The organism is Marinobacter sp. V34 (genome assembly GCF_055524115.1).
In genome coordinates this window covers 288,358-344,494 of sequence record NZ_JBUPZY010000004.1, presented here as the reverse complement: position 1 = coordinate 344,494, position 56,137 = coordinate 288,358, and the positions used below count along the sequence as shown (strand labels likewise).

Here is a 56,137-nt window from a genome sequence, read left to right as displayed (position 1 = left end):
CTGGGGTCGCCTTCGACCACATCGCGCAGGTCTTCCACGCGGGCCAGTGGCACATCCCGCTCCCAGTTCACCCCGGTCAGGTGGTGGCCTTCCTTGTTGGCTCCGCAGACAAAGTCCACCATGTGCGCTGCACTGCGATCGACAATGACTGGCACCGGCAGGGCCACGGGGCCGATGGAACCGGCCTTGCAGCCGACGACCTGTTCGATCTCCTCGTCGGTTGCCATGGTCAGCGGTTCAGCGACATCGGGCAGGTTTTCTGCCTTGATTTCATTAAGGGTATGATCTCCTCGCAAAATCAGGGCAATCAGGCCACTGTGACCGTTGTCGTCTTCTTCGGCCTTGACCAGCAGGGTCTTGGCGCAGCGACTGGCGTCCACCTTCAGGAACGCTGCAACTGCCTCTATGGTCCGTTGCTCTGGTGTGGCCACTTCCGCCATTTCTTCGGAAGGCGATGAGCGGTCTCCGGTGGGTGCAACGGCTTCAGCTTTCTCAATGTTGGCCGCATAGCCGCTGTCGGTGCTGAACACAATGGCGTCTTCACCAGATGAGGCCAGTACATGGAATTCGTGGGACGCGCTTCCGCCGATGGCGCCGGAATCCGCCTCGACGGGGCGGTAATCCAGACCCAAGCGATCAAAGATGGAGCAATAGGTGCGATGCATGACCTGATAGGTGTCGTTCAATGATTCCGCATTCACATGGAAGGAGTAAGCGTCCTTCATGATGAACTCCCGGGCACGCATCACGCCAAACCGGGGGCGTCGCTCATCACGGAACTTGGTCTGGATCTGGTAGAAATTCGCGGGCAGCTCTTTGTAGCTTTTCAGCTCATTGCGAATCAGGTCGGTGATGACCTCCTCGTGGGTGGGCCCGAAGCAGAAGTCACGACCATGGCGGTCGTTCATCCGCAGTAGTTCACCGCCGTACTGTTCCCAGCGCCCGGATTCCTGCCACAGCTCCGCAGGTTGAACCGCAGGCATCAGCACTTCTTGTGCGCCACTCTTGTCCATTTCCTCGCGAACGATGCGTTCAACCTTGCGAAGCACCCTCAATCCCATTGGCAGCCAGGAATAGAGGCCGGAGGCCAGTTTTCGGATCATTCCCGCCCGGAGCATCATCTGATGGCTGATGATCTCGGCATCGGCAGGCGTTTCTTTTTGGGTGGCAATCAGGTAGCGGCTTGCTCGCATTGTGTTATCCGTAAGCAGTTGAGAAGAGGTTCTTTATTTATCCTGTCGTGCTCGCTATTGTACGGAGCGATTACCACGAGGTACAGATGGACATTGGGAGAGCAGCGAATGACACTGACCGCAGCAGAAGTCGAGGCCGTTATCAGGGCCGGTGTGCCCATGGCCGAGGATATCGGATTTACGGTCGACGAAGCGCAGGAGGGTGGGTTCGCCCGCACCCGCCTGGTGTTCTCGGAACGCCTGATTCGCCCCGGCGGCACATTGTCTGGTCCGGTGCAGATGGCCTTGGCGGATGCGTCCATGTACGCGGCAGTGATGGCCGCCATTGGTCAGGTTGAAATGGCGGTGACCAGTAACCTGTCGATCAATTTCCTGCATAAGCCGGCACCGGACGATCTGATAGGCGAGGCTAGGGTTCTACGGATGGGGCGCCGACTTGCTTTTTGCGAAGTGCGGTTGCTCTCCGGGCAGGGAAGCGACGAGAAACTGGTCGCCCATGTAACGGGCAGCTATGCTTTACCGTATAACCGCTACTGAAGCAGGAGATATGACCGAAGAAACCGTGGATATCACGCCTCGCCGTCAGCCCGTTCAGGCCAGAAGCCGCGAGCGCGTGAATAGTATTCTCAGCCATGCGGCAGCGATTTTCCACGAAGTGGGTGTCGACGCCACCAGTATGTCTGCCATTGCCCGTCAGTCCGGTATGTCACTCGCCTCCCTCTACCGTTACTTTCCCAACAAGGCTGCCATTGTAAAGGCCATTGCCGAAGGGCATGTTGAACGGATGGAGACGGCATTGCGGGAGCGTCTTCAAACCCTGGAGCTGGTAGATGCCGTAGACGTTCTGATCGACCTGTTCTATGAGTTTTATCGAACAGAGCCTGCTTATTCCGTGATCTGGAGCGGGGTAGAATCGATGCCCGAACTGCGGGATCTCGATGTCCGCGAGCTATACAGCCATGCCCGTGACCTGGACAACCGCTTGCGGGACGTCTGCCCTCGCATTCCCGAAGATCGTCGATGGACGGCAAGCCTGATGTTGCCCCGCTCGGCCGGAACCGTTCTCAGGCTTGCGGCGACCCTGCCGGAAGAGCAGGCTCGCTCGATGGTGAGTGAGCTCAAGTGCATGGCCCGGGCCTATCTGGCTGAACTCATCCGCTAGCGAATCAGGACAGATACCCCAGAGGCAGGGCCGTACTGTCAATCACCCGCCTCAGCACAAAGCTGGAGTGCACACCACTGACGCCCTGGATGCGGGTGATGCGATTTAGCAGAAAGTGGTGATAGTGATCCATGTCCGGTACCACCACCTTGAGCATGTAATCGGCATCCTGGCCGGTAATCAGGTAGCACTCCTGAACTTCAGGGTATTCACCCACCTGCTGTTCGAACGCTGCGAAGCGCTCGGGGGTATGCCGGTCCATGCCGATGAGTATGATTGCCGTAAGGGACAACCCCAGCTTCTTGTGATCAAGGATCGTTACCTGCCGGACAATAACTCCGGCGTCTTCCAGGGCGCGGACCCTCCGCAGGCAAGGAGAGGGCGACAGGCCAACCTTGTCGGCCAGTTCCTGGTTCGTCAGTGATCCGTCCTGCTGCAATTGTTCGAGGATATTGCGGTCAATCTTGTCGATTTTAATAAGTGACTTGTCGGAATTTGACATAAAATTCCATCCTTTATGAGTATTGTGAAATATTATGTCTATTCTGAGTATCTTGAGGGAGAAAAAGCAATCATTTTCCCCGTGTGAGGCGTTATCCTGATACACAATCAATGAATTCCCCGTGAGAACAGCAAGGAATCACCCCAATGGCATTTGATCATCGTAAATACGTTGCGTTTACGCCGGTGGCGAAAACTGATCGTCGCTGGCCGAACAAAGTCATCACCACCGCACCCCGGTTTTGTGCGGTGGATCTGCGGGATGGCAATCAGGCGTTGGTGAAGCCGATGTCGGTAGCCCAGAAGCAACGGATGTTTGATTTGCTGGTAAAGCTGGGGTTCAAGGAAATCGAGATTGGCTTTCCCGCGGCGAGCCAGCCGGATTTTGACTTTTGTCGCAAGCTTATTGAGGAAGATCGAATTCCCGATGATGTGCACATTCAGGTGCTGACCCAGGCGCGGCCTGAGTTGATTGAGCGTACCTACGAAGCCCTCAAGGGGGCTCGCAAGGCCATCGTGCATGTGTACAACTCAACGTCGACGGTTCAGCGGGAACAGGTGTTCGGCATGGACCGGGTAGGGGTGAAGGAGATTGCGGTTAATGGCGCGAGGATCGTTAAGGCCAATGCCGAGAAGTACCCGGACACCGAGTGGACATTCCAGTATTCGCCGGAGAGTTTCACCGGTACTGAACTGGATTACGCGGCGGAAGTGATTGATGCGGTGAACGACGTCTGGCGGCCAGACCAGGGTCAGCCAGTGGTGATCAACCTGCCGGCCACAGTTGAGATGGCTACCCCCAATGTGTTTGCTGACCAGATCGAGTGGATCTGTGATCAGGTCCGGTATCGCGAGCACATCAGTATCAGCGTTCACACCCACAACGACCGCGGCTGTGCCGTTGCGGCTGCGGAGCTGGCGGTCATGGCCGGTGCAGACCGGGTTGAAGGAACATTGATGGGCAATGGTGAGCGCACCGGCAATATGGACCTGGTAACCATGGCCATGAACCTATATTCCCAGGGCGTGGATCCAACGCTGGACCTGTCTGGCATGGCTGAGATTACCGATGTGGTTGAAGCCTGTACTGAAATTTCTACCCATCCCCGTCACCCTTATGCCGGTGAGCTTGTGTTTACGGCCTTCTCAGGCAGCCACCAGGATGCAATCCGTAAATGCCTGGCCCGCCGCTCCGAAGGCGAAAGCTGGCATGTGGCGTATCTGCCCATCGATCCTCATGACCTCGGTCGCCGTTACGAGGAAGTGGTTCGCATCAACAGCCAGTCTGGCAAAGGTGGTGTGGCTTATGTCCTGGAGCGTGATTACAACATCAGCCTGCCACGGTGGTTGCAGATCGAGTTCAGTAAGCTGGTGCAGCGAGAGGCCGAAACCAACGGCGGAGAGATTGACTCACTGACGATTCATCGGTTGTTCGAAGATCGTTACCTGAAGGTGGCCAAAGCCTGGGAGTTGAGATCCTATGACCTTCACCGGGATGATGAAGGCGTGAATGCCGTTGTGAGTATTGGCGCTGAAACCGACCCGATAACCCTAAAAGGGCATGGCCTCGGAGCGGTTGAGGCCGTGTCGGCGGCGCTGGAGGCGGAATACGACATAACCCTGGCGGTGGAAGCCTACGATGAATTTGCATTGGGTGAGGGCACCAACGCCAATGCACTGGCCTGTATCCGTGTAACTGTGGGCGGACAGCATTGCAGTGCGGCCGCTCTCGCCGAAGATACGACCTCAGCTACCTTGCAGGCGTTGTTCTCGGCGGTATCCCAGGTGGTTGAAGCCGGTCGTCGGGATCAGGCTGTGAATAAGGCGTCAGCGGAAGCGGGTGCCTGAAAAAGAAAAAGCCGGCGAATGCCGGCTTTTTCGGATTCCCTGTGCCCGTGAGGGGCATAGGGCGGGGCCGCGTAACCTCAGACCGGGGTTACGTTTTCCGCCTGGGGACCTTTCGGGCCCTGAGTCACGGTAAACTGCACTTGTTGACCTTCGGTCAGGGTGCGGAAGCCGCTTGAGTTGATTGCACTATAGTGAACGAAAACGTCACTGCCACCGTCCTGGGCGATAAAGCCAAAGCCCTTGGACTCGTTAAACCACTTTACGTGGCCTGTTTTTGTATCTGACATTGATCTTTCCTGTATTTCTGAAATTTTGCCCTCACGGGACCATCGGTATCCTGTCGGAATACCGGCGCTGTAAAAATTCAGGAAGTACTGAGGAAAGGGGCAACGAAGAGCACTTCGGCAGGACGTTGAAACGCATTCACCAAATACCGCTGTATTTTCACAGCAATTTCAGTATAGACCGAGTTCGGGAAGCGTCAACGCTTTTTTTAGCACTTTATTTAAGTTTTTTAAGCCGCAAAAACAACGAGTTGTCATAAACTCGTCACCAAGCGTATGCACCGTTGTGGCGCAGTTTCCGATTGGTGACGGGCTTTGGTGGTCAGCCTTTGAATTGCTCGCTGATCTCTTCCAGTATGGCGGGGTCGTCAATTGTGCTCGGTACCGCGTAGTCCTCGCCATCGGCGATCTGGCGGATCACCCGGCGCAGGATCTTGCCGGACCGGGTTTTGGGGAGTCTTTCCACCACCAATGCCTTGCGGAAACAGGCAATGGCGCCGATTTTTTCGCGCACCATCTCAACCAGCTCTTCTTCAAGTTCGTCGTGGTCAATAGTTGCACCATCCTTGATCAGTACGAGCCCCACGGGCACTTGGCCTTTCATGTCATCGTGAGCGCCGACCACGCAGCATTCCGCAATGGCCGGGTGGGCTGCGACCACTTCCTCCATCTCTCCGGTGGACAGCCGGTGGCCCGCGACATTGATGACGTCGTCCGTTCGACCCATCACGAATACATATCCGTCTTCATCAACAAATCCGCCATCTCCGGAACTGTAGAAGCCTTCGATGGGGGTCAGATAGGTGTTACGGAATCGGGCGTCGTCACCCCATACCGTGGACATGCAACCTGGAGGGAGTGGCAGTCTAACGGCTATTTGGCCCTGTTCCCCGGCCGGAACCTGGCTGCCCTTCATATCAACCACCTGAACGTTGAACCCAGGAGACGGAAGCGTGGCGGCGCCAGGTTTCGTCGTCATCATTTCGATGCCCACCGGGTTGCAGCAAATCGCCCAGCCGGTTTCGGTTTGCCACCAGTGGTCCAGTATTGGCAGGCGGGTATGTTCTTTCAGCCATTCGTAGGTCGGTGGGTCCAGGCGTTCGCCGGCCAGGAAGAGGCGTTTCAGGGAACTGATGTCGTAGCGGGATAGCTGATCAGCCTCCGGGTCCTCCTTGCGCACGGCCCGGAAGGCTGTTGGTGCGGTAAATAACAGATTCACGCCGTGGTCCTGAACCACTCGCCAGAATGCGCCAGCATCCGGGGTTTTGACCGGCTTGCCTTCGTAGAGAATGGTGGTGCAACCGGCGAACAGCGGCCCGTAAACGATGTAGCTGTGGCCAACGACCCAGCCAACGTCCGATGCAGCCCAGTAGACATCTCCCGGGTTGGCGTCGTACACCAGGTGCATGCTGTAGCGAAGAGCCACGGCGTGGCCACCATTATCGCGCACGACGCCCTTGGGTTTGCCGGTGGTTCCGGACGTGTAGAGGATATAGAGCGGGTCCGTGGCCCGGACAGGCACCGGGTCTACCGGGCCGGCCTGGCTAACCAGCTCATTCCAGTCGAAATCGCGACCTTCCCGGAGGGCGGCTTGTACCTGCGGGCGCTGAAACACAATGCAGCTCTCTGGCTTATGGGTGGCCTGATCGATGGCTTTGTCCACCAGAGGTTTGTATTCGATGACTTTGCTAATCTCGATACCGCAGGAGGCCGTGATGATGGCTTTGGGCTTGGCATCATCAATGCGCACGGCCAGCTCATTGGCTGCAAAGCCGCCAAAGACCACGGAATGAATAGCACCAATCCGGGCACAGCCCAGCATGGCTATGACGGCTTCCGGAATCATCGGCATATAGAGTATCACCCGGTCGCCCTTGGTGATGCCTCTATCCTGGAGAGCGCCGGCGAAGATCGCCACCGCATGGGTAAGCTCGTTGTAAGTGTATGACCGGGTGGTGCCGGTGACAGGAGAGTCGTAAACGAGAGCCTTCTGTTCGCCGCGCCCGGCTCGGATATTGGCATCCAGTGCGACATCGGAGGTGTTAAGGATGCCATCGGGAAACCATTGCCCATGACCGTTATCGGTGGGCTGCCAGATGGTTTTCGGAGGCTCCATCCAGTCGATGGCAGACGCTTTCTCGCGCCAGAAGGTGTCAGGCTGGTCGATCGATTGCCTGAACTCGGAGTGGTAGTCCATAACATCCACCTCGCATCACTGTTGTTGTGTTTTGTGTTACCCACAACTTTAAGCGCTTTGAGGTATAGGACTACTAGACCATAGGCTAAGTTTCTGTCTTTTTGAAAGTTATTGGTTTTCTGAATTGACGGTGGTCACGCTCGCTTCAAGGTGCCCGCTGGCGACACGGGCGGTGATCCTGTCGCCGGGCACGAGTTCACTGGCCTGGCGAACTATATCCCCGTTTTCCTGCTGGATGATGGCGTACCCCCGGCCCAGGGTCGCCAGCGGGCTGACCACATTCAGTGTTTGAGCCAGATGCTCAAGGCGCTCCTGGCGTTGGATGACGGACTGGCGAGCCAAGCGGGTCAGTCGTTCGGACAGCTGGCTGACGCTCCTGCGGTTGTCGTCAAGCCGCTTTGCGGTGGATTGCATTCTCAGGCGCTGGCCAAGGTGTTCAGTGCGTACCTTTTCCCGCTCGATGCGTTGGCGCACGGCCTTGCCAAGTCGCAGATCGAGGTCGTCCATGCGCTGGGCTTTTTCCATCAGTTCACGCCGAGGATCCCTGAGCCTGGCAGAAAGGTGCTCCAACTGAGTCCTCATTCGTTTGAGGGCCCGACTGGCGGCACCGGCGAGCCGATGCTCCCGTTCCCTGAGCTGTCGCAGCCAGTCCTGTTGGTCGGGTGATATCTTTTCCGCAGCGGCGGATGGTGTTGGTGCCCGCAGGTCGGCGACAAAGTCGGCAATGGTCACGTCCACTTCGTGGCCCACTGCACTGACCGTTGGCAGGGGGCACGCTGCAATAGCGCGGGCAACGGCTTCCTCGTTGAAACACCAGAGATCTTCCAGTGAGCCGCCACCACGACCAATAACCAGTACATCGGCGACTCCGTGCCGGGCGGCCCGATCAATGGCGCGGACGATATCCGCCGTTGCTGCCTGTCCCTGGACAGAGGTGGGGTAGAGGGTCACGGGAATGGCCGGGCAGCGCCTGGCAAGCACAGTCAGGATGTCGTGAATGGCGGCGCCGGTGGGCGATGTTACTACGCCAATATGGCGGGGAGTTGTGGGCAGCGGTTTTTTGCGCGCGGCATCGAACAGGCCTTCCATCTGCAGCTTGCGTTTGAGTTCCTCATAGGCCTGTTGCAGCGCGCCCAGCCCAGCTGGTTCGACATGCTCGACGATGATCTGGAAATCGCCCCGGTTCTCGTAAAGCGTTACTTTGCCACGGATGCGAACCTGCTCGCCTTCCTTCGGAATCTCTTTCACCCGCTGGTTGAAGCCCCGGAACATGGCGCAGCGGATCTGGCATTTGCGATCCTTCAGGGAGAAATACCAATGGCCGGAAGAGGGACGGGAGAACCCGGACAATTCGCCCTCAACCCAAACCTGCATGAAGCTGGCTTCCAGCAGGTGGCGGGCCTGGTGATTGAGCTCGCTGACACTCAGCGCTCGGGGCCGGGAATCCTGGAAACCGCTGTCCAAAGGGAGTGCTCCTTCGTTTCTGTCGGATTGCTGTATACGCAAAAGCCGAAAATTGGAGAGTAAAAATAGCGAAAATTCAAAAAGATGCAACCCAATAGGTAGTCAGCCCCGGTTTACTGTCAACCAAGGCCCATTTATAATAGGTCGATTAAGAATTTTGTACTGCTACAGCCTGCGGGATGTGGTGTCAGAATTCTCCAATCTAGCATGTTCAAAAGGCGGATCCCAATGCTGCGAATTGCCGAAGAAGCCCTCACCTTTGACGATGTACTGCTCGTTCCAGGACGCTCAGAGGTTCTTCCTCACCAGGTCAGCCTGCAAACCCAGCTGACCAAAGGTATCACCCTGAATATTCCGCTGGTGTCGGCGGCTATGGATACCGTGACCGAAGCAGACCTGGCCATCTCCATGGCTCAGGAAGGTGGCATCGGCATCATGCACAAGAGCATGTCTGTTGAACAGCAGGCCGCGGCGGTCCGCAAGGTTAAGAAATTCGAAAGCGGCGTCGTGAAGGATCCTATCACGGTATCACCGGACACCACCGTTCGCGAATTGGTCGATATCACCATGGCCAACAACATATCGGGCCTGCCGGTGGTCGATGGTGTTGATCTGGTTGGCATTGTTACCGGGCGTGATATTCGCTTCGAAAGCCGATTGGACACGCCAGTCTCGGAAATCATGACCGCCAAGGACAAGTTGGTGACGGTGAAAGAGGGCGCCAACCTGGACGATGTGAAAGAGCTGTTGCATCGCCACCGGATTGAAAAAGTCCTGGTCGTGAATGACGACTTTGAATTGCGCGGGCTGATCACGGTCAAGGATATCCAAAAGGCGAAGGACTACCCACTGGCCTGCAAGGACGAGCAGGGTCGTCTGCGAGCCGGGGCGGCGGTAGGCACCGGCGCTGATACCGATGCCCGTGTGACTGCGCTGGTAGAAGCCGGTGTTGACGTGATCGTGGTGGATACGGCTCACGGTCACTCCAAGGGTGTGATTGACCGCGTTCGCTGGATTAAAGAACACTTCCCGGAGGTTCAGGTGATCGGTGGCAATATTGCCACGTCTGATGCGGCGATTGATCTGGCGGATGCCGGTGCAGACGCGGTCAAGGTGGGCATCGGTCCCGGTTCCATCTGCACCACCCGTATTGTGGCCGGCATTGGCGTGCCCCAAATTACAGCCGTGTCCAATGTGGCAGCCGCCTTGAAAGATCGCGGCGTACCCGTGATCGCGGATGGTGGCGTTCGCTTCTCCGGCGATATTTCCAAGGCCATTGCAGCTGGAGCCTACAGTGTCATGATCGGCAGCCTGTTGGCCGGTACTGACGAAGCACCGGGCGAGGTCGAGCTGTATCAGGGCCGTAGCTATAAGGCTTACCGCGGCATGGGTTCGATTGGTGCCATGGGGCAGGGTTCCAGCGACCGTTACTTCCAGGATGCCAGCAAGGGCATCGAGAAGTTGGTGCCGGAAGGCATTGAGGGTCGCGTTGCCTGCAAGGGCCCGATGCGGAATATTGTGCATCAGTTGATGGGCGGTCTGCGGGCTTCCATGGGTTACACCGGCAGTGCCACCATGGAAGAAATGCGCACCAAGCCCGAATTCGTCCGCATCACCAATGCGGGCATGCGTGAGAGTCACGTCCACGACGTGACCATCACCAAAGAAGCACCTAACTACCGTATCGGCTGATCATTGTCGATTCGGGCGCGGCTCATCCAGTGAGCCGCGTTTTTTCTTTCTGCTCCGAGGATTTCATGGCTCACAATATCCACGACCACCGTATTCTGATTCTCGATTTCGGTTCCCAGTACACCCAGCTCATCGCGCGCCGCGTTCGGGAAATTGGGGTCTATTGTGAGATCAAGGCCTTTGATATTACCGATGAGGAACTGAAAGAGTTCAATCCCAAGGGCATCATTCTCGCGGGTGGCCCCGAGTCAGTGACTCAACTGGGAGGTCCCCGGGCACCGGAAGGTCTGTTCGAGAGAGGTATTCCGGTCCTGGGTATTTGCTATGGCATGCAGACCATGGCCGAGCAACTAGGCGGCCGTGTTGCCAGTTCCGAGAAGCGGGAATTCGGGTACGCCCAGGTCAAAGTGCGTGCCAAGGGGCCTTTGCTGAAGGACATTACAGACCACCTCACGGCAACCGGCGATTCGTTGCTGGACGTGTGGATGAGCCACGGCGACAAGGTGGTGGTGATGCCGGAGGGCTTCGAGCTGCTGGCATCGACGGAGAGCGCGCCGATTTCGGCGATGCAGGATACGTCGCGTAACCTCTACGGCGTCCAGTTTCATCCGGAAGTGACCCATACCCTGCAGGGCAAGCGCATTCTGGAGCACTTCATTCTCAACATCTGCCAGTGCGAGGCTCTGTGGACGCCGGCCAAGATTGTTGACGATGCGGTAGAGCAGATCCGCAATCAGGTGGGTAGTGGCAAAGTGCTTCTGGGGCTGTCTGGCGGTGTGGACTCTTCCGTTACCGCTGCGCTGTTGCACAAAGCCATTGGCGACCAGTTAACCTGCGTATTCGTGGACAACGGCCTGCTGCGCCTGCACGAAGGCGACCAAGTGATGGACATGTTCGCCAGCAACATGGGTGTGAAGGTCATTCGAGTCGACGCCGAAGACCTGTTCCTGACCAAGCTCAAGGGTGTTGATGATCCAGAACAAAAGCGCAAGATCATAGGCAATACCTTTATTGATGTGTTCGACGAAGAAGCCGCCAACATCCGCGATGTGAATTGGCTGGCCCAAGGCACTATCTACCCGGACGTTATCGAATCCGCAGCCTCCAAGACCGGTAAGGCCCACGTCATAAAATCCCACCATAATGTGGGCGGCCTGCCGGAAACCATGAAAATGAAGCTGGTGGAGCCGCTGCGGGAGCTGTTCAAGGACGAGGTTCGCCGCATTGGCCTGGAGCTTGGGTTGCCTTACGATATGGTGTATCGCCATCCGTTCCCGGGGCCCGGCCTGGGCGTGCGGATTTTGGGTGAGGTGAAGAAGGAATACGCTGAAATCCTTCGTAGGGCCGACGCCATTTTCCTGGAAGAGCTTCATCGCGCTGACTTTTATCATAAGACCAACCAGGCATTTGTGGTCTTCCTGCCCGTCAAATCGGTTGGGGTGGTGGGCGATGCCCGCCGCTACGAATACGTTGTAGCTTTGCGTGCCGTGGAAACCATCGATTTCATGACCGCTCGCTGGGCGCACCTGCCCTACGAGTTGCTGGAAACTGTTTCCAACCGCATTATCAATGAAATTGAGGGCGTGTCACGGGTTACGTATGACGTTTCCTCCAAGCCGCCGGCTACGATTGAGTGGGAGTAACCGGCATGCAGGTTGGGTTCGTCAGTTAATCCTGACCAACCCGACTTGATTGGTGCTGCTTTGATGGATTAACAGATTCCCGGCGTCTGTCACCCAAACATTGCGAATAATGCCCACTCCGGAAGGGATGGCCCAGCTTTGAAAGGTTTCGGCCTTTGGGTCGAACCTGACGAGCGCATCAGGTCGCATGCCGGACTCGTTGTACCAGATAATGTCGTCGATAACCGCCAATGCGTAGGGATGGGATTCCGGGCCGCTGGGAGAGTCCCATTCGGTGATTGCGCCGGTATTCGGGTCCAGTTGGCCGATTTTCCCCCTCGTTGAATTGACGTACCAAACGTTGCCTTGGCTATCCAGGTCAAGTCGACGTACTCGGGTTCGTTTATCTGGCAGGTTGTAATAACGAACCTTCATGGTTTTCGGATCCATAGCGCCAATCTTGTTCGTGCCGTTGTAGGCAATCCACACTGTGCCGTTGGAATCAACCTTGATTCCATAGGGTTTTGCTTCGGTGTCCACTTCCTTCAATGTGCCGGTTTCGGGATCAAGCCGTCCCAGCATTGCCGCGTGCTGAGCCGTGAAATACAAGCGGCCATTGGGGTGAAAAACAGCGGAATGCGGGTCTTTGGCCTGTGTCTCATATTCAGTGATATTTCCGGTGTCCGGATCTAGCATTCCAATGGTGGCGTTGCTGTTTCCGGTGTACCAGATGTTGCCATCGTCATCAGGGACAATAGAGTGTGGCCTGGCCGATGGCGGTAAATCGTACTCTTTCATTTCGCCAGTAGTTGGGTTCAGTCTTCCAACCAGGCTTGCCCACATACCTGTCCACCAGATAGAGCCGTCTGGTGCTTCAATCGGGTCTCGAGTGCGCTGCCCAAGGGTGGGCGTTGTCCACTCGGTAATTTCAATGTTCACATTTCCCTGAATCAGCGTCGGTCGCCTGCTGGGATCTTCCGGAAAATGCTTGGCTAAATAGTTGGCAATCGAAGTGGCCTGCTCATCTTTCAGGTCAATCATGGTGGAGAAAACCCGTCGCCATTCTTTGGGTGAGCTGTAACCTGCTGAACGCCTTATGGTGGAGATGCCGTGGCAGGCTGTGCAAACGTTCTCGACCAATGCTTTGCCTGGATCGTCAGGTAGTGAGGATTGGGTGTCGATTTGCGCAAGGACGACTTGCGTGGTGCTGAATAGAAGAACGGCTGAAGCTGTCAGGGATGGAGGCAAACTCATGGGAACGACTCCTGTCATTCGGAAAGACCTTTGTTGTAATCGTACATCAACGTCCCATGAGACACTCTGGGGTAATGAAAGTTCCGGTTTGGTGAACTTTTAACCTAAATGGCAGGCACGCTATAAGGTCTTCTGAATGGGCGGAGTTTCAGGTATTCGTGCACTCATTTCCAACTTTGGTAATATGTCGCCTGGTTGATGATGGTGCACATTATGCCGCCTCAGATATTGTTGCTGCACTCGTTAATCATCTCTCAATAAACCTTTTGTTTTAATGCGTTGCATGCCCCGTTTTTTCGAGCCTTGATGTGGCGAACTGGCGGACTGTGACCGGACACGAATTATGGCTGGCACTGATGATCATTCCTGGATGAAGCGTGCGCTGCAGTTGGCCGGCCAGGCTGGAGCTGCTGGTGAGGTGCCAGTTGGTGCGGTGGTCGTGTTGGATGGGCAGGAAATCGGGACTGGCTATAATGCACCGATCAGCGGATGCGATCCGACCGCCCATGCTGAGATACGTGCCCTGCGGGACGCGGCAAGGCGTGCAGGCAATTACCGGTTGCCGGGCGCCACACTTTACGTCACCCTTGAGCCTTGCACCATGTGTGTGGGCGCTATTGTGCATAGCCGCGTCAGTCGTCTTGTATATGGCGCTTTGGAACCGAAAGCGGGCGCCGTTGAATCCGCACGGAGGACGCTGGAAGACGAACACCTGAATTGGCGCGTGGAGTCTCTCGGTGGTGTTCTTGCGGGGCCATGTAGTGAGATTGTCAGTGATTTTTTCGCGCGGAGGCGAACAGACATCCGTCGCAGAAAACAATTGTTTTCAGGGAAGGAGTGAGGGCCGATCATGAAAGTTCTGGTAACCGGCGGAGCCGGCTATATAGGTAGTCATGTCGTGAGGCAATTGGGCAAAGCCGGGCACGACATAGTTGTTTTCGATAACCTGTCCACCGGATACCGCTGGGCGGTCACCTGTGGTGAGCTGGTGGTTGGAGATCTCGCCGATGAACAGGCCATTGCGGACCTTTTCAGTCAGCACCGCTTTGAAGCCGTGCTGCATTTCGCCGCCAATATTGTGGTGCCGGAGTCGGTTGAAAACCCCCTCAAATACTACCGTAACAACACCCGTAACACGTTGAATCTTCTGAAGGCCGTCGAGGATCATCAGGTTCCCTACATGGTGTTTTCGTCCACGGCCGCAGTTTACGGTATGCCAGAGGAAACCGTATTGACGGAAGATCTGCCTCTGGCTCCTATCAATCCCTATGGCGCCTCCAAGATGATGAGCGAGCGAATGATCATGGATCTGGCTGCTGCGTCGTCCCTCAACTACGTGATCCTGCGGTACTTCAACGTGGCTGGGGCCAATCCAGAAGGCTTGCTGGGTCAGGCGACACCGGAAGCCACTCACCTGATCAAGGTGGCGTGTGAATGTGTGACCGGCAAGCGCGACGGCATGAGCGTGTTTGGCTCCGACTATGACACCCGTGATGGTACCTGCATCCGCGACTACATCCATGTGGAAGACCTGGCCAAGGCGCATGTGATGGCGTTGGACTACATGGCCGGTGGTGGTGAGTCCCGAGTGCTGAACTGCGGCTACGGGCGCGGGTTTACCGTTCGCGAAGTTATTGATGTGGTTAAGCGTCAGTCGGGCAATGATTTTCCGGTACAGGAAACCGGCCGTCGGGCAGGGGACCCTGCCGCGTTGATGGCTGACAATTCACGGATCAAGAAGGTACTGGGCTGGCAGCCGGATTACGACGACCTGGATACCATCGTCGGCACAGCCCTGGCCTGGGAAAAGATCTGGCAGGACAAGCAAGCCTGAAGCTGCTTGTTCTCGTGCTTTAAACAACTGCAATTTTAGGATTCAAACGGATGAAAATTACTATTTTCGGGACCGGTTATGTCGGGCTTGTGACGGGTGCCTGTCTGGCCGATGTAGGTCATCACGTTCTGTGCATGGATGTAGACCAGGGCAAGATTGATAAGCTGAAAAGCGGCCACATCCCGATCTACGAGCCGGGTCTGGAGTCCATCGTAAAGCATACCGTTGACGCGGGCCGGTTGGCGTTTACCACCGATACTGAAGAAGCGGTGGCCCACGGTTCCCTGCAGTTCATCGCGGTGGGTACGCCACCAGATGAGGATGGCTCCGCCGACCTTCAGTATGTCACTGCAGTGGCCCGTTCTATTGGGCAGTATATGGATGACTACAAGGTAGTGGTGGACAAATCCACCGTGCCGGTTGGTACTGGTGACCGGGTTAAGGCCGCGGTGCGCTCCGAGCTGGACAAGCGCGGGCTGGAACTTGAATTTGATGTGGTGTCCAATCCCGAATTTCTTAAGGAAGGGGCGGCCATCACCGATTTCATGAAGCCCGACCGCATCATCGTTGGCACCGACAGTGAGCGGGCCAAGGAGATGCTGCATGAGGTCTACTACCCGTTTAATCGTAGCCACGATCGAATGATTTTCATGGACATTCGGTCTGCGGAACTGACCAAGTATGCTGCCAACTCCATGCTGGCCACCAAGATCAGTTTTATGAACGAGATAGCCAACCTGGCGGAACGTTTGGGTGCCGATATCGAAAACGTGCGCCGTGGTATCGGCTCCGACCCCCGCATCGGCTATCACTTTATTTACCCCGGTTGTGGTTATGGCGGTTCCTGTTTCCCGAAAGATGTACAGGCGTTGACCCGCACGGCCAGGGACTGTGACTACGATTCCCGCTTGCTGAACGCCGTGGAAGCCGTGAACAGTGCTCAGAAGCATGTGTTGTTCGACAAGATCAGCCACTACTTCAATGGCAACCTGAAGGGCAAGGTAGTCGCGATCTGGGGGTTGGCATTCAAGCCCAACACTGACGATATGCGCGAAGCGTCGTCCCGTGCCCTGATGCAGGATCTCTGGAATGCTGGTGCTGTTGTGCAGGCTTTCGATCCAGAAGCGATGGAAGAGACTCAGCGTATCTTCGGTGATCAACCGGGGCTCATCCTGTGCGGAACCAAGGAGCAGGCTCTGAAAGGCGCGGATGTATTGACTATCTGCACCGAGTGGAAGGAGTTCCGGTCACCTGACTTTGCAGCCATTGCCGCGACGATTAATGAGCCTGTGGTTTTTGACGGACGCAACCTGTACGAGCCTGAAATGCTGGAACGCCACGGCATGATCTACTACGCCATCGGGCGTGGCCGGAACCAGTTCCACGGAGGCTGATATGAGTGGGGCGGAGTCACTGTTTGTTCTGCATGAGCGCCTGAAGGCGGATACGGTCAGCCTCGGGCGAAGCGGGCTGTGTGAAATCCGGCTAATGAACGACAGTAGCTGGCCCTGGATTCTTCTTGTGCCCCGTGTTGCGGGTGTCCGCGAGATCTATCAGTTGTCTCCGGAGCAGCAACAGCAACTGCTGGCGGAGTCCTCCCTGCTCGGGGAGGGCATGATGGAACTTTTCGGGGGCGAGAAGCTCAATGTCGCGGCACTGGGTAACATGGTGCCGCAACTCCACCTCCACCATATTGTTCGTTTCGAGGGTGATCCGGCCTGGCCCGGGCCGGTATGGGGCAAACAGCCACCGGAACCCTACAGTAACGACGAACTGGCCGCTGTAACCGGTAAGCTGGAGCCAATATTGAAGGCGCTCGGTTCAGAAGGGTAAAGGCGGTTCCGGAAACACGGTGGTTATTTGCGGCGGGCGGCGCGGGCGAGTGTCTGCGAGCCCAGAAGTATCATCCGGAGTTCTTTTTTCAGCTTTGTCTTCAGCTCTTCTTTTTCTTTCGGTGTGGCGTCCAGCGCCTCTGCGCCCTGGTTGAAAACCAGTGTCACCATAGCCTCTGCAACCAGCCTGGCTTCGGAAAGTGGCTTTCCCTGCTGTTCCGCGAACCGGTTCAGGTCGTCTGCCAGTTCAGTGACGACATGATCTATTTCAGCTTTGATGGCGGTGCGAAACGGCTTTGATACCCCCGTCTTTTCCCTCAGCATCAACCTGAGAAGGTTGGTATTGTTGTCCAGGTACTCAATGAACGTGTCCACCGACGTGTTGATAGCACCACCATTCCGCGCGATCCGCTTGCGGGCCTGACGCATCAGTTGTCGCAGCGCCACGCCACCTTCGTCCACTAATGCCAGGCCGAGTTCGTCGAGTTCCGTGAAGTGTCGGTAGAAGGAAGTAGGTGCAATGCCAGCCTCACGGGCTACCTCACGCAGGCTCAAGCTGCCGAAGCCCCTGTCTGCGCTGAGTTGGGCAAGGGCGGCGTCCATCAGGGCGCGGCGAGTGCGGAGTTTCTGTTCGGCTCGGGCTGACAAGGGCGGCTCCAAAGGGCGGTAAATCGACTCATTCTAGCGGCCAAACGTTTTACCGTCACCCACGGTGATGGAAGCCTGATTTTCCCGTTCATTGTGTTTATAATGGGCCGCTTTTGCAGTAGGGTCCGCCAGAACCATTTTTGCAAACTTTTACGCACACATCAGATACAACGGGAACCGGTATGCGCAGTCATTATTGCGGTGGAATCAACGAATCTCACATCGATCAGGAAGTTACTCTTTGCGGTTGGGTTCATCGTCGCCGCGATCACGGGGGGGTGATCTTTCTGGACCTTCGTGATCGGGACGGCATTTCCCAGGTCGTGTTTGACCCCGATACGCCAGAGAGCTTCAATCTGGCGGAGAAGGTCCGTAGTGAATTCGTTATCCAGGTGACGGGCCGTGTGCGCCGTCGTCCCGCCGGTACCGAAAACGCCAACATGCCGACTGGGCAGGTTGAGCTGCTGGGTAAGCAGTTGTCCATTCTGAATGCCGCTGCAACGCCCCCGTTCCCGCTGGATGAGCATGTGGATGTGGGCGAAGATGTTCGCCTGAAGTACCGCTTTGTGGACCTGCGTCGCCCGGAAATGCTGAACCGCCTGCGTTTCCGTTCCAGAGTGACCAGCTACATTCGCAACTTCCTGGACAGCAACGGCTTCATGGATGTGGAGACGCCTATCCTGACCCGTGCCACCCCGGAAGGGGCCCGTGACTACCTGGTGCCAAGCCGTACCCACGAAGGTTCGTTCTTCGCGTTGCCCCAGTCGCCGCAGCTGTTCAAACAATTGCTGATGGTGTCCGGCGTTGACCGTTATTACCAGATTGCCAAGTGCTTCCGCGACGAAGACCTGCGTGCCGACCGCCAGCCGGAGTTCACGCAGATTGATATCGAAGCCTCGTTTATCGACGAGGAAACACTGATGACCCTGAACGAGAACATGATCCGGTCCCTGTTCAAGGACGTGCTGGAAGTGGATTTGCCAGAATTCCCGCGCATGCCGTACGCCGAGGCGATGCAGCGTTATGGCAGCGATAAGCCGGACCTGCGTATCCCGCTAGAGTTGATTGACGTGGGGGATCTGGTCGCCGGCGTTGACTTCAAGGTGTTTGCTGGTCCGGCCAATGACCCCAAGGGCCGCGTTGCAGCACTGCGTGTTCCCAAGGGCGGCGAGCTGACCCGTAAACAGATCGACGACTACACCAAGTACGTGGGTATCTATGGTGCCAAGGGCCTGGCCTACATCAAGGTCAATGATACCGCCAAGGGTGTTGAAGGCCTGCAGTCGCCGATCATCAAGTTCCTGGGTGACGACGTTGCACAGGCAGTCATTGAGCGTTCCGGTGCGGAAAATGGCGATATCGTGTTCTTCGGCGCCGACAAGACCAACGTGGTCAACGAAGCCCTGGGCGCGCTTCGTATCAAGGTCGGCCACGATCTGGATATGCTGACGTCCGAGTGGGCGCCGATGTGGGTGGTGGACTTCCCGATGTTCGAGGAGACGTCTGACGGAAGCCTGACGGCGATTCACCATCCGTTCACGGCGCCTTCCTGTTCTGGCGAAGAACTGGAAGCATCACCGGCAACGGCGTTGTCCCGCGCCTACGACATGGTGCTGAACGGCACCGAGCTCGGTGGCGGTTCAATCCGTATTCACGACGAAAAAACGCAGGAAAACGTGTTCCGTACCCTGGGTATTGAGCACGAAGAAGCGCGAGCCAAGTTCGGCTTCCTGCTGGATGCGTTGAAATACGGTTGCCCTCCCCATGGTGGTCTGGCGTTTGGCCTGGACCGACTGATCATGCTGATGACCGGTGCCAGCTCCATCCGCGATGTGATCGCGTTCCCGAAAACCCAGAGCGCCACCTGTCTGATGACGCAGGCGCCTGGGGAAGTGGACGACAAGCAGTTGCGTGAGCTTCATATCCGCCGCCGCAAGCCGGTTGCCAAGGCCGGCGAAGGTAAGGAAGACGCCCAGGCAGGCGAGTAATGCAATGCCGGAGCGCACCCTGTGTGTGCTCCGCGACTGAACGGAGTTGATCATGGCTGGACACAGTAAATGGGCCAACATCAAGCACCGTAAAGCGGCTCAGGACGCCAGACGCGGCAAGATCTTCACCAAGATCATTCGCGAATTGACGGTGGCGGCCCGTCAGGGCGGCGGTAATCCGGACGATAATCCCCGGCTGCGGGGCGTGATCGACAAGGCCCTGACAGCCAACATGAAGAAAGACACCATTGAGCGTGCCGTTGAGCGCGGTGCCGGGGATGGTGACGACAGCAACTACGAGGAACTGACTTACGAAGGTTATGGTCCTGGTGGCGTTGCGATCTTTGTGGAAGTCATGACGGATAACCGTAACCGTACCGTGGCCGACATTCGTCACGCCCTGAACAAGATGGGCGGCAACCTCGGGACTGACGGTTCGGTAGCGTATCTTTTCAGCAAGCAGGGTATTATCAGCTACAGTCCGGAGATGGACGAAGACCGGCTGATGGAAGCCGCCCTGGTTGCCGGTGCTGAGGACTTGGCAACGCTCGGCGACGGCTCCTTCGAGATAGTTACCGTGCCAGATCAGTTCCTCGACGTTAAACAGTCCCTGGTGGAGTCCGGTCTGATACCTGATAACGCAGAAGTCACTATGGTGCCCTCAACGACCGTAGAGCTGGACGAGGAGGGGGCAGAGCCCATCCTCAAGCTGATCGATATGCTGGAAGACCTGGACGATGTGCAGAATGTCTATCACAACGCCGATATCTCGGCTGACGTGATGGACGCGCTCCACCAATAAGGATGCAATGTGTCGATAATCATGGGGGTCGACCCCGGGTCACGCATTACCGGTTACGGCGTCGTACGGGCTGAAGGCCGTGTGATTGAGTACATTGACAGTGGCTGTATCCGGGTGGGTGAGAAGCCCATGGCGGAACGCCTGCAAACCATCTTCCACAGCCTGGCAACACTCATTGGTGAGTACCGCCCCGAAGAATTCGCCATTGAGCAGGTATTCATGGCTCGCAACCCGGATTCAGCACTGAAACTTGGGCAGGCGAGAGGCGCGGCAATTGTAGCGGCCGCAAACAGCGGGCTGGCTGTCCATGAGTATTCCGCCCGGCAGGTAAAGCAGGCGGTCGTAGGTAAGGGGGGCGCCGACAAGGCACAGGTCCAGCATATGGTGCAGGTGCTCTTGGCGCTGTCCCGCAAGCCCCAGGCCGATGCCGCCGACGCCTTGGCGATTGCGCTATGCCACGCTCACATGAGCCAGAGCGTTGCCAGACTGGCGTCTGGAGGTGGCGGTAAAGTGCGCAGTGGCCGGGTCAGAAGACAATAACCGACTCATTGAAGTCCAGGGAGAAACCCGTTGATTGGTCGTATTCGAGGCATCCTTGTTGAGAAATCCCCCGCCCAGGCATTGGTGGAATGCGCCGGCCTGGGGTATGAAGTCGATATTCCCTATACCACCTTCTTTAATCTCCCTGAAACCGGCGACGAGCTGGTTCTCCACACCCACTTCGTTGTTCGCGAGGACGCCCAGAGCCTCTACGGCTTCTCTTCACGGCTGGACAGGGACCTGTTTCGTTTGCTGATCAAGGTCAATGGGGTTGGTCCCAAGCTTGCCGCGGGGATTCTGTCGGGGTTGGATGCCAATCAGTTTATCCGCTGTGTTGAGGCTCGCGATGCAAATGCCCTGGTCAAGCTCCCCGGTGTTGGCAAAAAAACCGCCGAACGCCTGCTTATTGAAATGACAGATCGTATAGGGCAACTTGAAGGGCAGTTCATGCCAGCGTCGCCAAATGCGACGGTTAGCTCCGACTCAGCCAGCGCGAGCGTTGCGGCAGGTCATGACCCCAGGGAAGAGGCGGAAGCCGCTCTGATTGCCCTGGGTTATAAGCCGCAGGAGGCGTCGAAGGCCATCGGCAAGGTTGCGGAGGAGAGCATGTCGAGCCAGGAATTGATTCGGTTGGCACTAAGGGCAATGATTCCTGCCAGTTAACGGGCTGATTAACAGAGTGTCATTAAAGGCATCCTGGCCCCATATGTGTAGAGAGCGTAACGTGACAGCAAAAGCGCCGTTTGTACAATTGGGGCATAATGAACCCGATACGAGTGTACAGGCATGTTGTTGATTTCCTCTGAGCGGGTAGTTCAATGATTGAATCGGATCGCCTGATTACAGCCCAGGCCGGACAATATGAGGAAGTACAGGATAGAGCGATCCGTCCTGGTGTGCTTGCGGACTACGTTGGCCAGCCGGCTGTGCGAGAACAGATGGAAATCTTCATTTCCGCCGCGCGGGGGCGTCAGGAGGCCTTGGATCATGTGCTGATCTTTGGCCCACCAGGGCTGGGTAAGACCACGCTCGCCAACATCATTGCCAATGAAATGGGCGTGTCCATCAAAACCACATCCGGCCCGGTGTTGGAAAAAGCCGGTGATCTGGCTGCCATGCTGACCAACCTCGAAGAGGGCGATGTTCTCTTCATCGATGAAATCCATCGTCTCAGCGCTGCTGTGGAAGAAGTGCTTTACCCAGCGATGGAAGATTACCAGCTGGATATCATGATTGGGGAGGGGCCAGCGGCCCGCTCAATAAAACTGGATCTGCCGCCTTTCACCCTGGTGGGTGCCACGACACGCGCCGGGCTTCTGACATCGCCGCTGCGGGATCGTTTCGGCATTGTCCAGCGCCTTGAGTTCTATAACACCAAGGATCTGACGGATATTATTCTCCGTTCCGCGCGTTTGTCATCGGTCACTATCGACAATGGCGGTGCTTATGAAATCGCTCGTCGTTCCCGGGGAACACCCCGTATTGCCAACCGCTTGCTACGCAGGGTGCGTGACTTTGCCGAGGTCAAAGCGGATGGCTCTATCAGTGAATCCATCGCGGATCAGGCCCTTAACATGCTGAAAGTGGACGCTCAGGGGTTTGATCACATGGACCGGCGCCTGCTTTTGGCGATGATTGAAAAATTCGATGGTGGCCCGGTTGGTGTCGAAAGCCTGGCAGCGGCGATCAGTGAAGAGCGGGGCACCATTGAAGATGTTCTCGAGCCGTTCCTGATCCAGCAGGGATTTATGGTGCGAACGCCCCGTGGGCGAATGGTGACGTCCAATGCCTACCAGCATTTCGGCGTAGTGCCATCCAGTCCCGAACGGGAGGACCTGTTTGATTGAGGGCTATGATTCGTCGGTCGGGTTGTCGGTTCGCGTGTACATCGAGGATACCGACGCCGGCGGCATCGTATACCATGCGAAGTACCTGCACTATATGGAGCGTGCCCGCACGGAGTGGGTTCGTCATAAGGGGGTGGGGCTTCGGGCCGGCCTGGCGGATAACATCAGTTATGTTGTCCAGCGCCTGGCGATTCACTACGGTGCCCCGGCAAAGCTCGACGATGAGTTGCGAGTGACCGCGGAACCGGTGGCGTTTGGCCGTGTATGGATGGATTTTCGTCAGCAGGTCGTGCGTAGCGCCGACGACAAGATACTGGCATCGGCGGACGTGCGTGTGGCCTGTATTGCACTGGATTCCGGCCGGCCAAGACGCCTTCCGGTAAACATGCTTGAATTACTGGAAAGCAGCCTGAAAACCAATTCACAAGTGGAATAATCCAGGAGTAAAAGGTGGAGTCAGAAGTTTCTGTTTGGTATCTCATCGCCAACGCCGGCGTGCTGGTTCAGCTGGTCATGCTGTTGCTTGCCCTGGCGTCCATTATCTCCTGGGCGCTGATCTTCCAGCGCCTCAAAGTATTCCGCAAGGCCAAGCAGGCCCAGTATGCGTTCGAGGAACGATTCTGGTCCGGCATGGACCTGGGCCAGCTTTACCGGGAAGTGAACAGTAATCCAATGCCGTTCTCCGGCATGGAATCGTTGTTCCGGGCCGGTTTCAAAGAGTTTTCCCGTCTGCGCCAGCAAAGCCGGGATGCCGACGCAGTGATGGAAGGCACCCAGCGCGCGATGCGAGTGGCGTTTTCCCGGGAGCAGGAGAGGCTGGAGATGCATTTGCCTTTCCTTGCTACCGTAGGTTCCACCAGCCCCTATGTCGGTCTGTTTGGCACCGTGTGGGGCATCATGAATTCGTTTCGGGGGCTGGCTCAGGTTCAGCAGGCGACTCTCGCTACGGTGGCTCCCGGTATTTCCGAGGCATTGATAGCAACGGCGATGGGTCTGTTTGCGGCAATTCCAGCCGTCATTGCTTACAACCGTTTCTCCGCTATCTCCGACGCGTTGTTGAAGAACTATGAAACCTTCGCCGATGAGTTTTCAAGCATCCTCCATCGTCGTGTGCATAACAGCGAGCAGTCGGCCGCATGAGGATGGCAGCCACTAACGGACAGCCAGTCGGAGGAGCAGGAACATGAAAGGCATGGGAATGATGCCGGCCAGAAGTAGCAAGCCGATGTCTGAAATCAACGTCGTCCCCTACATCGACGTCATGCTGGTGTTGCTGATCATCTTCATGGTGACGGCGCCGATGCTGACACAGGGTGTAAAGGTGGATCTGCCGGAAACCACATCGCAGCCGATCCAGTCCGACAAGAACGTGGAATCCATTGTGGTGTCCGTGGACAGCAATGGTGCGTATTTCATGGATATCGGCGATGAAAGCAGTGATCCGATGTCGCTTGCGGACATTCGCGACCGGATTGGCAAAATCCTGTCCCAGCGTACGGATCGCGAAGTACTCGTTCGGGGAGATGAACATGTTGAGTACGGTACCGTTGTTCGACTGATGGCACAGTTGCAGGCCGCCGGGGCGTCTAATGTTGGATTGATCACCGAAGCGCCATCCATTGATGAGTAGGCACAGAACAGGCAGGTTTTTGTGAGAGGTCATGAGCGTGATGTAACCAACACGGGCCAGCCCCCCTGGAAGTCGCCCGTCGCTCTGTCAATCCTGCTGCATGGGTTGATTCTGGGCGTGGCTCTGGCCGGGTGGACCTGGACCAATCCCTCGGAGGATCCTCAGCCGCCCAGTATTTCTGCACGCTTGATCACTCCGAACGAGCCAGAGCCGAGTCCGGTTACGGAACCTGCTGACGAACCGGATCGTGATGAAGAGCGCAGGCAGGAGGAAGAGCGGCAGCGTAAGGAAGAAGCTGAACGCCGAAAGGCCGAAGAGGAGCGCGAACAGGAAGAAGCCCGCCGCATCCAGCAGCAAAAAGAGCAGAAGCTGGAACAGCAACGCCAGGAAGAGGCGGCAAAGCGCGAAAAGGAGCAGCAGCGGAAGGCTGAGGAAGCGGCGCGCCAGAAAGCGGAAGCCGAAGCCAAGGAGCGCGAGCGCCAGAAGGCAGCGGAAGAAAAGAAGCGTCAGGAGGAGGCGGCCCGGAAGGCCGCCGAGGAAAAGCGCCGCGCCGAGGAGCAGCGCCGCAAGGAAGAAGCCGAGCGAAAGGCGAGGGAAGAGCGTGAGCGCCAGGAAGCCGAGCGCAAACGCAAGGAGCGTGAGCGGCGTTTGAAGGAGCAGCAGCTTGAGGCCCTTGCCGAGGAAGCCCAGCAGGAACGGGCGGCTGAGGAGCGCGAGCGTAAACAGGCTGCGGCTGCCAAGGCCCGTGACGCGCAAATGTTGTCGGAAAGCCAGAAGTATCAGGCGCTGATTCGCGAACGGTTAAGTCAGGCCTGGTATCCGCCATCATCGGCAACGGAGGAGATGACCGCAAGGCTTCAGATTACGTTGCTGCCGACTGGTGAACTTGCCTCGGTAAAGCTTGTCTCCACCAGTGGCAACACGGCATTCGATAACTCGGCGTTGGGGGCGGTTAAGTCGCTGAATCGCTACCCGATTCCCGATGATCGGGACACGTTCGAGAAGTATTTTCGCCAGTTTACGATTGAGTTCAATCCCCGGCGGTTGAGATAAGGACAATGGGAAATCAAATGACGAACCGGAGTACAACAGGCATAACCCGTACCGGTATGGCGGTGGCGTGGCTACTAGTGCTGGTCGTGATGACAACAAGCAGTCCGGCCAACGCTGAGCTGTTGATACGAATCACGGAGGGTGCGGATTCGGCCATTCCGGTCGCTGTGGTTCCGTTCGCCGAAACGGGTCAAATCCCCTCTGGCGATAAGGTCAGCAATATCGTCCGCGACGACCTCACCATGAGCGGTGAATTCAAACCACTGCCGCCGGAGAAAATGCTCAGTCTGCCGTCAAAAGGCGACGAGGTTTATTTCCGCGACTGGCGACTTCTGGGGCAGCGTTACGTTCTGGTAGGGCAGTTGACACGTACCGGCGACAAAATCGAAGCCCGGTATGAGTTATACGACGTGAACCGGGAGGAACGGATCCTTGGGGCAACGGCGTCCTCATCGGTGAACAGCACGCGGAGTCTCGCCCACCACATCAGTGATAAGGTGTATGAGGCTATTACTGGCGTGCCGGGCGCGTTTTCCACCAAGTTGGCCTACGTCACGCTTCAGCGCTCAGCTGGCAAAGCCTTGTATCGGCTACAGGTTAGTGACGTGGATGGCAAAAGGGCCAAGGTCAGGTTGGAAAGCGATGAGCCGATCTTGTCGCCAGCCTGGTCGCCCGATGGCAAGAGGCTTGCCTATGTATCGTTTGAAACCGGGAAGCCTGCGATTTACATCCATGAGCTTTCATCGGGCAACCGTACGCGAATCGCGGACTTCCGGGGGTTGAACTCAGCTCCCGCATGGGGGGCAGATGGTCGGTCATTGCTTATGACCCTGTCGAAGGACGGCAATGCCGAAGTCTACAAGATGGATATTCAGAGTCGTTCACTCGAACGGCTGACCAATCACTGGGCTATTGATACGGAGCCTACCTGGGATCATACGGGCAACGGTTTCTTTTTCACGTCTGACCGTTCTGGTGGGCCGCAGATCTATCATAAGTCCAGCGAAGAGGCGGAACCCCGCAGGCTGACTTTCGGTAGCCGATATAATGCCCGCCCGCGGCCGGACAGTGATGGCAAGTACGTCTATTATGTGCATCAGAGAGACAAGGCGTTCCATATAGCGCGGACTAATTTGCAGACGGAAGAGGAAACCATTCTTACCCGGACAGGGTCCGATGAATCGCCCAGTGTTTCGCCCAATGGCCGGATGTTGATCTATGCAACCAAGCAGGGCGGCGACAGTGTACTAACTGTAATTGCCGCAGATGGCGGAGCGGCCTATAGTCTGCCGGCCTCGGAGGGTGATGTGCGTGAACCGGCATGGTCACCGATCGTAGAGTAAACCGGAACTCCGAACAGAACAGGTTCGTTTGTATTAACGTACAACAGATTCTCAAAAAAGGAAGGAAGTGATTATGAACGTATCAGCTCACCACAAATTGTTTGCCATGGTAATGTCTCTTGGTCTGATCGCTGGGTGCAGCAGCACCGGTGAGACCACTGAAGACGGTGCATACGGTTCCGATGTTTCAGCTGTCGACCAGGAAGGTGGTAGCACTGTTTACGGCGGCGATGATGACGGCGGTGTATCTTCGTCCGAGATGAGTGAGGAGCAGCGTCGTGAGGCGGAAGCTCGTGCTGCACGAGCTGAAGAAGCCGCTATGCGCGAAATTACCACCTTTTACTTTGATTTTGATACCGCTGAAATCAAAGCCGAAGCCCGCGAAGTGCTGGTGGCACACGCACGGTTCCTGCAAGCCAATCCGGGCCAGAATGTTCGTATTGAGGGGCATGCCGATGAGCGTGGCACCAAAGAATACAACCTTGCACTGGGTGAGCGTCGTGCCAACGCTATCGAGCGTTTTCTGATCGTGAACGGCGCTTCCCGTGGTCAGACGGAAACCATCAGCTATGGTGAAGAGAAGCCAGCCGTGATGAGTTCCGGTGAGAGCGCGTGGGCCCAGAACCGTCGCGTTGAACTTGTTTTCCAGTAACAGGCGAACCCCATGAGACATCTGCTCATGGCGACAGTGATGCTCCCGCTTGCCCTAGGGCAAGCGGGCGGCACGCTGGCGCAATCCGTTTCTCCAGCGTTCCAGGACAATGCGTCTGAGGCTGAGCGCAGGGCTGGCAACAGTCAGGCCAATGCGGAACTGTTCTACATGATTCAGCAACTGCAGGGCGAGGTTCGTCGATTGCAGGGGCGGGTGGAAGAGCAGCGTAACCTCATTGATCGGCTCACCAAGCAGTCACGGGACCGCTACATCGACCTTGACCAGCGAATTCTCAAACTCTCTGAAAAGGTCTCGGAAGCACCTGCACCAAGCTCGGAGGGTACGGCTGATTCCGCTGAGTCAGCGGGAGATTCGGGGGTGAAAACCAGAATCTACCGGCAACCTTCCGATAAAGAACGAACGGATTACCAGAAAATCCAGGCCCTGATTCATCAGGAAAAGAATTACGACCAGGCGATTAATGGGTTGTATGACTTTATTGATGAGTATGAGGAAGGCGACCTGACGGTCAACGCCTATTACTGGCTGGGTGAGGTGTACCTGGTAGAGGAGCAGCTGACACAGGCGCGGCAGGCCTTCACGATAGTTGCGACCCGCTACGGAGATCACCGCAAGGCTTCGGATGCCGTGTACAAGCTTGGCGTGACCCTGGACCGGCTTGGTGAAAAGGAGCAGGCTCGCGGGCGTATGCAAACCGTGGTCCGTGACTACCCGGGCACCAGTGCCGCCGAGTTGGCGAAGAAGTACCTCGACTCGAATAACGGTTGATTGTGGTCACGGCGAGGAATGTTGAGAAACCTGGGAATTAGGGGTTGATCGGCGCCGAAAAATCATTACTATATGCGCCTCGTTTGGGTCGTTAGCTCAGTTGGTAGAGCAGTTGGCTTTTAACCAATTGGTCGAAGGTTCGAATCCTTCACGACCCACCAAATTACGAACGAGGCGGTGGACTGTGAGTCGTCGCGTTGTTCCGATCCGGATTCGGGTCGACAGTTATGGGTCGTTAGCTCAGTTGGTAGAGCAGTTGGCTTTTAACCAATTGGTCGAAGGTTCGAATCCTTCACGACCCACCAACAGAACAGGAAGCCCAAGTGGCTCCTGTCGAAAAAAGAGCCTTCGGGCTCTTTTTTTTTGGGTATACGGTCATACATCTGTGATAGTGGGCATAGTTAAAGGGTGCACGTAAGTAACCGACAGCCCAGTGAAAGTCGTGGCCGAAGTGATATACTTCCGACGTTAACGCAATACAGAGATGCAGTAATGACGCGAGTTGAAGACCGTATTCTCGTTCAGGAACATCTGGCACACCAGGCGGAGCCGAAAACCCTGAGCGACGACGAAAAATCCAACCTTGAGTCCCGTATTCGCGCAGCACTGAAAGCGCAGGATGCGGTACTCGTGGCTCATTACTACACCGATCCCGACATCCAGCGTCTGGCCGAGGAAACCGGTGGTTGTGTTGCCGACTCGCTGGAAATGGCCCGGTTTGGTAATCAGCATAAAGCGTCAACCGTAGTAGTGGCGGGTGTCCGTTTCATGGGTGAAACCGCCAAGATCCTGAACCCGGAAAAGCGGGTGCTGATGCCTACGCTGGAGGCCACCTGTTCACTGGACATTGGCTGCCCTGCGGATGAGTTCTCAGAATTTTGCGACCAGCACGCCGACCGCACCGTCGTGGTCTATGCCAACACCTCCGCAGCGGTGAAAGCAAGGGCAGACTGGGTGGTTACCTCCAGTTGTGCCCAGGCCATTGTGGAGTCACTGGATGCCTGTGGTGAGAAAATACTCTGGGCCCCGGACAAGCATTTGGGCCACTATGTGCAGAAAACCACCGGCGCGGATGTGCTGCTCTGGGATGGTTCCTGCATTGTGCATGAAGAGTTCAAATACCGGGGGCTGGAAGACCTGAAAGCGCTGTATCCGGATGCGGCGGTTCTGGTGCATCCTGAATCGCCCAATGCGGTGGTCGAGATGGCCGATGTTGTTGGCTCGACGTCTCAGCTGATTCATGCGGTACAGACACTGCCCAACGATCAGTTCATCGTTGCTACTGATAACGGCATTTTCTACAAGATGCAGCAGTTAGCCCCCAACAAGACCCTGATTGAAGCTCCCACGGCCGGAAACGGTGCCACTTGTCGTAGTTGCGCGCATTGCCCGTGGATGGCGATGAACGGCCTCGAGAATCTGCTGTCGGTGATTGAGAATGGAGATCAGGAGGTTCACGTGGACCCATCGTTGCGCGAAGATGCGTTGAAGCCACTTCAGCGAATGCTGGATTTCACCGCCGAGATGAACCTCAAGGCTGCCGGCAACGCTTGACACTAGCTGCGGCGCTGGTTTAGTCGTTCTGACACCTGCGATAAACGTTCGGTCACGATTTGGCGCAATGGCGCTCCGGCGGGGAGCTTCTCCTGGGCCTGGCGCAATTGGCGCTGGGCCGCTTCAAGGTCACCCATCAGGATATCGTATTCAGCCCTCGCGCGGTGCACCCCAACGATATTGCGCGCCAACCCTTCGGCTTCAGCCAGTCTTAGCCAGAGATGCTCTTTCTTCGGCAATTCACGCGTCAATCTGTGGAGGTATTCGGCGGCACGTTCGCCGTTACCCGCCGCGGTTTCAAGACGGGCGAGCATGTCGGTAATCGGATAGTTGCCGGGATTCCTTATAAGCGCCTCTGAAAGCAGGTTGCGGGCTTCATTGATCTTGTCCTGCTCGATCAGTGCCTCCCCAAGTGTGACCTGGTAGGTAATGCGTCCCGGTGTTCCATCGAGCAACCTTTCAAGCTCAGAAACCGCCTCACGATGGTCTCCATTCCGCAGCCACGCGACTGCCAGGCCGTATCGAATGGCATCCGGCTTTTCGGTGTCCGAACGGTTCAGGTAGTCCTTGAAGGTTTCCAGGGCAATGTCTGCTGACTTGGCGTAGCGAACCTGAAGCCGGGATCGAACCAGATGATATTCCTGGGCATCGGCTACATCCCGCCGAGGGTATTGCTCGGCGCGGTTGCGGGTATCCGATACCCGGTTTTGCGTCAACGGGTGGGTGGACAAGTATTCCGGAACCCGGTTTCCCTGCAGACGGTTCTGCCGCATCATGATTTCGAACATTTCCGGCATTCCCCTCGGATCCATGCCGGAGTCGGCCAGTATTTCCATGCCAACCCGGTCAGCTTCCTGTTCATGGGCCCGGCTATAAGCCAGCATATTCTGCACCGCCAATGCCTGGGTGCCTGCGATGGCCGCTATACCGACATCAGACTGGGTAACCGCCGAGAGGATGATGCCGGCGATCATGCCGGCGATGGTCAGCGGGGCGCTGGTTTCCTGTTGCTCGATACGCCTGGCGAAATGGCGCTGGCTCAGGTGCGCCAGTTCGTGGGCCAGAACCGAGGCAAACTGTTGCTCGCTGTCGGCATTCAGGAACAAACCGCCATTTATGCCGACGATGTTGCCGGGAACCGCAAAAGCGTTGATGTCGGGGCTGTCGATGATCGCCAACGTAAGGTCGCTGCTGCTGAGAGGGGCGGACGGCACCAAGCGGTAAATAATCGAGTTCAGATAGTCCTGGACCAGGGCGTCGGTAACCTGGGGAGCGGATCGCCGGATCGAGGTCATCACCTGGCGCCCGATATCCGATTCCTGGCGCTCAGAGATAAGCCCGCCACCGGCGCCACCAATGGATGGCAGGGTGCTATCCGACGACTGCGCTGAGGCCTGTCCGACCGTCAGTGAAAGCGCCAGGGCAAGGGCAGGTGCCAGGATGCCTGGCCGGTGAATTCGGCGGCGGTTTGTTTCAGTCATGAATGGGCGATGTCCGTTGTCATTGGGTTCTCTCTGACAGCATTGTGCCACCGAAAGTTCTTTCGGGGTTCGTCTGTTACGATTGAGGTGCAATACAGTATCACTGTGGGCATAATGCCGGCTCCTGTTTTGAACATACGGATGCCTTATTGCCATGGCTGACCGAATACTGGATGCATCGGGCCTGCGTTGTCCGATGCCGCTATTGAAAACAAAGCTTGAACTCAACGGCATGTCTCCCGGCCAGGAACTTGAAGTTATCGCCACAGACGCCGGTTCTGCAAGGGATATTCCCGCGTTCCTCGAGCTGTCGACCCATGAGTTGGTCCGTACATCTGAGCAGAATGGCTGTTTCACCTTTGTGATAAAGTGCGGCGGTTAAGCCCGTAGTAGTGACCCTCCGGAGTCGTTAATGATCAGAATTTTACGTGGTCTTGCCCACAAATACTTTTCAGATGAAGAAGCCGTCATTCTTTTCCTGCTGATACTCGCAGGCGTCATCTTCATTATATTTTTCGGTTCCATGCTGGCACCCGCTATTGCTGCGGTTATTGTTGCGTTTATTCTCCAGGGGTTGGTCACCAAACTGAATCGGCTGGGTATTCCGGAAATTGTGTCCATCATAGGCGTGTTCTTTGTCTTCCTGGGGCTGTTGATTGGCGTCCTGTTCGGGCTGTTGCCCCTGATCTGGACTCAGGTGACCGGGCTGGCGGGCGAAGCTCCTCGTATTTTCAGAGAGATGCAATCCTATCTTGAAGTGCTTCCTGAGCAGTACCCAACACTGATTTCCATGGAAGGCATTAACACCATCTACAATCAGGTAACCACCGAAGCCGGCCGCATGACCCAGTGGCTGGTGTCCTTCTCGCTGGAAAGTATCCCGGATCTGGTGGCGTTGCTGATCTACATGGTGTTGTTGCCGATCCTCGTGTTCTTCTTCCTCAAGGACCGCCAGGTGCTGCTCGGTGCCATCGCCCGCCTGCTGCCATCCCAGCGCCCGATGATGGTCAGGATATGGCACGAAGTGAATCTTCAGTGTGCCAACTACGTGCGGGGTAAGGCGGTCGAGATATTGATCGTTGGTGGTATCACATACGTGGCGTTCAAGGTTCTGGGTATGCCCTATGCGGCTCTGCTGTCCTTGATGGTGGGTCTGAGTGTGGTGATTCCTTATATCGGGGCAGCGGTTGTTACCATTCCCGTCGCCATGATCGCCTTGTTTGCTTTCGGGTGGGGCAGCCAGTTTATCTGGGTCATGGTCGTGTATGGTGTCATTCAGGCGCTGGATGGCAACGTTCTGGTGCCTATCCTGTTCTCCGAAGTGAATAATCTGCACCCCGTTGCCATCATCGTGGCCGTACTGTTCTTCGGCGGTATCTGGGGGCTGTGGGGGGTGTTCTTCGCCATTCCGTTGGCGACCATGCTCAAGGCGATCTTCTCGGCATGGCCGGTCAAGAACGGACAGACAGAGGCGTTGCCGCGGGAGCCTTAAAGGGTCCTGGCGGCTTCCAGTACTTCTTCAACGTGGCCTGGTACTTTCACGCCTCGCCATTCCCTGCGAAGAACTCCGTCCTTGTCGATCAGGAAGGTGCTGCGGTCAATGCCCATATATTCTTTGCCGTAGAGCTTTTTCAGCTTGATGACATCGAATTGTTGGCAGAGTGCTTCGTCCTTGTCTGAAATCAGGTGAAAGGGGAATGCCTGTTTTTCGCGGAAGTTGTCGTGGGCTTTCAGGCCGTCACGTGATACGCCGAGAATGACCGTATCGAGTGCTTCAAACTGGTCGTGCCGATCGCGGAAATCCTGACCTTCAGTGGTACATCCGGGGGTATTGTCCTTGGGGTAAAAATAGACCACCACGTTCTGGCCTTTCAGGTCCGATAAACGAATGGTTTGATCTCCGGTAGCCGGGGCCTCAAAATCATCAACAGGACGGTTCAGTTCGGGTGCTGACATGACATCTCCTTTAATTCCCTTGTGTCAGTGGGTGCCCAACATTACCATATCGTTTTTATTCGTACGGAGCTTTTATGATTACGGGGAGCCTTGTCGCACTGGTCACGCCCATGCATTCCGATGGAAGCATCCATTGGGAGCACCTTGATAAGCTGGTGGACTTTCACCTCGACAACGGAACGCACGGTATCGTGGCCGTTGGAACGACGGGTGAATCCGCCACGCTGGACCCGGAAGAGCATATGAAGGTGGTCGGCCATATCATAAAACGCGTCAATGGCCGTATCTCTGTGATTGCCGGTACCGGCGGCAACAGCACCCGTGAAGCCATCGAGCTGACCGAAGAAGCGCACAAGCTGGGTGCCGATGCCTGTCTGCTTGTGGTTCCGTACTACAACAAACCGACCCAGGAAGGCTTGTACCAGCACTTCAAGACCATTGCCGAGGCTGTCCCGGTCAATCAGATTCTCTACAACGTCCCGGGCCGAACGGCGTGCGACATGCTCAACGAAACCGTAGAGCGACTGGCGGATATTCCAAATATCATAGGCATCAAGGATGCAACCGGTAACATTCCCCGTGGTGCGGAGCTGGTTAAAGCCGTAGAAGGCCGCCTGGTGGTCTACTCTGGTGACGATGCGACGGCCGCTGGATTGATGCTTGCTGGCGCCAAAGGCAACGTCTCCGTTACTGCCAACGTGGCCCCCAAGGGTATGGCTGCGTTGTGCGAAGCCGCCATCGCCGGCAATGAAGAGGAAACCGAGCGGCTTAACGAGTTGCTCATGCCCCTGAATCGCAAACTTTTCCTTGAGGCCAACCCCATCCCCGTCAAATGGGCTCTGTATCATATGGGCATGATCGGGGAGGGCATCCGCCTTCCGCTCACCCCCCTGAGTGACAGGTTCCATGGTGAAGTGGAAGACGCACTGAAAGCCTCTGGCGTACTCTGAGTCAGGCTGTACCATCTATCGTAACTGGAGTCGCCTGATGGCGTTTACGTTCAGGACAGAAATCAGAAAAACCGAAAAATGCATCAGGCCCCTGGCGGGCCTGATGTTTGTTATGGCCCTCTCGGGCTGTAGCCTTATCGAAGATCGCTCAGAACGCTATGTCAATGCACCTGAGGGCACACCTTTGGAATTGCCGGAAACGGCTGATAAAGGCGAGTTTGGTCAGATCATGCCGATACGCGAAGCGACCGCCGCTGACTCGGGCCGCATGTATCGGGGAAGCATACCCCGGCCGCCGGATATGACCTCCGATATCCTTGACGAAAATTATCTGGTTGAGGAGCTGGATGGCCAGATATGGCTGTTGGTGAACGATGTTCCCGGTCGCCTCTGGCCAGCGGTCACCTCTTATATGAATGAGAACGGCCTTGGTGTGGCGTATGACAGCCCGCAGCTTGGTCTGATGCAGAGCGAGCTGGTTAACTTCAGCAAACAGGCGAGGGGCTTGCTGGGGCTGCCGGACAACCCCGATGGACCAGAAGCGAAAGTGGTTGTCCAGGCTCGTGTCGCTCCCGGTGTGCGCCGCAAGACCACAGAGGTTCAATTCCGATCCTTCGAAGTTGCTGATGACCCGAACGAACTGATGGCATGGGGCGGCGGGGACACCCGTAGCCGTGAGCAACTCGATACCAGTCGGGATTTGCTCGAAGACCTGGCCCAGTATTTACGTAACCGGGAAGACAGCAAGTCTTACTCCCGAGCGGCATTGGGCATGGCCAGCGAACCGTTGGTCAGACTGGTATCAGACGATGAAACGCCCCGGGAAATTGTGATGAGCCTGGATTATGGCCGGGCCTGGGCGGAAGTAAGGCGAGCGGTGGACGACGCAGGGATACCGGTGATCGACCTGAACCGTGAAGACGGGTATTTCTTTGTAGATTTCCGGCCGGAATCCGAGCGCGAGCCGGGGTGGTTTAGCTGGTTCTCCGATGCCCCGGAACCGGTTCATTCGTTTGATATACGGCTTGAGGAACGCGACGGCGACATTATCGTTTCCACCGCCATCGCCGAGAGTTACGATGGTGAGAATCGCTCGTCCGAGCTGCTTTCAGAACTGTTCGAATACCTTTACTAATTGCAAGCAGTGCCCGCACAGAGCGGGCACGTCCGGAGACCTGACATGGAAAAGCGTGAAGAACTTTACGCGGGCAAAGCCAAATCCGTATACCGTACTGACGACCCCGACCGTTTCGTCATGGTATTTCGCGACGATACGTCGGCTTTTGATGGCGAGAAGAAAGAGCAGCTTAATCGCAAGGGCATGGTAAACAATCGCTTTAATGCCTTCATCATGGAAAAGCTTGAAGCGGCAGGCGTTCCCACGCACTTTGAAGGTCTGCTTTCCGGCACGGAATCACTGGTCAAGAAACTGGACATGATCCCGGTGGAATGCGTGGTTCGTAACATCTCAGCTGGCAGCCTGTGTCGCCGTTTGGGGGTAGAGGAAGGGCTGACGTTGAACCCGCCCACCTTTGAACTGTTCCTTAAGAACGACGCCATGCATGACCCCATGGTCAATGAGTCACTGGCGGTCAGTTTTGGTTGGGCGAAAGCTGACGAACTTGCCAGAATGAAAGAACTGACCTATCAGGTGAATGACGTACTGAAGGCCCTGTTTGAGGAAGCCGGCATGCTGCTGGTGGACTACAAGCTGGAGTTTGGCCGTTCGGGTGGCCAGATTGTCCTGGGTGATGAGTTCAGCCCCGATGGCTGCCGCATCTGGGATAGGGAAACCCGTAAAAAGATGGATAAGGACCGTTTTCGTCAGGGACTGGGCGATGTTATTGAGACCTATGAAGAGGTTGGTCGTCGTCTCGGCATCCGTTTCGACTAATCAGTCAGGTACAACAAACACAAACAGGTGCGATATGCGTAAACTGATTCTTGCCATCGGCGGCTCTTTGGTCATTGCTGCCCCGGTTGCGACCGCGGATGTGGTTGGGCTGGGTGCCAATGTCAGCTACTGGGATTCGGACCTCTCGGGGAAAGCCGGCAAAAACAACGACGTGGTCGACGTCGAAAACGACCTGGACCTGGAAAGCGACACCAATGCCAATCTGAGTGCCTACCTCGAGCACCCGGTGCCGGTATTGCCCAACGTGCGCCTGAATTACACCCGCATTGAACAAAGCGGTAGTGGCGAAGTGTCCACGCAATTTGACCTGGTGTCCGGCGACGTTGATTCGGATCTGGATCTGAGTCAGTTTGACGTCACCCTGTATTACGAAGTACTCGACAACTGGGCCAATCTGGATCTGGGCGTGACCGCCCGCAACCTGGATGGCGAACTGATTGTCCGTGAGCGGACCACCAATGGCCGGGTCAGCAAGACCGAAGTCGATGGTGTGATTCCGATGGGGTATCTGGCCGCCCGCTTTGATCTTCCGTTCACCGGTGTTTCCGTCGGTGGCGAGGCGAACCTCATCAGCTTCGACGGCGATTCCGTCTATGACTACAATGCCTACGGCCAATACGAGCTGTCGTTGTTGCAGCTTCGCGCCGGCTACCGTCAGATCAGCATTGATTACGAAGATAGCGATGACCGTCTGGACATCGAACTCGGTGGCCCGTTCGTGAGTGCCGGGCTGAGGTTCTGAAGGAACAGGAGAGAACACGTTGAAAATTCTGGTTACAGGTACGGCGGGCTTCATTGGCTCCCATCTGGCGCATCGGCTGCTTGACCGAGGTGATGACGTAATCGGCGTGGATAACGTCAACGATTACTACGACCCCACCCTGAAGGAAGCGCGGCTCGAACGCCTGACCTGTAAACCGGGATTCATCGAGGTTCGCAAGGACGTGGCCGACAGGTCGGCCATGGAGGCCCTGTTCCGCGAGCATAAGCCGGAACGAGTGGTTCATCTGGCCGCCCAGGCAGGCGTGCGGTATTCCCTGGAAAACCCCCATGCCTACATCGACGCCAATCTGGTGGGTTTCACCAACGTTCTGGAAGGCTGTCGCCACAACGACGTAAAGCATCTGGTCTATGCTTCCAGCAGCTCCGTCTACGGCGCCAATGAAACCATGCCGTTCTCCATCCACGACAACGTGGACCACCCCCTGAGCCTGTATGCGGCCTCCAAGAAAGCCAACGAGCTGATGGCCCACACCTACAGCCACCTCTATAACATGCCTACCACTGGCCTGCGTTTCTTTACGGTATACGGCCCTTGGGGCCGGCCGGATATGGCGCTGTTCATCTTTACCAAGAAGATACTGGCCGGCGAGCCCATTGACGTGTTCAACCATGGGCATCACAGGCGAGACTTCACCTACATTGACGATATCGTGGAAGGCGTTATCCGAACCCTGGACAACGTCGCCACGCCCAACCCGCAGTGGAGTGGTGAAAAGCCAGATCCCGGCACCAGCAAGGCGCCGTATCGGCTCTATAACATCGGTAGCAACAACCCGGTGGAGCTTTCCCGGTTCATTGAGATCATCGAAGAGCGCGTTGGCAAAAAAGCGGAGAAGAACCTGCTGCCCCTGCAGCCCGGTGACGTGCCCGCCACTTACGCCAATGTTGATGACCTGATTGACGATGTGGGCTACAAGCCTTCCACGACGGTGGAAGAGGGCATTGCCAACTTCGTGGACTGGTACAGGGATTTCTATAAGGTTTAGAAGGGTGTGAATACACAATAAAAAACCATTGAGGGGAAAATGATAATGAATAAACTTGCCCACGGTACCGCAATTCTCGGCCTCACGATTGGCCTGACTTCCTCGGTCTTTGCCGATGAGTTTTCGGATATGGACCCCGTTACGTTGCGCCTGGCTCACGTCGTTAACGAGCAAGACGGATTCCACATTGCAGCGGTTAAGTTCCAGGAGCTGGTCAGTGAGCGCACAGAGGGCGCAGTGACCATCGAAATTTATCCCAATGCGTCGCTCGGCGACGAGCGTACCCTGCTTGAGGGCATGCAAATTGGCACAGTGGATATGGGCGTCATAACCAATGGCCCGGTCGCCAATTTCGTAGGAGAAATGGCTGTATTTGAGCTGCCCTTCCTGTTTTCTTCCCCAGAAGAGGCCTACGGGGTACTTGATGGCCCTATTGGTCAGGAATTGCTGGACAAGTTGAGTGAAGTCAATCTTAAAGGTCTTGCATACGCGGAGCGCGGCTTCCGTAACCTCACTAACAGTGAGCGGCCGGTAAGAACTCCGGAAGACATTGACGGTTTGCGCGTACGTGTCATGGAGAATCCGGTTTACGTTGATACGTTCCGTGAATTGGGCGCAAACGCCGTTCCCATGGCCTGGACTGAGGCGCTGACGGCAATGCAGCAAGGCACGATTGACGGCCAGGAAAACCCTGTCAACGTCGTGCATTCCTTCAAGCTCAATGAGACCCAGGACTACATGACGATGTCCAGGCACACCTACGCGCCGGCGATATTTGTCATGGGGATGCCAGTGTGGAAGCGCTTGCCGGAAGCCGCACAAGGTGTAATTGAGCAGGCTGCCCAGGAAGCCGCGGAGCATGAGCGCACAGTGAATGCTGAAATGGAGTCAGAGCAGTTGGCAGAGCTTCGAGCATCGGGCATGGAAATCGTGGAAGATCCAGACATCGCTGCGTTTCAGGACGCTGTTGCGCCGGTCTATGAAAAGTATGGTGATCAATTTGGTGATTACCTGGAACGGATCCGTGAATCGCAGCAGCAATAATTAAAGGGCCCGACAAAGGTATGTTGGGAATTCTGAAGAAAATTGAGCGTGCGATCGATGTCATCATGCAGCCCATGGTTTTTGCGGCGATGGTGGCGTTGATCGCCGTGATCACACTGCAGATCGTATCCAGGGTTTTCTTTACCGCTGTGGGCTGGACCGAGGAGGTTGCGAGGTTCCTGCTTGTCTGGATTACCTTTATGGGCGCGACCCTCGCGTTTCAGCGCGGTAGACATATTGCTGTTACCTTTCTCGTTGATTCTCTGCCAGGCAGGCTACGACAGGTAACACGCATTCTTGCAGTGGCTGTTGCGTTTGGTTTCATGGTTGCACTGGTACTCGTTGGCTATCGCTACACGCAGATGCAAAGCTTCCAGACCTCAGCTTCCCTGGGCTGGTCGATGACATACGTCTACGCGATTATCCCCATCTGTGGTGTAGTGATGGGGTGGTACGCATTTGTTGATTTGGTTGAACTGCTCTCAGAAGGGCCTGACACAGCAAGAGCGGGCTCTGATATAAGCGACCCTCCATCGTGACGGGCCTGCTCTTCGTTCTATTTTTCCTGTTCATGCTCATTGGCGTACCTATTGCCTTATCAATAGGGGCCAGCACAATGGCGGCGCTGTATTTTCAGGGTGTGCCACTGATGGTGGTTACCCAGCAGATGTTTCAGGGAATCAATTCCTTCGCTCTGGTTGCGGTGCCTATGTTCATCCTTGCCGGTGACCTTATGGCCCAGGGCAAGGTGAGCGAGAAGTTGGTCAGCTTTGCGGACTCGTTGTTTGGCTTTCTGAAAGGCGGTCTTTCAATTGTCTCGGTGCTGGCAGGCATGTTCTTCGCGGCTATATCCGGCTCAGGGGCCGCCACGACAGCAGCCGTTGGTTCCAGCCTGGTGCCAGAGCTTCGGAAGAAAGGGTATGACCCCGCAGCTGCGGCCAGTTTGATTGCCGCCAGCGGCACTATTGGTGTGGTTATACCGCCGTCAGTGCCGATGATTATCTATGCGGTTATTGCCCAGCAATCGGTTTCCGAGCTATTTTTGAATGGGTTCATTCCCGGCCTCGTCATGGGCTTGGGGCTCATGGCTATTGCCATTACCCAAGGTTATCGTCGCAATTACCCGCGCGGCACAGCATTATCCCTCGCTACCATATGGGGCACGCTCAAGAGTGCCAGCTGGGGACTGATGACGCCTGTTATCATTTTAGGTGGGATATTTTCCGGCATATTTACGCCCAGCGAGGCGGCGGTGGTGGCGGTCAATTACGCACTATTGGTCTCATTGTTTATTTATCGGGACCTCAAGTTACCGGATATTTACCGGATATTGATTCGCTCAGCCATTACAACCGCAGTCATCATGTTCGTTATTGCCACATCGGCCGTTCTGAGCTGGACACTGTCGAGCTGGCAGGTACCCGGTGCGATTGCTGAGTCCGTTCTATCGCTGTCAACGAACCCGTACATCATTATGCTACTCGTTGTCGGGATCATCCTGATAACCGGCGTGTTTATTGAGACAGCCAGCGCACTGATTATCTTGACCCCGGTTCTCTTGCCGCTGGTTATCCAGCTCGGAATCGATCCAATACACTTCGGCTTAATCATTGTGGTGGGCCTGGCCATCGGCATGATTACACCTCCAGTGGCAATCAACCTTTACGTTGCGTCCTCTGTCACCGATTTGCCGCTCGAACGCATTACCCGCGCGATTATTCCTTACTTGCTTGGCTTGATTGCAGTGTTGCTTCTGGTGGTGTACATCCCGATAGTGTTAGGCATTTCGGGTTAAGCGGGGAGCGCTGCGTCCACGTAGCCATGACCATGCAGTTTTGTAGTGAGATCGGTAGGGCCAGTGAGTAAGTCGGCGAAAAAGCCGTGTAGGCAATATCGTTAAGAAAGATTGTCAGAAATGCCGGGAAGAGAATCGAGAGCGGCGCCGCAGGCAATACGTAGCGTATTGAAAGAAAATGGTAGGACCAGGCAGATTTGAACTGCCGACCTCTGCCATGTCAAGGCAGCGCTCTAACCAACTGAGCTATGGTCCTATGTCCTGCAACGGGGTGGAAATATACTGATTCCGATGGGCGTGGTCAACCTCTTTCAGGCGGTTTTCTGCTTTCTGGCCCAGCCTTTTATGGCCTTGCTGAGCACACCCCAGCGATTGATCAGCAGTGCCAGGAATATCAGGCCACAACCGGCCAGTTGTATGGAGGACATGGATTCGCTGAACCAGCCCGCGGCGAACAGCGCGACCCACACCGGCTCCAACACCAGAATCACGACCCCGTGGCTGTGGGTAGCCAGGCTTTGGGCATAGGTCTGTAGCAGGAAGCGCCCTGCAGTACCCACCACGGCACTGGCGATTACCCAGCCGGCGAGAATGCCGGAGAAACTATCCAGAGTCGGTGTCCAGGGTTCCAGCAGCGCGGACTCAGTCAGGGTGACTGTTCCCACGGTGAGCAGCGCGATGGCCGTAAGGGGTAGGGCGGGGACACGGTGTTTTTCCACGGTTTCGCCCTGGCGGTTGATTACCGTGCGCTGATTGGCCGCGCGGGTATTCAGGGTGAAATACAGCGCAAAAATAAACGCGGCGATCACGAAGAAAACCTGTCCGATTTCCGGCCGGAATCCATTTTTGAGCGACAATAGCGCGAGACCACCCACCGCGACCGGAATCGCAAACCAGGTGCTCAAAGGCTGCGCCTCTTTGAAGATGACCCGGGCAATCACCGGCACGATGACTACACCAAGGCTGGTCAGGAAGGCGCCTTCTCCTATGTGGGTGACGTGAAACAGCCCCATCACCCAGCAGCTCATAGCTACCCCGAACACCAGCCCTACGCCAGCACTGCGCTTGAATTGGTCCAGGCTTAGCCGTTTCAGCGAAGGCCAGGCAATCACCGCCAGTACCGAACCTGCCAGCAGGAAGCGCAATGCCATGAACATCAGGGGCGGCATCAGCAATACGGCTTCCTTGGAAAATATCCAGCTGATCGCTGCCATCAGGGTGACAACCACCAGTAACAGGTCGGATTTATGAGTGTTCGAGAGGGGCATTCACGACCGCCATACAGTGGATAGACATTCGAGCGACAGCGGCGGAGTTTATCACGGGCGGGTAAGGATGGCTCTTCCATGAGCCGGTTGGTACTCCTTCAGACGGTTGGGTCCATCTGGGTATGTTTAGTTGTTGAGCGTGTTGTAGACCAGGGTGGACATATCGGTCTGGTCAGAACCGGGTACTTCGACATATCGGTCACCGGCCCCCCACCACTGCCACCAGGCGCGCTTGTTGTAGCTGCGACTGGCGAAATCGACACGCAGACCATTGAGGGTTGTGTCATTCACGACAGGGACCGAAATGTTGCCGGTTTCCGAGCCCAGAACGCCGCTGTGGGAAACACCCTCGTTCATCAGGATCGGAAAGTGGTTGTAGTACAGGTCCGAGGGCCCATTCTGGCTGGACACCTTGCCCGCCAAGCTCAGGTTCGAGCTACAGGAGTCGATGCCGTTGCTGGTGGTGGCGCCACAGGCCGAGTGGGTTGGTACCACGCCATCATCGGTGCCGGCAATGAACGGCTTGGTGATGCCGCCATAAGACGAACCGCCGGCCACAAACCGCAGTCGCGGAATATTGTTGGGGCTGACGGCCAGGTTGCGTGCCGTGTTGGTTTGCAGGTCGTTGACAACGCCAAGCTTGCCAGGCTCAGGGGTGATGCCGGTGAACGCACGAACCGCCTGTTTGAGTGGCCAGTTGTACCAGCTGTCGTTGTAGGCAACGTTCAGGGCCAGGTCGGCCAGCTCCGTACCGCCGCCGGCACCGGAGTAGTCGATCGCAACGAGTATTTTCAGCGGCTGCAGTCCGTCGGCCTGAAGCCAGCGGGCCTGGTTTTCCAGAAGATATCGGGTGACCAGGTCACCGGTGGAATGAGAAACCACAATGCAGAAATCGTTGCACAGCCCTTGCTGGCTGATGTCACGTAGCTGCTGATAGGCTTGCTGGGCGATGTTGCCTTCCACACGGCCATCGCTGCCCCAATCTACACGGGCATCGGAACGGGACAGCCAGAAGGTGCGCCAATAGTCCTCGCCAGCGCTTTTCACCTCATTGAGGTTGGCAGGTGGATTGGCCAGGTCTTCCTGCTGGAAGCCGTGAACCAGGATCACGTTGTGGCCCGCAAGCTGGGCGTGGGCGGTACCGGCGAACAAGCCTCCGGCGATGGCGACCGCAAGGGCGGCCTTACAGGCAATTCTCTTTCTTGTTTTCATAAAGGCTCCGTCTTTGTTTTATTGTTGTATCAGAACTTGTCTGCCAGCCTTTGCAGCAGGGCAGCACGTTGCTCTGATTCGGGGTCACCTGCCGGGCTGTCGGTCAGACCGTCCAGGTCCGGTGGCGAAAACGAGTAGCCATCATCAGGGCCATAGCCATAGTCGGTGCGGTCTCCAGGCGAGGCCGGCAGGCGCCGGATCTGCAGGTTTCGCAGTTCCAGTTCACCGCTAATTTCGCGATGGGCGAGCACAGAGCCATGAGCCTTGAGCTCCAGGGTGTCGGTGGTTCCATCGAGTCGTTTTTCCGCCTGCAGCTGCGCGACTGGGCGGCCGTTGTGGTAAAGCTGGGCAGAAAGAGCGTAGAAGCCGGGGTCTTTGGCGTCGAAATGAACCGGTATGATCAGGTCGTTGCTGGTCACCCGCGGGTCACCCAGGCCGTCAAACTCTCCGAGGTCGGGCTCGATGGTCAGGGTCGAAACGTGGCGTACGGGTTTGCCATCAATGGTTGCCTCAACGATCAACCGATACTCGCCAGGCTCTGCATCGGCCTCAATGACGCCTTCATAGTAGGGGGCGCCGGCCTCGTTATTGAGAGCAGTGCGGGCAATCGCCTGGCGAGACTCGGGTGACTCCAGGGTTACGTCCAGGCTGGGCCCTACTACCTGAGAGCCGGTAATACTCGCCGCTACCAGAATGTCCTCTTCCTGTACGAAGCGGTATTTCTCAAGCGTGACGGTAAATTGCCCGCCCCCGTCGAGCGGCAGCTCCACAGGGTCGAAACGGTTTCCGGCGTAGGCCCTGGCCTGATCTTCGGAGATCGGAATGGAGTAGGTCGGGTAGCGTATGTTCTGGCTGTATTGGGCGGCGGCACTGGCCAACATGAAACCAATTGCATTATCAGAGGGTTTCTGCTTTTCCGTCGTCGGCGATTCTGCCTGCGCAGGCTTGGAGCGGGTGGTGTCTGTTCCGGAAGGGCGGGGGCTCTTGTCTTCGCTTTCCCCGGTTAGCCAGGAGAACCGAACTGTGTTCTCAGCCGACAAAAGATACCCCATGCCGACGGCACCGGACACAACGAACGTTAGGGCCAAGAGCAACCGCAGTGGCATCTTTGGATCCTTGTTGGAGGCATTCTATGGCGCGAACGCCATTATTTTTATTGTTGTCTTAACATAACGGGCCAAACTGACTTTGCGCAAAAAATTGGCCTGAATATGTAACGAAATGTGTCCAGGGTGTGACGTCGTTCACACCACTCATAGCCAGCCGGACTCTTTCACGGCTTCCAGGCCGAACCTGAGGCGAACTTCATCTCCTACCAGATCCTGGTCAATGCCGTAACTCATGCCCCAATTGCTGCGCCTGATGGTGGTTTCGGCGGTCATACCGAGAGTGTAATCCTCATGCCCGATGGGGTATTCGGCGGATTTGTTAAGGGTTACATCAACATCCACGGGGCGGGTTTTGCCTAGAAGGGTCAGGTCACCGGTCACAATGCCGGTGTTTTCGCCGGTGGTTTCGAAGTTGGTGATCTCAAAGGTGATATCCGGGAACGTTCCACTGTTGAGAAAATCTTCGTTGCGCAGGTGGCCATCCCGTTTGTCGTGATTGGTAAAGACGCTTTTGCTTTTGAACGTCAGTGTGCCCGAGGTGAGCTGCTTGGTCTCCTCGTCGTAGTCGAACTTTCCCTCCACATCCCGGAACATGCCCATTACCGGGGCATAACCGATGTGGTTCACCTCAAATGACATCGAGAAATGCTCATCATCAATAACGTAGGTTTCTGGCTCGGCCATGGCTACCGGGGCAGCCAATGCCAGCGAGGCGGTCAATGCGGCGGTGGATAGGAATGTTTTCATGCCTTTCTCCCTGTTTGATAAAGCCAGCGCAGGTCTGCAAAAAACGAATAACAGAGCAGCAACAGCGCGATAGCGAGTGTCGCAGCTGCGAAACCGGCCGGCGTAATGGGCAAGATGGCAATCATCAGGGTGACTATCTGCCATACGCAGACGGTTTTGCGTCGAAAACTGTCGGGTAAGGGCCTCTCCATAAAACGGAACCAGTGGCCAGCGGCCACAAAGGCGTAACGCATCAGTCCCAACGCCAGAACCCATGGGCCGGCTTTGCCCTGGGCCAGGACTGCAACACACAGCCCCAGAATGAACAGGGCATCCAGTTCCATGTCGAATCGGGCACCGAACGTCGTTGCTGAACCGGTGGCTCTGGCGACGGCGCCATCCACGCCGTCAAGAATCAACGCCAGTAAACACAGTGACCCGTACAACCACAACCAGTTCCCCAGCTCGTGAGTGAACGGCGCCAGGCTGGTGAGGAGTATGACCAGGGAGGCGCGTACCAGGGTTGCCCGATTGGCCCAGCCGAAGTCTTGTCCTGTCGGCCAGAAGCGAATAACAGGCACTGCGATTGCCAGGCAGAGCAACACGGCGAATGCGAAAAAGCTGGCAGGGGGTTGGAATCCAATGCCGGCGCCAGTCACCATTAGCACCGTCAGGGCGCCGGACCAGGCAAGATCTGCGGCCAACGGCAGGCGGAACGTATGAGTTCGGGAATCCATCATCAAACCCCAGCGTATGAATGAGCGTGTATCAGGTCAAAATAGGACCCTATTGAACACATTGATATGCCTCTATGCACTATAGCCGGCAAGCCCGGGTGTACTATAGCCCGGGTGTACTATAGTGAGTTACGTGCGCTGTAAGGAAACAGACGATATGACAAACGCATTTTGGGTTACCGGGCCCGGGGAAGGGGCCATTCTCCCAGCAACCTATGATTTCTGCTCAGCAGACCACGGTGACGGGCCGGCCGTGTCGGTGCGGACGCTACACTCCGGTGTCAGTCGTGGAACCGAGTCGTTGGTCTTCAACAACCGCGTACCGTCGTCGGAATATGATTCGATGCGTGCTCCGTTCCAGGAGGGTGATTTTCCCTTCCCGGTCAAATACGGTTATGCCAGTGTCGGCCGTGTTGTTTCAGGCGTCGAGGCCCTGGTTGGCCAGTCGGTTTTCTGCCTGTTTCCTCATCAGGACAACTACCAGGTTCCTGAATCCGCCGTTGTGCCTCTTCCACCCGGCCTTCCGGAATCCAGGGCCGTGTTGGCCGCCAACATGGAAACCGCCATTAACGGTCTGTGGGATGCCTCACCGCGGGTTGGAGAGCGAATCGCAGTGGTGGGGCTTGGCGTCGTTGGCCTGTTGGTTGCCTGGCTTGCCAGCCGCATACCGGGTACCCGTGTTACCGCTGTGGATACCAATCCACACCGCAAGGCGGTTGCGCATTCGCTGGGGCTCAATTTTCAGACCCAATGCCAACAGGACGACCACGATCTGGTGGTCCATGCCAGCGGCCACCCGCAAGGCCTTGAAGCCGCGCTCGCGCTTGCAGGGCAGGAAGGTCGAATCATCGAAATGAGCTGGTATGGCGAGCAGCCCGTGCCAGTATCCCTGGGCCGGGCATTCCATTCCCGCCGGCTGACGATACGGTCGAGCCAGGTTGGTAATCTTCACCCCGATCAGCAGCCGCGCTGGCACTACCGGGATCGGATGACGCTGGCCCTGGATCTGTTGCGGGATGATGTCCTGGACTGTCTGATCAGCGGCGAAACCACTTTCGAATCATTGCCGGAGGTTATGCCGGCACTTGCTGGAAACAGGGCAGATGGAATGGCCTCCGACACCCTCTGCCATCGTATTCTATACCCAGACAACTGACCCCCCTTTTAACTTGCATCGAGGACCCACAACGCATGTTCAGCCTTACCGTCAGAGACCACATGATGATCGCCCACAGCTTTAAGGGCGACATCTTCGGCCCCGCTCAAAGCCTGCATGGTGCCACCTACGTAGTAGATGTCACTTTCGAGCGGGAAGCCCTCGACAGCGACGACCTCATCGTCGACATCGGGCTGGCATCCGAGGTGTTGTCGTCGGTGGTTGCCGAGTTCAACATGAAAAACCTGGACGATATCGAGGAATTCTCCGGTCGCAATACCACCACCGAATTCATGGCGATGACGGTATTCGACCGACTGGCAACGGCGATTCATGAGGGCAGGCTGGGCCAGACCGGTAAGGGCCTGTGTTCGATGAAGGTTACCCTTGGCGAATCCCATATAGCCTGGGCCAGCTACCATGGCAAACTCTGAGTCGTTAACGTCGGTGTTGTTTATTGTGCCGGGAAATCCGGAACAGAAAACCGGCGGTTACCGGTACGTTCAGCGTGTTGTCGCAGGGCTTAGGGACAACGGCGTGGATGCCGTCGTTGCAGGACTCTGTGGCAGCTTTCCGGTGCCAGACCGAATGGCGGAAGCATCAATGAACAGGTTGCTTGCCGACCTTGCAGATGATTCGGTGGTGGTGCTTGATGGGCTGGCCATGGGTGGACTTCCGGATGTGGTCACCAGCCATGCATCTCGCTTGCGGGTTGTGTCGCTGGTTCACCATGCACTGGCGGATGAAACGGGGCTGACGCAAGAGTTGCAGGATTGGCTTTTCCGGGTAGAGCGCCGGGCACTGTCGAAGGTGGCCGGGGTGATCACTACCAGTGGCCACACCGCGCAACGCCTGAAAGACTACGACGTACCGGCCACCGCCATCCGCGTGGTTGAGCCGGGCGCAGATACCATTGATGGTATCTGTGCTGAAACCCAGCCATCAAGAGCCCAGGGCCGCACGATTCAATTGCTCTGCGTTGCTCACCTGTCGCGGCGCAAGGCGCAGCATCATCTGGTTGAAGCGTTAAGCGATCTCCGGGACTGTTCATGGCATTGCACCCTGGCAGGTTCATTGGATCGCGACGAGCACTATGCCCGCGAGCTTCGCGGCATCATTGCGAACCTGGGGCTTGAACATCGGATAAGTCTTGCGGGGGAAATGGACGACGTCGAGCTGGCCAGCGCCTATCGTAACGCCGATGTATTCGTGCTGCCGTCCGTTTATGAAGGGTATGGAATGGTGATTGATGAGGCGATTGCCGCGGGTTTGCCGGTGATCACCACTGATGGGGGTGCCCTTTCCACCACAGGCCTGCGGCCTGGCGTCCGGCAGTATCCAGCCGGCGATGTCGCAGGGTTGCGGGCGTGCCTTGAAGACTGGCTGACAAACCCCGGTGCACTTGTCGAGGCGGCTGCCCAGGCACGGAAGGCAGCGCATTCCCTGCGAAGCTGGCAGAGTACCGCCATTGCCTTTCAACGGGCACTGGAAGAGCTGCTGCCGTCATCGGACCCTACCACCTTCGACAGCGGCTGGCTGGCACTGCGTGAGCCGGCTGACCATCTTGCTCGTAGCAAAAGCCTGCTCCCAGAGGTGCTGGCGTGGGCGGAACAGGACTACTGTCGCCCGGACATACTTGGTGGTCATCACGCACCGCCATTGCTTGTGGTGGACTTGGGCACAGGGACCGGCTCCAACGCCCGCTACCTTGTGCCGGCAATGACGGTGCCTCAGCACTGGGTGTTGTTGGATCAGGACGAACAGCTGCTAGCCCTAGCCAGAGAGAGCTTGCAACACCTTGACGTTCCGCTGGAAACCCATGCATGTCACTTGAGTGCCGCGCGGCTTGCCGGGCAGATTCCGGACGGCACTCGACTGATTACAGCTTCAGCTCTGATAGACCTGATGTCAGAAGAGTGGCTTGAGGCGTTGGCGATAGTGGCCTCCAGAAACCATGCCGGCGTGTTGATTGTTCTGAGTTACGCGGGTGACTTTGAGCTGTCGCCGGTAGACCAGGACGACGGCTGGATACTCAAGACTGTCAATGACCACCAGCACAATGACAAGGGTACCGGCGCCGCGCTGGGGCCATTGGCGACAAGTTACCTCAAACAACAACTCGAATTGCGCGAGTATCAGGTATCCGTTGCGGCAAGCCCGTGGCACCTGACGTCGGGTCAAAGCGCACTTCAGCGCGCCTTGCTTGAGGGCTGGCGGGACGCGGTGATGCAGCAGTCGCCGGGTGAGCGCCAGCGGGCAGAACGCTGGTTTGGTCTGCGCCTGAAGCAGGCTGATGAACAGCGCCTTTCAATCCGTGTGGATCATGAAGACCTGTTCGCCCGGCCGGCCAGAGCAAGCGTTGCCTGACGTGCGACACCTGTCCCGAACCCGTTACCTGCGATGGGGGCTCACCCTGCTGTTGCTATTGGCTACTGGCTATTTCCTGAATTTGGCCGTGCTTTGGCGGGAACTGGCTCAGTTCTCATTGCTGGCTTTATTGGCGGCCATGGTGGTGTCCGTCGCGCAGGTGCTGCTTTCAGCCTGGCGCTGGTGTTTCACCGCCCGGCGGCTTGGTCTGGTTCTGCCCATGGCCGTTGCAGTGCGGGAGTACTACCTTGCCACTTTTCTCAATCAGGTGCTCCCTGGCGGGGTGTTGGGTGATGTTAATCGGGCTTGGCGTCACAGTCTCGACTCCGGTGCCCGTCTTGCGTCCGTTCATGCCGTCATGATCGAGAGAATGTCCGGCCAGCTGGTAATGATGGCGGTGGCGTTTAGCCTGGGTGGTTGGCTCGCGTGGTCTCGATATGGAATGCATGAGGCTTTTTCCGAATACAGCGAACGGGTGCTGTTATTGCTGGCCGGCCTGGTAACGACAGTGGTACTGGTTGCCAGGCTTTGGCAGCGTGCGAAGATCTATGTCCATGCATTGCGGCGTGATTTGCACAAAGCACTACTGGGGTGGCCGGCTCTGGGCGTCCAGGTGTTGTCCTCTGCCGGTGTGGTGGCCAGTTATCTCGCCGTATTCGCGTTGTTGGCTCTGGGCGCGGGTTATTGGACTGACCCGAACATGGCCCTGGTTCTGATGTCTCTTTGCAGCCTTTTGCTGCTGGCCATGGCTATTCCGGTTTCTGTCGCAGGCTGGGGGGTGCGAGAGGCTGCAGCGGCATTGCTCTGGCCCATGGCTGGGCTACCGGCCGAGCAGGGTGTTGCACTCAGTGTCGGCTATGGATTGGCGGTTCTGTTGTCCAGCCTTCCGGGTGTGCTATTCGTGTTCACTCGCCGACAGCAGAGCGACTGAAATCCAGATCAAACAGCATGTCGCTGCCCAGGTCCACCATCTGGGCCTTCGGGCGCAGGGCACTGTCGAGTTTCTTGATTTCCGGCAGTGAAAACGCCGGGCGCCCACTGCCGATAATCATCGGCGCGACCATTACGTGAAGCCGGTCGAGCAGGTCCGCGTTCAGGAATTCAGACACGGTAAGCCCGCCGCCCTCCACAAAAATTTTGCGAAGGCCAAAGTCCGCGAGAACCGCGAGTATATGAGCAGGGTTCGTGGTGTCATCGTGTCCGAGGCAGGGCACATCCGTTACGCCGTGGCGTGGTGCCAGCTTATTGCCAGCGTGGTAATCCCCGGCGACGAGGCGGAGAGTAGGAGACGCTTCGTCGCTGAACAGGTGATGGCTATCCGGTACTCGATGGTTGCGATCAATCACCACCCGGACGGGATTGATACCGGACGTCTTGCGGACTGTCAGCCTGGGGTTGTCCGTGGATGCGGTACCGGCGCCGACAATGACTGCTTCTGACACAGCCCGCAGACGGTGCAGGTGTGTAATGCCACCCTCGCCATTGATGAACTTCGACGCGCCGGTCACCGTGGCGATACGTCCGTCAAGGCTCTGCCCCATCTGGCCAACAACCCGCGAAGGTAAGCCCGGAGCAACCGGGCAGCACAGAGGCAGGAAAACCGACAGCAGATTGCGTGCGTCGAGGTCCGCTGGAAGCCTCAGTGCCCATTCGCCGTTCAGGCCAATATCCAGTGCTGGCTCGTCACTGCCCGGCAACGAGAGTGTCACATTGCTGCGGTTCACTGCGTCCAGGACCAGCTCCCATGCGGTGTTTCTATCCAGTGTGTTTGCCGCCATACCGAGTTATTTCCGTTGCTAATGGATTCATTATAGGTAGATTGTGTGTAAAGCTATATGTACGTTACATTTCCGGTTTGATTCACCAAAAGTGCTATCAAACTACAAGATTAACCTCGGCAGAGAACACTCCTATGCGGTACCTGCAAACCTTTAACCGCCGCCTGCGGCAGATTCGGGAAGCCGGGCAGTTGTCGTGCGGGGACGTGGCGGAAATGTGTGGAGTGGACGAGGCACAGGTGATGAACTGGGAATCGACTGATGCGAGGCAGCGCGCTTGGCCTGGTGTCACCGAGCTACTGGACTTCTGCCTGAAGACGGAAACCCCACTGGAAGACCTGCTGGACCTGGACGACGCCGGGGACACCGGCCAGTTGGAGCTGCCAGGTCTGGCGTTTAGCCAGGGCGATGACCTGTCAGCGGCCCTGAAGGAGCTGGAGCAGGAAATCAGTCGGATACAGCTCTCGGAGGAGGAAATGGAACTGCTGCGCCGGTTCCGGAAAACCTCCGGCGAAAACCGGCGCATGATTCTGCAGATCCTCGGCAAATAGGTGCCTATTTGCCCTTCTTGTAGATGTTCTCGTAAACGTAGTTGGTCGCTTCCACAAACCCGTCAATGCTGCCGCAGTCAAACCGGCGGCCTTTGAATTTGTACGCCAGAACGCATCCGTTTTTCGCTTGTTCCAGCAGCGCATCCGTAATCTGAACTTCACCGTTCTTGCCTGGGGGCGTGCGCTCGATGATATCGAAGATGTCCGGCGTTAGAATATAGCGGCCAATGATCGCAAGGTTGCTGGGTGCATTTTCCGGTGCAGGTTTCTCGACCATGTCGGTAATGCGGTAGAGGCCATCCTTCATGGACTCGCCCGCAATCACGCCGTACTTGTGAGTCTCATCTTCCGGTACCTCTTCAATGGCCACGATGGAACAACGGAACTGGTTATACAGTCTTACCATTTGGGCCAGAACACCTTCCCCGGCGCCATCAGCCACACAGAAGTCATCCGCCAGTACAACCGCGAACGGGTTATCGCCGACCAGGTTGCGACCGGTGAGGATGGCGTGACCAAGACCTTTCATTTCATTCTGGCGGGTAAAGGCAAACGAGTTGTGGTCGATCAGCTCCCGGATCGACGTTAACAGGTCTTCCTTGCCCGAGCCGGCAATCTGGTGCTCAAGCTCATAGCTGATGTCGAAGTGATCCTCAATGGCCCTCTTACCACGACCGGTGACGAAACCAAATTCGTGAACTCCCGCTTCTGATGCTTCCTCCACACCGTATTGAACAAGAGGCTTGTTCACAATGGGAAGGATCTCCTTGGGCATGGCCTTGGTGGCCGGCAGGAAGCGGGTGCCATATCCGGCAACAGGGAAGAGACACTTCTTGATCATAACGTTCGTCCTTATTTCGTATCGGTCACGGCCGGTTTGAAGTCAGTCGTCCGTGTGGGTTGACTCACGAATTATGCCAAGTGTAACCAAGTTAGTGTTTCAAATGGAGGTCTCGGTAGCGAAATGTAGAATTTGGTAATAACCGGCGCCAGTTCCCAATACTTCCCGCTTGTTGAAATCTATAGAAAAAACTTTCAGAGGTGTTTGTAATTAACTGTTTTATATAAAGATTAACTTTGTAAATTTTGGCAACCAGTGGTGGATTTAAGGGCGTTAATGCAATACATTCCGCAGTGACGATTTTTTAAGAATAACCGGCATCCTTCTCGACTGGCGGCCGGCGCTCACTGGCAGGATCAAAAACATTGAGACATTCCCTGTTGTTCGCGCTGATTTGGTGCGTTCTCAGCCAGCCCTTGTACGCCCAATCCTCGGGTTCCTGGTTGCGTAATGGTTGGAAACCCTACGCCGATAATTTCGAGGGCAGCGCGAATGCGTTTCGCGATGAGCGTGAACACTGGCTAAGGTCCCGACTGAAATTCTCCGGCAGAACCTCCCTGAACAGTGACGGAATGGATGGGGATATCGGCGTGGCTGCTGACAGCCTGGTTGGCAGCAGCGATGCTATCGGGTTTCACTATCGCGATGCCCGATCCCACAAAAACCGCTCAGACGTCAACGCCACGTCGTTTCGATACCGCTTTCCGGCAGGTGCCAATCAAGTCACCGTGGAAACCGGAAGCTCCTACTACAGCCATGCCATTACCAGTGGCGACAGGCGCTACAACGCCAGTGGCGAGTCCAGTGTTGTGGGCATCGGTGCCAGTCGTCCGCTGTTTTCAAAATTTGGTCTCGCGTTTGATGGTGTTGCCCACCATACCGGTCGGGACAGTCGCGCTCTGGAGAAGGGGAGCCTGGTGTCCGAGAGCCGCTACGAGTTGTCCTCAGTGGGCGTCAAGGCGCAGGGCGGCCATGAGATTTGGGATGGCTTGCAGGCTAACACCGGTTTTCTGGCAGTGAGCGGTCGCGAGTACAGTTCCACCGATTACCGGTTGCAGGATGATGTCGGGCGCGAAGACGCCTTCTACAAAGTGGCCATGTCCGCGTCGCTGGAGCAGGAGCTCTATCGATGGCGTTGGCGGATTCACGGCCGTTACCAGTTTGCTGATGAAGATCTTCCGGTGTCGGAATATCTGACCGTGGCTGGCCCCTCCATGATTGCCGGTTTTAACGGGCAATCTGTGTCGGTTGTCCGGGGTGGCTGGTTGCGCCTGGACACCGCCAGCCCCTCGTGGCAGATGCCATTCATGGACGGTGTACTTTCCAGTGTGAATTTTGCGGTGTTGCACGGCTGGGTTCCCTATTCCGAAGCCCAGTCCGACCGCCACGGCCGAGCCAGTGCCGGCCAGGTTTCATTGAAGTTCGAGGGCCGTGCGTTCACGGCCAATGTTAGCGTCGGCCGAATGATTCGTGCCTCCACGATGGCTATGACTATGCCCGAACGCCCGGACGTTCGGTTCTCTCTCACCATGGGTATCTGATTTCGTTCTAACGCTTCTCTGATGCCTGCCTGACTCCCTATAGCCAACCTGCCTTACGAAGATGTCACTTGAGACGGCGCCGGTCGCAAGTGCTACATTAAAACGTCTAGGGACATTTTTTGAGGTAGGAGCTGCATGCATTCAGGGAAAAGATGGCTGATCGGCCTGATGTTGCCGGGGCTGCTCTACGCCCACGCGGCGGGGGCACTTGAGTTCAGGGAAATAGTGGACAAGGCCAAGGCAAGGGCTGAAGGTGAGTATCAGCCGCCACCTTCGGTGCCGGGGTTTCTCAGGAACCTGAGCTACCGGGAATACCAATCCATCCGCTTCAATCCGCAAGCCAGCCTTTGGCGGGAGGGGAACTCCCGGTTCCAGGTTATGATGGTGCCGCCGGGAAGTTATTACACCCACACGGTCAAGCTGAATGAGGTGGATGCCGACGGCGTAACACCCATCCCGTTTGATAAATCCGGCTTCAGCTTCCCGGACCCGGAACTCGCAAAAAGGGTTCCAGCCGATCTGGGTTATTCAGGCTTTAAGCTGACGTACCCGATGGGCAGTGGCGACGAGCAGAACCAGTTTCTGGTCTTTGCCGGCGCAAGCTATTTCAGGGGCGTGGGGGCCGATAACCACTTTGGCCTGTCGGCTCGGGGTATAGCGATTGACACCGGGCTGCCTTCCGGGGAGGAAGTGCCATCGTTTGTTGAATTCTGGCTTGAGCGGCCGGGAGGTGGCAGCGACCGTATGCGGGTTTACGGCCTATTGGATGGGCCTAGCGTCGCCGGTGCGTACCGTTTCGATATTCAGCCCGGCCCGACCACACGTATCGATGTCACCGCTGAGTTGTTCTACCGCAACCCGGTGGATCAGCCAGGCCTGGCACCGCTGACGTCCATGTTCTACTACGGCGAGAATACCGCCAGACCCAGGGGGGAATGGCGACCACAGGTGCATGACTCAAGCGGACTGCTGATTCATGACCAAGGCGCTGGCGAATGGTTGTGGCGACCTCTGACGAATCCATCGCGCCTCCGGCTTAGCTACCTTCAGGTTGACCGCTTGGCTGGCTTCGGGTTGATGCAGCGGGATACCCAGTTTCATCAGTTTGAGGACGCCGAGGCCCGGTACGACAAGCGGCCCAGTGCGTGGGTTGCGCCAAGGCAGGGATGGTCGAACGGCGAGGTCGTGCTGGTTGAAATCCCCACAAATGCGGAAACCAACGACAACATCGTTGCCTTCTGGAAACCGAAGGAGCCCGTGAAGAAGGGGGACCACCGGACGCTTGCCTACAGCCTTCATTTTGGCGATGAGGACGTATCCGGGCAGGACATCGGGCGCGCATTGCAAACGTTTGTCGGAGGTGGCAATCGCCCCGGAGGCGGCACCGAAGAGGGTGCCTACCGAATCATCGTTGATTTTGCGGGAGGGCCCCTGAACGAGATTGAGCCTACTGCAGCCATCGTCAGTAAGGTCAGTGAAGGGAGCGGAAACAGCGATTCCGTTGAGATCATAGAGCATTTCGTTGAATACGTTGAGGCAGATGGGACCTGGCGCCTGTCGATGCTGGTTCGACCCGTCGGTGAAAAGGCCGCAGTCCTCCGTGGGCAACTCCTGCTTGATAATGAGCCACTGACCGAAACCTGGACTTATTCCATAGGCCCGGATTCCGGGCTTGTCCAGAAACAATAGAGCGGGGAGTAGTTCATGCCGGAAACCTTATGCCAGCAGGCGATCGAGAGGGTCATGACCTACCTGCGCGACAATGGCGTGCAACTGGACGCGGAAACCTGTCGACAGGTGCTGCGCTTGGTTGACAGTGCTATGAAGGAAGGCGATGGGCCGGATTTGCCTGCCCGTTGTATTGAACTCGTGCCGGACTACTTTAACCCGCCGGACGTGGACATTCCTACGCCCATTCCACCGCTCATGCGAGGCCACCTGGGGTACTACCCCCATGACTGAGGTCGTTAATGCAGCCCCCAGCGCGCGTTCTGAAAACTGGCGCCGTACCGCTACTGTGCGTCGTTTTTTTCTGACACTGTTTGTGGTTGGGCAAACCGTTGTTGCCAGTTACTTCCTGCTCTGGATTCTGCCGTATCACGGCGGAACATGGGTGGAACTCGGCCTGCTTGCGCTTTTTATCCTTCTTTATATGTGGATTGCAGTGGGATTCTGGACGGCTGTTTTCGGTTTCGTGCTCAGGCTGATAGGC

Annotated in this window: 57 protein-coding genes and 3 tRNA genes (2 of these 60 running past the window's edge); 43 read left to right on the top strand and 17 right to left on the bottom strand. The window is 56.6% G+C overall.

Annotated features, from left to right (window positions below):
- A protein-coding gene (locus AC0B60_RS09300) for a proline--tRNA ligase (RefSeq protein ID WP_465085511.1) crosses the window boundary here: on the bottom strand, positions 1-1,193 show its 5' portion. The gene continues 541 nt to the left of window position 1, outside the view; only the first 1,193 of its 1,734 coding nucleotides appear in the window; the start codon lies at positions 1,191-1,193; the stop codon falls past the left edge of the window.
- 108 nt (positions 1,194-1,301) lie between these two features.
- On the opposite strand from AC0B60_RS09300, the gene AC0B60_RS09295 reads away from it, so the two are divergent.
- Both AC0B60_RS09295 and AC0B60_RS09290 read left to right on the top strand, forming a co-directional pair.
- Positions 1,302-1,730: a PaaI family thioesterase gene (locus AC0B60_RS09295; protein ID WP_465085510.1), complete on the top strand. Its 429-nt coding sequence runs from the start codon at positions 1,302-1,304 to the stop codon at positions 1,728-1,730.
- A 10-nt stretch (positions 1,731-1,740) separates the two neighbouring features.
- Positions 1,741-2,355 (top strand): TetR/AcrR family transcriptional regulator, encoded by a 615-nt coding sequence (locus tag AC0B60_RS09290; protein WP_465085508.1) that lies wholly within the window; start codon positions 1,741-1,743, stop codon positions 2,353-2,355.
- A 4-nt stretch (positions 2,356-2,359) separates the two neighbouring features.
- Here AC0B60_RS09290 and AC0B60_RS09285 read toward each other — a convergent pair whose 3' ends face one another.
- On the bottom strand, positions 2,360-2,857 hold the full coding sequence (locus AC0B60_RS09285; RefSeq protein WP_465085506.1) for an Lrp/AsnC family transcriptional regulator: 498 nt from the start codon (positions 2,855-2,857) through the stop codon (positions 2,360-2,362).
- Between the two features lie 146 nt (positions 2,858-3,003).
- Here AC0B60_RS09285 and leuA point away from each other — a divergent pair, with 146 nt between their 5' ends.
- A complete protein-coding gene (leuA, locus tag AC0B60_RS09280; RefSeq protein ID WP_465085504.1) occupies positions 3,004-4,704 on the top strand; it encodes a 2-isopropylmalate synthase in 1,701 nt (566 codons plus the stop codon).
- A gap of 77 nt (positions 4,705-4,781) precedes the next feature.
- Here the strand turns inward: leuA and AC0B60_RS09275 are convergent, their stop codons facing one another.
- From AC0B60_RS09275 to xseA, 3 genes are all read right to left on the bottom strand, one after another.
- Positions 4,782-4,991 carry a cold-shock protein gene (locus AC0B60_RS09275; protein WP_048494874.1) on the bottom strand — a complete coding sequence of 70 codons (210 nt, stop codon included), beginning with the start codon at positions 4,989-4,991 and terminating at the stop codon, positions 4,782-4,784.
- Positions 4,992-5,310: 319 nt separating this feature from the next.
- Positions 5,311-7,185 (bottom strand): propionyl-CoA synthetase, encoded by a 1,875-nt coding sequence (locus AC0B60_RS09270; RefSeq protein WP_465085502.1) that lies wholly within the window; start codon positions 7,183-7,185, stop codon positions 5,311-5,313.
- Between the two features lie 108 nt (positions 7,186-7,293).
- Positions 7,294-8,649 carry an exodeoxyribonuclease VII large subunit gene (gene xseA / locus AC0B60_RS09265; protein ID WP_465085501.1) on the bottom strand — a complete coding sequence of 452 codons (1,356 nt, stop codon included), beginning with the start codon at positions 8,647-8,649 and terminating at the stop codon, positions 7,294-7,296.
- A 228-nt stretch (positions 8,650-8,877) separates the two neighbouring features.
- On the opposite strand from xseA, the gene guaB reads away from it, so the two are divergent.
- Entirely contained in the window at positions 8,878-10,341 is a 1,464-nt protein-coding gene (guaB, locus tag AC0B60_RS09260) for an IMP dehydrogenase (RefSeq protein WP_465085500.1), read from the top strand.
- Between the two features lie 65 nt (positions 10,342-10,406).
- Positions 10,407-11,984 (top strand): glutamine-hydrolyzing GMP synthase, encoded by a 1,578-nt coding sequence (gene guaA / locus AC0B60_RS09255; protein ID WP_465085498.1) that lies wholly within the window; start codon positions 10,407-10,409, stop codon positions 11,982-11,984.
- Between the two features lie 21 nt (positions 11,985-12,005).
- On the opposite strand, the gene AC0B60_RS09250 is transcribed toward guaA, so the two are convergent.
- Entirely contained in the window at positions 12,006-13,217 is a 1,212-nt protein-coding gene (locus AC0B60_RS09250; RefSeq protein ID WP_465085497.1) for a Vgb family protein, read from the bottom strand.
- Between the two features lie 343 nt (positions 13,218-13,560).
- Between AC0B60_RS09250 and tadA the strand changes: the two genes are divergently transcribed.
- Genes tadA through AC0B60_RS09230 form a run of 4 tightly spaced genes read left to right on the top strand, consistent with a single transcriptional unit; the run spans position 13,561 to position 16,884 of the window.
- Positions 13,561-14,058, top strand: coding sequence for a tRNA adenosine(34) deaminase TadA (tadA, locus tag AC0B60_RS09245; RefSeq protein WP_465085495.1), 498 nt, complete (start codon positions 13,561-13,563; stop codon positions 14,056-14,058).
- 9 nt (positions 14,059-14,067) lie between these two features.
- The gene (gene galE, locus AC0B60_RS09240; protein ID WP_465085493.1) at positions 14,068-15,051 is read left to right on the top strand and encodes a UDP-glucose 4-epimerase GalE; all 984 of its coding nucleotides are present in this window, start codon (positions 14,068-14,070) and stop codon (positions 15,049-15,051) included.
- Between the two features lie 50 nt (positions 15,052-15,101).
- Positions 15,102-16,445, top strand: a complete 1,344-nt coding sequence (locus AC0B60_RS09235) for a UDP-glucose dehydrogenase family protein (RefSeq protein ID WP_465085491.1) — start codon at positions 15,102-15,104, stop codon at positions 16,443-16,445.
- A gap of 1 nt (position 16,446) precedes the next feature.
- Positions 16,447-16,884: an HIT domain-containing protein gene (locus AC0B60_RS09230; RefSeq protein WP_465085490.1), complete on the top strand. Its 438-nt coding sequence runs from the start codon at positions 16,447-16,449 to the stop codon at positions 16,882-16,884.
- 23 nt (positions 16,885-16,907) lie between these two features.
- Here the strand turns inward: AC0B60_RS09230 and fabR are convergent, their stop codons facing one another.
- Positions 16,908-17,531 carry an HTH-type transcriptional repressor FabR gene (fabR, locus tag AC0B60_RS09225; RefSeq protein WP_465085489.1) on the bottom strand — a complete coding sequence of 208 codons (624 nt, stop codon included), beginning with the start codon at positions 17,529-17,531 and terminating at the stop codon, positions 16,908-16,910.
- Between the two features lie 182 nt (positions 17,532-17,713).
- Between fabR and aspS the strand changes: the two genes are divergently transcribed.
- The 15 genes from aspS to nadA all read left to right on the top strand — a co-directional run bounded on the left by aspS (position 17,714) and on the right by nadA (position 29,729).
- Positions 17,714-19,519 (top strand): aspartate--tRNA ligase, encoded by a 1,806-nt coding sequence (gene aspS / locus AC0B60_RS09220; protein ID WP_465085487.1) that lies wholly within the window; start codon positions 17,714-17,716, stop codon positions 19,517-19,519.
- A 52-nt stretch (positions 19,520-19,571) separates the two neighbouring features.
- Entirely contained in the window at positions 19,572-20,321 is a 750-nt protein-coding gene (locus AC0B60_RS09215; RefSeq protein WP_465085485.1) for a YebC/PmpR family DNA-binding transcriptional regulator, read from the top strand.
- Between the two features lie 9 nt (positions 20,322-20,330).
- Positions 20,331-20,861, top strand: a complete 531-nt coding sequence (gene ruvC / locus AC0B60_RS09210; protein ID WP_465085484.1) for a crossover junction endodeoxyribonuclease RuvC — start codon at positions 20,331-20,333, stop codon at positions 20,859-20,861.
- A gap of 30 nt (positions 20,862-20,891) precedes the next feature.
- Entirely contained in the window at positions 20,892-21,524 is a 633-nt protein-coding gene (ruvA, locus tag AC0B60_RS09205; RefSeq protein WP_465085482.1) for a Holliday junction branch migration protein RuvA, read from the top strand.
- A gap of 155 nt (positions 21,525-21,679) precedes the next feature.
- Positions 21,680-22,708 (top strand): Holliday junction branch migration DNA helicase RuvB, encoded by a 1,029-nt coding sequence (gene ruvB / locus AC0B60_RS09200; RefSeq protein ID WP_465085480.1) that lies wholly within the window; start codon positions 21,680-21,682, stop codon positions 22,706-22,708.
- Positions 22,701-23,144, top strand: a complete 444-nt coding sequence (locus AC0B60_RS09195; RefSeq protein WP_465085479.1) for a YbgC/FadM family acyl-CoA thioesterase — start codon at positions 22,701-22,703, stop codon at positions 23,142-23,144. Before ruvB ends, AC0B60_RS09195 begins: the two co-directional genes overlap by 8 nt.
- A 14-nt stretch (positions 23,145-23,158) precedes the next feature.
- A complete protein-coding gene (gene tolQ / locus AC0B60_RS09190; RefSeq protein ID WP_465085477.1) occupies positions 23,159-23,848 on the top strand; it encodes a protein TolQ in 690 nt (229 codons plus the stop codon).
- Between the two features lie 43 nt (positions 23,849-23,891).
- Entirely contained in the window at positions 23,892-24,338 is a 447-nt protein-coding gene (tolR, locus tag AC0B60_RS09185) for a protein TolR (protein WP_465085475.1), read from the top strand.
- Positions 24,339-24,359: 21 nt separating this feature from the next.
- On the top strand, positions 24,360-25,391 hold the full coding sequence (gene tolA / locus AC0B60_RS09180; protein WP_465085474.1) for a cell envelope integrity protein TolA: 1,032 nt from the start codon (positions 24,360-24,362) through the stop codon (positions 25,389-25,391).
- Positions 25,392-25,408: 17 nt separating this feature from the next.
- On the top strand, positions 25,409-26,734 hold the full coding sequence (gene tolB / locus AC0B60_RS09175) for a Tol-Pal system beta propeller repeat protein TolB (RefSeq protein WP_465085472.1): 1,326 nt from the start codon (positions 25,409-25,411) through the stop codon (positions 26,732-26,734).
- A gap of 73 nt (positions 26,735-26,807) precedes the next feature.
- Positions 26,808-27,386: a peptidoglycan-associated lipoprotein Pal gene (gene pal / locus AC0B60_RS09170; protein WP_465085470.1), complete on the top strand. Its 579-nt coding sequence runs from the start codon at positions 26,808-26,810 to the stop codon at positions 27,384-27,386.
- A gap of 12 nt (positions 27,387-27,398) precedes the next feature.
- On the top strand, positions 27,399-28,175 hold the full coding sequence (ybgF, locus tag AC0B60_RS09165) for a tol-pal system protein YbgF (protein WP_465085469.1): 777 nt from the start codon (positions 27,399-27,401) through the stop codon (positions 28,173-28,175).
- 85 nt (positions 28,176-28,260) lie between these two features.
- Positions 28,261-28,336, top strand: a tRNA-Lys gene (locus AC0B60_RS09160).
- A gap of 68 nt (positions 28,337-28,404) precedes the next feature.
- Positions 28,405-28,480: transfer RNA gene (locus AC0B60_RS09155), tRNA-Lys, on the top strand.
- A 187-nt stretch (positions 28,481-28,667) separates the two neighbouring features.
- Complete coding sequence (gene nadA, locus AC0B60_RS09150) at positions 28,668-29,729, top strand: quinolinate synthase NadA (RefSeq protein WP_465085467.1); 1,062 nt, start codon at positions 28,668-28,670, stop codon at positions 29,727-29,729.
- A 2-nt stretch (positions 29,730-29,731) separates the two neighbouring features.
- Here nadA and AC0B60_RS09145 read toward each other — a convergent pair whose 3' ends face one another.
- Positions 29,732-31,210 carry a M48 family metalloprotease gene (locus AC0B60_RS09145; protein WP_465085465.1) on the bottom strand — a complete coding sequence of 493 codons (1,479 nt, stop codon included), beginning with the start codon at positions 31,208-31,210 and terminating at the stop codon, positions 29,732-29,734.
- Between the two features lie 154 nt (positions 31,211-31,364).
- Here AC0B60_RS09145 and AC0B60_RS09140 point away from each other — a divergent pair, with 154 nt between their 5' ends.
- Together AC0B60_RS09140 and AC0B60_RS09135 are read left to right on the top strand one after the other, a co-directional pair.
- A complete protein-coding gene (locus AC0B60_RS09140) occupies positions 31,365-31,592 on the top strand; it encodes a sulfurtransferase TusA family protein (RefSeq protein WP_465085464.1) in 228 nt (75 codons plus the stop codon).
- 30 nt (positions 31,593-31,622) lie between these two features.
- Positions 31,623-32,702: an AI-2E family transporter gene (locus tag AC0B60_RS09135; RefSeq protein WP_465085462.1), complete on the top strand. Its 1,080-nt coding sequence runs from the start codon at positions 31,623-31,625 to the stop codon at positions 32,700-32,702.
- Here the strand turns inward: AC0B60_RS09135 and AC0B60_RS09130 are convergent.
- Entirely contained in the window at positions 32,699-33,166 is a 468-nt protein-coding gene (locus AC0B60_RS09130; protein ID WP_465085461.1) for a peroxiredoxin, read from the bottom strand. The genes AC0B60_RS09135 and AC0B60_RS09130 overlap by 4 nt on opposite strands.
- Positions 33,167-33,240: 74 nt before the next feature.
- On the opposite strand from AC0B60_RS09130, the gene dapA reads away from it, so the two are divergent.
- The 8 genes from dapA to AC0B60_RS09090 are packed head-to-tail and all read left to right on the top strand — an operon-like array spanning position 33,241 to position 40,639.
- The gene (dapA, locus tag AC0B60_RS09125) at positions 33,241-34,116 is read left to right on the top strand and encodes a 4-hydroxy-tetrahydrodipicolinate synthase (RefSeq protein WP_465085459.1); all 876 of its coding nucleotides are present in this window, start codon (positions 33,241-33,243) and stop codon (positions 34,114-34,116) included.
- Positions 34,117-34,153: 37 nt separating this feature from the next.
- The gene (gene bamC, locus AC0B60_RS09120) at positions 34,154-35,251 is read left to right on the top strand and encodes an outer membrane protein assembly factor BamC (protein WP_465085458.1); all 1,098 of its coding nucleotides are present in this window, start codon (positions 34,154-34,156) and stop codon (positions 35,249-35,251) included.
- A gap of 45 nt (positions 35,252-35,296) precedes the next feature.
- A complete protein-coding gene (purC, locus tag AC0B60_RS09115) occupies positions 35,297-36,010 on the top strand; it encodes a phosphoribosylaminoimidazolesuccinocarboxamide synthase (RefSeq protein WP_036205376.1) in 714 nt (237 codons plus the stop codon).
- Positions 36,011-36,044: 34 nt separating this feature from the next.
- A complete protein-coding gene (locus AC0B60_RS09110; RefSeq protein ID WP_465085456.1) occupies positions 36,045-36,773 on the top strand; it encodes a TIGR04219 family outer membrane beta-barrel protein in 729 nt (242 codons plus the stop codon).
- A gap of 19 nt (positions 36,774-36,792) precedes the next feature.
- On the top strand, positions 36,793-37,800 hold the full coding sequence (locus AC0B60_RS09105; RefSeq protein WP_465085455.1) for an NAD-dependent epimerase: 1,008 nt from the start codon (positions 36,793-36,795) through the stop codon (positions 37,798-37,800).
- Between the two features lie 45 nt (positions 37,801-37,845).
- Positions 37,846-38,844 (top strand): TRAP transporter substrate-binding protein, encoded by a 999-nt coding sequence (locus AC0B60_RS09100; RefSeq protein ID WP_465085453.1) that lies wholly within the window; start codon positions 37,846-37,848, stop codon positions 38,842-38,844.
- 20 nt (positions 38,845-38,864) lie between these two features.
- A complete protein-coding gene (locus tag AC0B60_RS09095) occupies positions 38,865-39,383 on the top strand; it encodes a TRAP transporter small permease (RefSeq protein ID WP_465085451.1) in 519 nt (172 codons plus the stop codon).
- A complete protein-coding gene (locus AC0B60_RS09090) occupies positions 39,380-40,639 on the top strand; it encodes a TRAP transporter large permease (protein ID WP_465085450.1) in 1,260 nt (419 codons plus the stop codon). Before AC0B60_RS09095 ends, AC0B60_RS09090 begins: the two co-directional genes overlap by 4 nt.
- Before the next feature lie 179 nt (positions 40,640-40,818).
- Here the strand turns inward: AC0B60_RS09090 and AC0B60_RS09085 are convergent.
- The 6 genes from AC0B60_RS09085 to AC0B60_RS09060 form a co-directional block, all read right to left on the bottom strand.
- Positions 40,819-40,895: transfer RNA gene (locus tag AC0B60_RS09085), tRNA-Val, on the bottom strand.
- A gap of 55 nt (positions 40,896-40,950) precedes the next feature.
- The gene (locus AC0B60_RS09080; RefSeq protein WP_465085448.1) at positions 40,951-41,907 is read right to left on the bottom strand and encodes a DMT family transporter; all 957 of its coding nucleotides are present in this window, start codon (positions 41,905-41,907) and stop codon (positions 40,951-40,953) included.
- A gap of 126 nt (positions 41,908-42,033) precedes the next feature.
- Positions 42,034-43,119: a hypothetical protein gene (locus AC0B60_RS09075; protein WP_465085447.1), complete on the bottom strand. Its 1,086-nt coding sequence runs from the start codon at positions 43,117-43,119 to the stop codon at positions 42,034-42,036.
- A 29-nt stretch (positions 43,120-43,148) separates the two neighbouring features.
- Entirely contained in the window at positions 43,149-44,225 is a 1,077-nt protein-coding gene (locus tag AC0B60_RS09070; RefSeq protein WP_465085445.1) for a hypothetical protein, read from the bottom strand.
- A gap of 147 nt (positions 44,226-44,372) precedes the next feature.
- Positions 44,373-44,975: a YceI family protein gene (locus tag AC0B60_RS09065; protein ID WP_465085443.1), complete on the bottom strand. Its 603-nt coding sequence runs from the start codon at positions 44,973-44,975 to the stop codon at positions 44,373-44,375.
- Positions 44,972-45,694, bottom strand: a complete 723-nt coding sequence (locus AC0B60_RS09060) for a CDP-alcohol phosphatidyltransferase family protein (RefSeq protein ID WP_465085442.1) — start codon at positions 45,692-45,694, stop codon at positions 44,972-44,974. The genes AC0B60_RS09065 and AC0B60_RS09060 overlap by 4 nt, the downstream gene beginning before the upstream one ends.
- A 154-nt stretch (positions 45,695-45,848) precedes the next feature.
- Here AC0B60_RS09060 and AC0B60_RS09055 point away from each other — a divergent pair, with 154 nt between their 5' ends.
- Genes AC0B60_RS09055 through AC0B60_RS09040 form a run of 4 tightly spaced genes read left to right on the top strand, consistent with a single transcriptional unit; the run spans position 45,849 to position 50,145 of the window.
- Positions 45,849-46,847 carry a zinc-dependent alcohol dehydrogenase gene (locus AC0B60_RS09055; RefSeq protein WP_465085440.1) on the top strand — a complete coding sequence of 333 codons (999 nt, stop codon included), beginning with the start codon at positions 45,849-45,851 and terminating at the stop codon, positions 46,845-46,847.
- 35 nt (positions 46,848-46,882) lie between these two features.
- Entirely contained in the window at positions 46,883-47,281 is a 399-nt protein-coding gene (locus AC0B60_RS09050) for a 6-pyruvoyl trahydropterin synthase family protein (protein ID WP_465085438.1), read from the top strand.
- A complete protein-coding gene (locus tag AC0B60_RS09045) occupies positions 47,268-49,214 on the top strand; it encodes a glycosyltransferase (RefSeq protein ID WP_465085437.1) in 1,947 nt (648 codons plus the stop codon). Before AC0B60_RS09050 ends, AC0B60_RS09045 begins: the two co-directional genes overlap by 14 nt.
- Positions 49,171-50,145, top strand: a complete 975-nt coding sequence (locus AC0B60_RS09040) for a lysylphosphatidylglycerol synthase transmembrane domain-containing protein (RefSeq protein ID WP_465085435.1) — start codon at positions 49,171-49,173, stop codon at positions 50,143-50,145. The genes AC0B60_RS09045 and AC0B60_RS09040 overlap by 44 nt, the downstream gene beginning before the upstream one ends.
- Here AC0B60_RS09040 and AC0B60_RS09035 read toward each other — a convergent pair.
- Positions 50,120-50,992 (bottom strand): RibD family protein, encoded by an 873-nt coding sequence (locus AC0B60_RS09035; protein WP_465085434.1) that lies wholly within the window; start codon positions 50,990-50,992, stop codon positions 50,120-50,122. The genes AC0B60_RS09040 and AC0B60_RS09035 overlap by 26 nt on opposite strands.
- Before the next feature lie 134 nt (positions 50,993-51,126).
- Between AC0B60_RS09035 and AC0B60_RS09030 the strand changes: the two genes are divergently transcribed.
- A complete protein-coding gene (locus tag AC0B60_RS09030; protein ID WP_465085432.1) occupies positions 51,127-51,543 on the top strand; it encodes an XRE family transcriptional regulator in 417 nt (138 codons plus the stop codon).
- A gap of 4 nt (positions 51,544-51,547) precedes the next feature.
- On the opposite strand, the gene galU is transcribed toward AC0B60_RS09030, so the two are convergent.
- Entirely contained in the window at positions 51,548-52,384 is an 837-nt protein-coding gene (gene galU, locus AC0B60_RS09025; RefSeq protein ID WP_465085431.1) for a UTP--glucose-1-phosphate uridylyltransferase GalU, read from the bottom strand.
- A gap of 365 nt (positions 52,385-52,749) precedes the next feature.
- Here galU and AC0B60_RS09020 point away from each other — a divergent pair, with 365 nt between their 5' ends.
- From AC0B60_RS09020 to mdoH, 4 genes are all read left to right on the top strand, one after another.
- Entirely contained in the window at positions 52,750-53,925 is a 1,176-nt protein-coding gene (locus AC0B60_RS09020; protein ID WP_465085430.1) for a ShlB/FhaC/HecB family hemolysin secretion/activation protein, read from the top strand.
- 135 nt (positions 53,926-54,060) lie between these two features.
- The gene (locus AC0B60_RS09015; RefSeq protein ID WP_465085429.1) at positions 54,061-55,614 is read left to right on the top strand and encodes a glucan biosynthesis protein G; all 1,554 of its coding nucleotides are present in this window, start codon (positions 54,061-54,063) and stop codon (positions 55,612-55,614) included.
- Positions 55,615-55,629: 15 nt separating this feature from the next.
- Positions 55,630-55,887: a hypothetical protein gene (locus AC0B60_RS09010; RefSeq protein ID WP_465085427.1), complete on the top strand. Its 258-nt coding sequence runs from the start codon at positions 55,630-55,632 to the stop codon at positions 55,885-55,887.
- Positions 55,880-56,137 carry the 5' end (the start) of a glucans biosynthesis glucosyltransferase MdoH gene (gene mdoH / locus AC0B60_RS09005; protein WP_465085426.1) on the top strand. It continues 1,854 nt past the right edge of the window, so the window shows 258 of its 2,112 coding nt (coding positions 1-258); it begins with the start codon at positions 55,880-55,882; its stop codon lies off the right edge, out of view. The genes AC0B60_RS09010 and mdoH overlap by 8 nt, the downstream gene beginning before the upstream one ends.

What these genes read in the sequence shown, in the direction of transcription:
- AC0B60_RS09295 (WP_465085510.1), top strand. Translation starts at nt 1,302, where the DNA reads ATGACACTGACCGCAGCAGAAGTCGAGGCCGTTATCAGGGCCGGTGTG.
- AC0B60_RS09290 (WP_465085508.1), top strand. Translation starts at nt 1,741, where the DNA reads ATGACCGAAGAAACCGTGGATATCACGCCTCGCCGTCAGCCCGTTCAG.
- AC0B60_RS09285 (WP_465085506.1), bottom strand. Translation starts at nt 2,857, where the DNA reads ATGTCAAATTCCGACAAGTCACTTATTAAAATCGACAAGATTGACCGC.
- leuA (WP_465085504.1), top strand. Translation starts at nt 3,004, where the DNA reads ATGGCATTTGATCATCGTAAATACGTTGCGTTTACGCCGGTGGCGAAA.
- AC0B60_RS09275 (WP_048494874.1), bottom strand. Translation starts at nt 4,991, where the DNA reads ATGTCAGATACAAAAACAGGCCACGTAAAGTGGTTTAACGAGTCCAAG.
- AC0B60_RS09270 (WP_465085502.1), bottom strand. Translation starts at nt 7,185, where the DNA reads ATGGACTACCACTCCGAGTTCAGGCAATCGATCGACCAGCCTGACACC.
- guaB (WP_465085500.1), top strand. Translation starts at nt 8,878, where the DNA reads ATGCTGCGAATTGCCGAAGAAGCCCTCACCTTTGACGATGTACTGCTC.
- guaA (WP_465085498.1), top strand. Translation starts at nt 10,407, where the DNA reads ATGGCTCACAATATCCACGACCACCGTATTCTGATTCTCGATTTCGGT.
- AC0B60_RS09250 (WP_465085497.1), bottom strand. Translation starts at nt 13,217, where the DNA reads ATGAGTTTGCCTCCATCCCTGACAGCTTCAGCCGTTCTTCTATTCAGC.
- tadA (WP_465085495.1), top strand. Translation starts at nt 13,561, where the DNA reads ATGGCTGGCACTGATGATCATTCCTGGATGAAGCGTGCGCTGCAGTTG.
- galE (WP_465085493.1), top strand. Translation starts at nt 14,068, where the DNA reads ATGAAAGTTCTGGTAACCGGCGGAGCCGGCTATATAGGTAGTCATGTC.
- AC0B60_RS09235 (WP_465085491.1), top strand. Translation starts at nt 15,102, where the DNA reads ATGAAAATTACTATTTTCGGGACCGGTTATGTCGGGCTTGTGACGGGT.
- AC0B60_RS09230 (WP_465085490.1), top strand. Translation starts at nt 16,447, where the DNA reads ATGAGTGGGGCGGAGTCACTGTTTGTTCTGCATGAGCGCCTGAAGGCG.
- aspS (WP_465085487.1), top strand. Translation starts at nt 17,714, where the DNA reads ATGCGCAGTCATTATTGCGGTGGAATCAACGAATCTCACATCGATCAG.
- AC0B60_RS09215 (WP_465085485.1), top strand. Translation starts at nt 19,572, where the DNA reads ATGGCTGGACACAGTAAATGGGCCAACATCAAGCACCGTAAAGCGGCT.
- ruvB (WP_465085480.1), top strand. Translation starts at nt 21,680, where the DNA reads ATGATTGAATCGGATCGCCTGATTACAGCCCAGGCCGGACAATATGAG.
- tolR (WP_465085475.1), top strand. Translation starts at nt 23,892, where the DNA reads ATGAAAGGCATGGGAATGATGCCGGCCAGAAGTAGCAAGCCGATGTCT.
- tolB (WP_465085472.1), top strand. Translation starts at nt 25,409, where the DNA reads ATGACGAACCGGAGTACAACAGGCATAACCCGTACCGGTATGGCGGTG.
- pal (WP_465085470.1), top strand. Translation starts at nt 26,808, where the DNA reads ATGAACGTATCAGCTCACCACAAATTGTTTGCCATGGTAATGTCTCTT.
- ybgF (WP_465085469.1), top strand. Translation starts at nt 27,399, where the DNA reads ATGAGACATCTGCTCATGGCGACAGTGATGCTCCCGCTTGCCCTAGGG.
- nadA (WP_465085467.1), top strand. Translation starts at nt 28,668, where the DNA reads ATGACGCGAGTTGAAGACCGTATTCTCGTTCAGGAACATCTGGCACAC.
- AC0B60_RS09145 (WP_465085465.1), bottom strand. Translation starts at nt 31,210, where the DNA reads ATGACTGAAACAAACCGCCGCCGAATTCACCGGCCAGGCATCCTGGCA.
- AC0B60_RS09140 (WP_465085464.1), top strand. Translation starts at nt 31,365, where the DNA reads ATGGCTGACCGAATACTGGATGCATCGGGCCTGCGTTGTCCGATGCCG.
- AC0B60_RS09135 (WP_465085462.1), top strand. Translation starts at nt 31,623, where the DNA reads ATGATCAGAATTTTACGTGGTCTTGCCCACAAATACTTTTCAGATGAA.
- AC0B60_RS09130 (WP_465085461.1), bottom strand. Translation starts at nt 33,166, where the DNA reads ATGTCAGCACCCGAACTGAACCGTCCTGTTGATGATTTTGAGGCCCCG.
- dapA (WP_465085459.1), top strand. Translation starts at nt 33,241, where the DNA reads ATGATTACGGGGAGCCTTGTCGCACTGGTCACGCCCATGCATTCCGAT.
- bamC (WP_465085458.1), top strand. Translation starts at nt 34,154, where the DNA reads ATGGCGTTTACGTTCAGGACAGAAATCAGAAAAACCGAAAAATGCATC.
- purC (WP_036205376.1), top strand. Translation starts at nt 35,297, where the DNA reads ATGGAAAAGCGTGAAGAACTTTACGCGGGCAAAGCCAAATCCGTATAC.
- AC0B60_RS09110 (WP_465085456.1), top strand. Translation starts at nt 36,045, where the DNA reads ATGCGTAAACTGATTCTTGCCATCGGCGGCTCTTTGGTCATTGCTGCC.
- AC0B60_RS09100 (WP_465085453.1), top strand. Translation starts at nt 37,846, where the DNA reads ATGAATAAACTTGCCCACGGTACCGCAATTCTCGGCCTCACGATTGGC.
- AC0B60_RS09095 (WP_465085451.1), top strand. Translation starts at nt 38,865, where the DNA reads ATGTTGGGAATTCTGAAGAAAATTGAGCGTGCGATCGATGTCATCATG.
- AC0B60_RS09080 (WP_465085448.1), bottom strand. Translation starts at nt 41,907, where the DNA reads ATGCCCCTCTCGAACACTCATAAATCCGACCTGTTACTGGTGGTTGTC.
- AC0B60_RS09075 (WP_465085447.1), bottom strand. Translation starts at nt 43,119, where the DNA reads ATGAAAACAAGAAAGAGAATTGCCTGTAAGGCCGCCCTTGCGGTCGCC.
- AC0B60_RS09070 (WP_465085445.1), bottom strand. Translation starts at nt 44,225, where the DNA reads ATGCCACTGCGGTTGCTCTTGGCCCTAACGTTCGTTGTGTCCGGTGCC.
- AC0B60_RS09065 (WP_465085443.1), bottom strand. Translation starts at nt 44,975, where the DNA reads ATGAAAACATTCCTATCCACCGCCGCATTGACCGCCTCGCTGGCATTG.
- AC0B60_RS09060 (WP_465085442.1), bottom strand. Translation starts at nt 45,694, where the DNA reads ATGATGGATTCCCGAACTCATACGTTCCGCCTGCCGTTGGCCGCAGAT.
- AC0B60_RS09055 (WP_465085440.1), top strand. Translation starts at nt 45,849, where the DNA reads ATGACAAACGCATTTTGGGTTACCGGGCCCGGGGAAGGGGCCATTCTC.
- AC0B60_RS09050 (WP_465085438.1), top strand. Translation starts at nt 46,883, where the DNA reads ATGTTCAGCCTTACCGTCAGAGACCACATGATGATCGCCCACAGCTTT.
- AC0B60_RS09045 (WP_465085437.1), top strand. Translation starts at nt 47,268, where the DNA reads ATGGCAAACTCTGAGTCGTTAACGTCGGTGTTGTTTATTGTGCCGGGA.
- AC0B60_RS09040 (WP_465085435.1), top strand. Translation starts at nt 49,171, where the DNA reads ATGAAGACCTGTTCGCCCGGCCGGCCAGAGCAAGCGTTGCCTGACGTG.
- AC0B60_RS09035 (WP_465085434.1), bottom strand. Translation starts at nt 50,992, where the DNA reads ATGGCGGCAAACACACTGGATAGAAACACCGCATGGGAGCTGGTCCTG.
- AC0B60_RS09030 (WP_465085432.1), top strand. Translation starts at nt 51,127, where the DNA reads ATGCGGTACCTGCAAACCTTTAACCGCCGCCTGCGGCAGATTCGGGAA.
- galU (WP_465085431.1), bottom strand. Translation starts at nt 52,384, where the DNA reads ATGATCAAGAAGTGTCTCTTCCCTGTTGCCGGATATGGCACCCGCTTC.
- AC0B60_RS09015 (WP_465085429.1), top strand. Translation starts at nt 54,061, where the DNA reads ATGCATTCAGGGAAAAGATGGCTGATCGGCCTGATGTTGCCGGGGCTG.
- AC0B60_RS09010 (WP_465085427.1), top strand. Translation starts at nt 55,630, where the DNA reads ATGCCGGAAACCTTATGCCAGCAGGCGATCGAGAGGGTCATGACCTAC.